Source organism: Streptococcus sp. CM6, assembly GCF_000526095.1.
Taxonomy (GTDB): domain Bacteria; phylum Bacillota; class Bacilli; order Lactobacillales; family Streptococcaceae; genus Streptococcus; species Streptococcus oralis_BW.
On the sequence record NZ_JATS01000006.1, the window covers coordinates 1 to 57671 of the forward strand.

Below are 57671 nucleotides of genomic sequence, written 5' to 3' on the forward strand. Positions count from 1 at the left end.
CTTTTATTCCTTGACTCTTAAAAATATCCTCAACTTGTTCAAAATTACTAGTCATAATTGTCGCTTTCTTCAGATTTGGAAACTGTTGCAGTTCTTTAAGACTAACTTCATTTAGATCGAAACTATCATCTTCACCGTCCCACTGAGGTATCAGATTCATATAAATCTCGTTACCTCCATCCATATTGATTTCTTGAACTTGTTCAGCATACTTCTTAGGTATAGGAAGATTTATCATATAATCCAGTGCTGGTTGAATAATCTCCATACTTTCTGTGTCGATGTTCAACTCACTGGCTTCCTCTGCAAAATCAAAAATATTAAAAACTGGTTTCAAAACCTCTAAATCATACATTAAAACCTGGATAATGGCTAGTTTAAAAGTTATATTTTCAAAAGAAAGCAGTTCTTCGTCAGTTTCTTTTAACTTGTAACTTTTCCGTTCATTTTTTATCTCTGGAAAGAAGGAAATGGAAAGTGTGTCTGTGATTGTCTCTGTAATTCCATTAAAATTAGTTCCATAAGGAGTCCATAAAATAAGGTTAAAATCCCCTACTCTATGCCTATCAGAAAAGAAATAAGGAGATTTTCCATCTGATAATACCACAGCTTGACATGGTTGCTTTGGCAATTCTTTCTCTCCAGTCATAGATTTTACAACATCGCCATAGTAGAGGAAAACAGTAGAAATCAAATGTTCCTCATCAATGTATGTTTTAGATTTTTTTAAATGATTTTTAATCGAGAAAGAATGTTGAAATACAATACCAATATTGTCATAAATGTATTTAATAAACTTATTATCTCTTTTGACAACCTGGTCAGGCTTCCCCAAAACAACTTCAATATCTTTCAAGGACAAAGGAAAAGATAAGCTCGTTCCGTTAATAATCATTGAATTGTTGTGGAGATTGATTTCAAGTTTTTCGTGTGTTGCTTTCTTAAATAAATTAAACATATTACTACCTTTTCTTAAGTTTCTTCCAGATAAATTTTGACCGTTTGGTATTCCTGCTCTTTAGCATAGGCAAACACCTCTGAAGCTCTAATGTAATCAAAGATATTTTCTTCTAAATCTTCATCCCAGATCGATTCATGAAATATTTCATTCTCTTGACATGCTTCATAGAAAATATCGAGGTGAACCTGATAAAACTCTTCATCTTCATTTGAGGTTTGTCTTACTAAGGATAGTTGAAACATTGGCTTATCAGATATAGCTGTAAATGTCCCTGTTTCAAATAAAATCATCTCATCCTCAATAGGCTGACGACACAAGTCTTCAAAGATTGCTACTATTTCCTCTAAGGGCATCTTATCGGTGATTCTTTCTCTTAAAAATTCAAGTGACTGCTTCATATTTTTTTCTTTCTAGATGTTTTCGTTCTTAGAATAATCTTATTAAAAAATTGAATCCCTACACCTTTTATTATACTACATAAACAGAAAAAAAGACCTAACCAGCGGGCCCTTACCTTTGTCTCAGTCTAGATCTTTTTGATAATCGGAAAAACCTCTGTAAGGACGTCTATCCCAAAATTAATTCCCTGTACTTGGTAGTGATAGATTGGGGCTAAGCAAAATTTAAAACTCACAGATACAACTTTCTTCTCACATTCTTTAGAAATTTTCACGATTAACTTCTTCAAAATAGTCATCCAGATGATGGTAGATTTGCATATCTTCTTCTGAACCATCTTTCAAAACTGCAAATACCTTCACTTTATCATCATTGACAAATACGAAATTATGTTCACAAAAATAAGCCTGATAACCCTTGTCAACTAAGGTCCAAAGTTCATCTTTTGTTAAACCAAAAATATCTTTTTTTACAAGATAGGTTTTCCCGATTTCCATTTTCATGATAGATATTTCTCCTTAAGAAGCTAGATAGTGCTAGATGTTTTCTCTTTACTGCTCAATCCGTCTACTAAAGCAGTAGCATACACTCACAAAGAACTTTGGTTGACTATTGAATATCTTACATCGCTTCTTTCACATATCCTTCGACATCTTCAATCTCTACAAACAACGGGTCTAAGTGACATAGGAAGTGCCAATCTTCGGTGTCGCGTTTTCTGTAGACAATCGCTTCACCGTCTTCACTTCCGAAAAAGCTTCTGTCGACTTCGTACCCTTTGCTTTCTAAGAAAGCTTTTGCCTTGCGGAAGTTTGCTTCTCTGACTTCGACGTAAGCTTTCACTTCATCGTTGTTAACGACATACGCGTCTACTTTTGTAGCTCCTTCGATCACTTTATCGTTTTTAAAGGATAGATTCGAAACCTCTTTCCAAATAATGTCCACATTTTCCTCAGAATTAAACGAAAACCTAGATAAAGGGACAATATTCCCGTTAAAGACAATCTCCATATAATCCGGTAGATTTTTTGAATTAAAATATTCCACTTCAAAACCATCTTCGTTTTCTAATGTATACCCAGGGATTCGAGTTACAAATTCCCGTCCTTCTTCTAAAGTCTCAAATAAGACTAAATCCTTTGAATAATTGTTTTGGTACAATTCTAATAGATACATCATTAATCCTTCCAATATTTGGATAGATGATAGTTTTTTAGCAAACTAATATATTTAACACGTGAGGATAGAGGTTCAAGCATTCTTTTTTACTAAATAGGATTGATTGCTAAAAATTTCACCGGCTTACCTCCTCTTATCTCATCCTCAATTATAACACGTTTCCACTCACATATCAGATATTTATTATTGGACCAAATAACCTTTTGAAATAGAAAACAAGCTCACCAATTCATCAAGTCTATATTTTTATGAGATTCTTCTTGATGTTAGATAAAGGGCTTCGACTTGCAAATCTATGGTATTTGATTCTGCTAACTTGTATAGCAGTAATAACATGCATTTTACTAATGAATAAACAAAAATCTGAGTAAATAGCTGAATAAAGCAAAATGGATTAATTACACCATTAATTTAAAAGAAAAAAGTGACGAGTTTATTTGTTATCTTGTCGCTTTGCTGTTTTTCAGTGGTCAAGCTCATGACTTGGTTAAGTTTGTTTCTGCCTTTTCTTCTCAAAAGGTGATAACTCTTTACCCTAGTATTTGCTCAACTTCCTTAATCTTATTTTTCAGAGTTTAATACTGACTAATTAGTATCCGTTATGATATCGAAACTTCTTTCTCCCATCGTCTGAGCACATCTTTTAAAGGCTCATCTAGATAGGTATAGGCTTTGTCTTTAATCCAATCAGGTATACCATAAGCAGCTTCTGCAATACTTCCTGTGATGGCAGCAAGAGTATCACTATCCCCACCAATAGAGATAGCATTTCTGATAGCATCCTCAAAGTCTGTACTTTCAAGAAAGGCAATGATAGCTTGAGGTACCGTATTCTGGCAAGTTTCATTGAAACGATAAGTAGGACGAATTTCATCTAGTGTTTGAGAAAGATTATATCCATACTCTTGTTCTATATGCTCCTTGATAAGTCTCTTACACTCTGTAGGATTATCGTTAATCGGTTTTCCATAGTCACCACTGTAACCTCCAAAGTAATAACGACACATAAATATAGTATCAGACGTCGCCATAGCTCCTTTGACACCCTCTGGATGGTTATGAGTCACCTCTGCAGAAAGTCGTGCAACTGCTCTTCTGGACGGCCAGGCTCCCGTTCGTGCACAGAAACTACAATCCATGGTCCAGGCACATGGAGAAACACGCATTGCTGAGCCATTTCCAAAGCTATTATAAGGTTCTCGATCGTCGCTATCAACCCAATTCCCAAATCTTGCACCGTAACCTGCATCGGGATACATCCTACCATATTTTTTCATGGCGTCAATAAAGTCATCCTTCTGACCGCCATTCATAATGGCTTCTGCAACAGCACAGGTCATAACCGTATCATCAGTGAAAAAACAATTCTCACGAAATAATGGAAAGTCTTTCGTTTTGATATTGTTCCATTCGTAAACTGAACCTACAATATCTCCAACTATTGCTCCTAGCATGGTATTCCTCCTTACAAACTATTAGTTTAGACTGATATTTCTACTTTTCATACTCGTCTATTCTATCAGCATATTCAGTCAAAAGTTTTTTTGAATAAATTTTTTCATTACTTGAATTTCTAACTTCTTTCCAAAGAATAGAAGCTACTTTTAGTTTATTAGAGTAGTTGGCACTATTTTCGTCTGCACAGAAATCCTTTAGAAATTGATTCCATTGACAAACCGAATGATCATACTTGGCATAATCTGAATTTCCATAATAAACTTTTAACATATCTTGAATGGTAAAACTTAAATCATGTTCTCTTTTTACTTTTCTCCAAGCAGCGGCCATATCAGCAGTAAATTTAAACGGTGAAACTTCTGTTAAAGTTGAGAAATATTCTCTAAAGTGTGCGTTAAAGGAGAACCCGCATTCAAGCAAGGGCGTATCTAAGGTAAGAACTTCTACTCGTTTCTTATTCCTTTTTATTGATGATTTTTTAATCAAATTCCCCTTAAAGTACTGCTCAATAATATCATTGAGTTCTTGTTTTGTACCTCTATATTTAAGCCCTAATGACTTGCATATCTGTGAAAGTTCATCACGATACCAATAGTATTTATTAAATTCATCAAAGGATGTGATTTTATCAAACTCAGGTCTACTCTCTATCAATATAACACCTCCTTAAAAACAGTTTAGGTTGTCATCTTAAAATAATGGAGTTTTAGTTTTTTTGTAAGGAAGAAAGTATCCAAAGATTTAAAGCAGATTTTCCATATGATTAAAAAATTACATTATATGTTTATTTTTTAATATAAAACGTATAAACTTTAGAATTCTCTAATCAATCTTCTTAAGATCTATTTTAATATTTTTTCCTTGTATTATCCTATCATTTTCTTTACCAGTTCTAATAGCATATAGCAAATAAGTTAAATAATGATCCAACTCATTGTAGTATATATGAACTACTTTATTTTCTTCAACATAAAACCATTCTAACTCATAATCATAATTCTGATTGTTCTGGTTCAGATATTCAAAATAATTCCATCCATCGTCCGTATAATCGTTTATATGAGATTCTGGCTCTGACTCATAAGAGTAAGGAAAACGTTCCTGATATTCCTCTGTTAACCAATTTCTATCTTTACCGTCATTTTCAAGGAAATTTTCAAAGAGTTCTTTATATTCTTCCTTCGTTTTTGGTATCGATTTTAAATAGTTTGATATTGGTTCAGAAGATATTAATTTGTTTTCTCTCATTTTATGTCTTAGATACAATATAAGTTCAATTGTTGCTGGATCATCACCGAATGTACCACATTTTACATTATTATCTCGATTTTCTATTACTTTATTATATAATGGTTCAATGTCTTTCAAACAATCTTTTCCGAAGATTTTTTCAATATGACCTTCAAATATTACTTCCACATTCTTTTTTTCTTTATTTTCCATATTAACCCTTTACTTTCTTTTTTAGTTAAATAATTGAATAATCAATGTTTTTTATTTTCTAAATCAAAACCAATCTGCCAAAATCCCATATCAAGTATTTTCATTTGAGGATATAGCATATCGGCAACAATAAATTTTTTTTGAACTAAATCTAATTGTTCTATATTTTTCTCATAGAAATCTACTAATTGTAAAATAGATTTAATGTTATAGCTTCCACTTGCAATCTTTTGCGACCTTATTCCAGTAACAAAATATCTATCATATGCCGGAACACAACCAAGTGTGCCCATCAGTATCTTTGTAATTAGTGTATCTGATAAGTTGTTTTTTAGTTCTGTTCCTCTCACTTCACGTCTGATTACATCATAATAATTAGCTATAAATTCATTTATTTCCTTTAGCAATTTTTGGTTAGTTTCATTTTTAAAATCTTTACATTCTATTCCTGCTAGAGAATCATATTTATTGCTTAAGATTTCTCTTACTACCGGTATATGTACTCTATAATCCTTTTGTAATAAGAATGAAGAGCCTCTATACATCCCCCAACTTGCTAAATAAAATGCAAGTTGTAAACTCAGGTAATCTATATTCACATCATTCTCTTTTCTAGCTGTCATAAAATGTGAATAACAATGCTCCCATGAACGATATCTATCATGTTCATCAGCTTTTAAATCGTTATAAAATTTAGTTGATGATTTAATAATCATATCAATTGTTTTCATACTTTATACTTTCTAAACAATTTTAAAATATATAGCGTTTTCATTTTTTTCTTATCCTATTATATCATTATTTAAAATAAAAAACTGCAACTTACTAGTTGCAGTCAAACACAGATTTACTTCTGTTCCTTTTAGAAACTTATATTTTCATTTTCAGGCATAGTAAAAATATCGTTTTTTTCAAAATAAGGTTTTACCATCTCTTTCCATCTAGCTTTATGAAAATTGATTGAGTTTAAAGGAGACAGACCATAATTTCCCAATGCATAACCATCATTTACTTCAACAACAAGTGTCCTGCCATCACGAGTAACACCGATATCTAGTCCATAAGCTATTGGTGCATCTTTCCAACATGATATGGCATCATCAATTACACTAGGATCAAATTGTGCATGATAATCACCAGTATAGGGGCGAACATCTAATACTTGACCATCTAACACAAAACACCGCCATTCTGCTATGAATTCTACAACCTCACTGATCCATATAGGATAGTCGAAAGGTAGACCAATACCTATCAAATCATGGGTTCCGTTAACAACTCTTCCATTAAAAACTTTTGAACCAGCTTTAGGCTTAATAAATTTTCCCCAATTATCAGGTATATTTACAATCTCTCCTAAAGCAGATTCATAAATCTTTCGACCATAAAACTCTTTAAGCTCAATGGTATAGTCATAAACTCAGCGATAAGCGTTTTTATCGCCCTACTTTTCGCATGCACTTGACCAATAAAGAAATTCTAGACAAGTTTTTAAGCAAATCAGAAGGCTTGAAACACCACTATAATTTCTATCAGCTCTTGCTTTTTCACTTTCAGAATAAAGGGCCTGACAATTTTTTCGGACTCATTGAGGACAATCTAAAGCAGATTCATCCTCCTTTTCAGACTGTCTTTAAATCCTTTCTAAAGAACAAAGAGAAAATCGTCAAAGTCCTTCAACTACCCTATTCTAACACCAAATTGGAAGCGACGAATAATCTCATCAAACTTATCAAACGAAATGCCTTTGGATTTCGGAACTTTGACAACTTTAAAAAAACGAATTTTTATCGCTCTGAATATAAAAATGGAGAGAACGACTATTGTCCTCTCCAGATGTTAGCTTTTATTCAACCCACTACAGTTGACAAAGAGCCGATTTGTGAGTACAGTGCATTTTCATATTTATTTTTGTAATCCAGCGATTACTTCATTGATTTTTGATTCGATATCATTCAATGGAACCATGTACCATTCAGTCGCTTTTTTGAAATTTCCATCCTGAAAGACAACTTGTTTGTCCCGGAATGCATGATGTAGGGTGCGCTCAAGAAGCTGAGCATTCACATTTTTCACCTCGGCAGAAAGCATAACTCTCACTGGTGCATTTAAATAGGTCACGTCATTTTCTGCGTTAGAAATTCTGTTTTCCACATCATTTCGAGTGAATCCAATTTTATACAGATTGTTCCATTTACTAATATCTGGATTAGTACTTAATGATTTCAGCACATAGATATAACCTGTCGTAAATTCTTCTCCAAAACTTTCAGCCAACGTTTCCTCATTTTCCGGTTCTGTCACCATCCGTCCATGACGTTCAGTTGAGTAAAGAGACGAAGCTAATGATTGTAACAACAAATTCTTGTTCTCCGTCCCATTCTCATAAACAACATGCATTCTGGCATTTGTCTTCCCATTATCAGCGATAAAGGTATCCTTTGAAATGGAAACGATATACATCATTACGCCATTTTGGATGTAGAATCTATTTTCATGAATATCATACTGTTCAAATGGAATAATTTTTCGTCTACCAGATGCGATATCTGCATGCACTTGATCGAATAAGCTCTTATACTTCTCAAAGTGACTTGCATGTTTTCTCCGACCAATTTTATCTGCGGCATTCACTGTTCTACGATATCGAGAAACATCCAACAAGTCTGAAAAATCGTCAATCATATCATCTGCCCCTAAGATATCATCCAGATTTAACTCGTCATCGATTTCAACTAAATCAGTAAGAAACTCTCCATCTGGTTCGAATTCCTTATCCAATAAACCAAGAGTGTCAAACTTCTTAACCTTCTCAGCTCTTTCAGTTTTTCCCCGAAATCCGCTAAGACGGGCCCACAATGCACGTTCACTAGACCATTCAGATGTTTTTTCCGGCTCTCGTCCATTTTCGTTCACAAAGTCTATGATCTCCTGAAATTTAGCAACTTCGGGATCTTGTTTTACAACTTTCTTCTTTTCAACTTGCTTGGTTAAATCATCAAAAGCGTCATCTTCAAAGATGCTGTCTAAACTATTCGCCATCTTCTTTCGCTGCCTCTCTTTCACGTTTTATCTCAGCAAGTCGTAGCAAAGCAAAGGCCAAGTATTTTTCACCATCATCTTTACTATTTCTATCAGGGTTACGCCCATTTTCCGCGCGGAATTTCTTAGCAGCTCGGTAGGCCGCAACCAATTGTTCATCAGTGAAATCATACTTGTTTGATGACAAATAATCCTGAATAAACCGAAGAGTCGGTGCATCAATATCACGACTAATCACTTCATACGCACGTTGGAACGGATTCACTTGATCGATTAAATCAATATTCAATTCATCAATGTTAATGAAACGATCGGCCATCTTAATAATTTCGCGGCTACCATCTTCTGAAGTTGTTGTCCGTCCAGCCGCAATATTTATATCGGCAACTGTATGCTGACGAACGGTTTCTAGCTCCTCATTCGTCAAATCCGGATAACGTTCAATGATAACACGGGGAATCAATGTTTTATTAATCATCTTCGCATCAGCGCCTGAAACAATGGCGTTTTGAATATCTTGACTCTGCAAAATACTAGATTTCAAATCTTCCATATCGTTTTCGATGATTTTTTTCGTGCGTTCCGTAGTATCAGCAGGTTTCAATCCTCTAATTGAAAGATCGCCAGGTTTGTCAGGTTTATCATCTTTTGGTTTGAATTTGTAAACTGGTGCTAACACTTGTTCCATAAGCAACGAAGCAGAAATTGCCTTCATGATACTGTTAACCGCGAATAATACTTCATCATCCTTTGAATCTGGCTGCGCAATAAGATTTGTAAACTGTGCATGAGTTTTATTGGGACTGTCACGCGTTACGCGGCCGATGATTTGAATCACTTCAGTTAATGAGTTGCGATAACCAATTGTCAGTGCATATTCCGCAAACGGCCAATCGAATCCTTCTTTTGCCATTCCCAAAGCAATGATGATATCAAGCTTATCAAGATCTTTAATGTCATCCGTAATACTTGCTAAGTATGCTGAGACTTTTTCACGTCCATCTTCATTTACGAGGTCGGCTACTAATAATTCTTTACCATCGGGACGTTCGATTTCATATATGCCATCCTCGTTCTGTGTGATATTACCACCGTCCGTTAATAAATCAAGTATTTCATCCACTTCCGCATACTTGTCTTTAGTAGACTCCCCCGAGTTAACATTAGGAATATGGATAATAGATTTCTTGTTGACATCAATCACTTTATCCAATGCATCCGTATATTTTCCACGGTAAAAACTATAACCCATCGCAAAGGATTTCAGATATTTATATCCTTCCAGTTGCTCATAATAAGTGTAAGTGACCTTATCAAATTTATCTTCGTCGGTTGGTTCCAAAATCTGAACAGAGTCGCCGCGGAAATATGAACCGGTCATTGCCAAGATGTGCGCATTAGAGTTTGACATGATACTGCGTAAGGTATTGCCTAACACAGAATTATCGTCACGGCTCACATGGTGGAACTCATCAATCGCCAATAACGTATTGTCAAACAGTGAATCATCCAACTCTTCAAAAGCAAATCGCAATGTTGCATGTGTAGCAATCAGGATATTATCACTAGGATCTGTCGAGTTCATGAATTTAACAAAGTGTTGAACCTTTGATTTTTCACCGCCACCAATAGTCAAATTGTTACTTGGTTTTACTTCCCAATCCCAATGAAAACCAAACTTCGATAATTCCGTATCTTTGAATGATTTACCAATTGAGCGTTCAGGAACTGCAATAATCACTTTTTTAATTCCTTGATTATGAAGTTTATCCAAACCAACAAACATCAACGCGCGAGATTTCCCTGAAGCCGGTGGTGATTTCACCAACAAATACTGCGATGCACGTTTCTCATAGACACGTTCTTGCATCTCACGCATTCCGAGGTCATTTGTTGTTTTCGATTGATTTTTATCAAAATTAATTTCAAATAAATTACTAGTCATTTGTTGTCATCTCCTGATAGAGTTTTAGTAATGTTCCAAGTCGATCTTCGTCAGATTCAAACGGACGTTGCTGATAAGCTCTGTCAACAATTCCATCCAGTTCCTCATGCTTCTTACGTAAAGATTCTGGCATAGTATCCTTATTATATAGATTGGCTAAGGACCCACCTTCATATTCTCGCAAATCAAGAATTTCTGTCATTACACGAGTGATTTCGTTTTTTCTCTGAGTAGATAAATTTTTGATTGGGAAAGTATTATAAACTTGTTTGATTGAATAACTGTAATCAGTTTTCATTCGTCCGCTTATATTTTTCACCCAGATCATATGCATTCTCGATTCTAACAGTCCGAGTAGCCATACTTCTCCACCGTATACAGCAATTCCTTTTTGAGAAATAATCGTTTCAGGATAAACAACTCCCATAGGTATATAATCACGATTTTCAGAAGATGTCTGTGGAATAATAATTGCGGGCTCTTCTTTATGTCTGACTTCACCAAACCTATAGGGTGTGGAGGCTAACCTGTTTGTAGCATCTCTTTTACTTTCTAATCGATTTTTCTTAACCTTTTCAAATCTTGAATGTAAATTATGAAATTTATCCGCTTCAGGGTAATGTAGATCATCGACCCAAATTGAATATCTCCAAGTATCATTTAAATACTCTTTCGCCCCTATGAATTTTCTCAAAAACTTACTTGAATCTGGTTCATTCGAAATAAATGATTCAAAATCATCTCGCTCAATTATCAGGAATCCATTATCATTGGGCATGCTACCTGTCACAGCACTTTTGATATCAGAAATTGGATGCTGTTTTTCAAATACAATAACGTTTCCAGAATCTGTAAGGTATGGGCTAATATTATCGACAATTTTCATACTACTGCCCGAGAAAATTTTCTTACTTCTCAAATTACCGATTGCACACATCCCAATAATAACGACAACGACACCAGCTTGATTCTTTGCACTATTGCCCCATTTAAAAGAGGTATAAGCTGTATCAATACAAACATTCTCTTTAAGAAGTAAACTCCATAACAAAGGTACTTGCGTCCCCTGAATTATCGAATTTGTACTTACAAAACTCACCCTAGCTTTCGTATTGTCAATATATTCCGTTGCCTTTAAAAACCATCCCGAAATATAATCTAGATTTCCAATTGAAACATCGTAATTTTTAAATACATAAGACAGATCATCCTTTTGTTCCGGAGTTTGCTTTCTAGCACCGTAATATGGTGGATTCCCCATAAGATAAACTTCTTGATCTACGGAATGTGGTAAAACTTCATTCCAATCAATTCGAAGAGAATTTGCACAGATTATATTCCCAGCATCTTTCAACGGTAACAACTCAGCGATGGTACCTGGGATTGCTTCCTCAAGTTCTTTATTCATTTGGTGCTCAGCAATCCATAAAGAAAGTCTCGCCACCTCATGTGCAAAATCATCTAATTCAATCCCATTAAAATTCCCAAGATGAATAACTGATAATGGCATAGAATCATTATTTTGTATGTCACCCAACAATTGCAAAATTTTAATTTCAAGTCTACGGATTTCCTTATAAGCAATAATCAGGAAATTTCCCGAACCACTAGCAGGATCCAAAAACTTAATATTAGAAATTCGCGTCAACAAAGCACTTAGCTCATTGATGATTGATCTCTTATTATCGTTTCTTGTTTTTTCGGTAATGTCCTTCAGCTCATTTTCTTCACTGCGAAGCTTTAAAGTTTCAAATACCTCTGTCAAATCATCTAAGAATAACGGCTTGATGACTTTCATAATATTTGGCACACTTGTATAGTGCATACCAGCAACATGACGGTCTTCTGCTGAAGCAACTGATTGAATCATTGCTCCAAGAATATCTGGGTTGATTTCATTCCAATTTAGCAATTCACCAGCTTCGATAAGTAGCTCTCTTGAGACTTTTGAAAAGGTCAAATCCACATGTGGTTCTCCGAATAATTTCCCATTAACGTATGGAAATTCAAGTAACCACTCATCTTTGCCGCTGCGAGCTAACTCATTAATATCCAAGATTGCAAAGAGTTCTTTGATGACTTCGTTAAAATTCGAACCATCTTCAGCCGTTCTTGTTTTTAGAACATTTGTAAAGGAACCCTTATTCATAATTCCTGTGTCTTCTGCAAACAACAAGAACAGCACTCGAATCAAGAACAAGTTAAATGCATGTTCGTTGGCGTCTGGATTATCCTTGGCCACAACATCGTACAATTTTGCAAAGCGTTCAGCCGCTTTACGGTCTGCAGGATTTTCAGCTTGGTAATCAGCTTTTTCAATTCCATTCCATGCCAAGAAAAAGTCTGCATTAGCTGGCAGCTCTTCAATTGGAATATTCAGCGTTTCATGCGTTGTCGTATCAATTGCAGCGATATCTGAATAATCGTTTACCAAGATATATCGTGGTTTAGACTTTTGTTCTTTAATTGACTGAGCAATCGCATCAATCGTAATAACGACATCGCCTTCGATTTCTTCATAGTGAAGTTTGTTCTTAATTACAAATGGTTCACCGTTATCGAATTTTGATTTTGCCCGTGTTATTGATGTTTTAGGAATGTCATACAACGCCAAAAATTGAGTAATGAAATCATCCCCACTATTATTTGAAAGTATTTTTTTTACACCATCTTCAATTTCAGTGATGTTTAAAACTTTATTTTTTGCCATTTACTTAACATCCTCCGCGTCTATAACTTCAGAACTGATTATTTCACTAACATCAACATTCAAAGCAGCAGCAATTTTCAATAATGATTCCATAGCCACTAACTCATTTTTCCCAAGTTTTGCTATAACATTAGGGCTGACTCCCGAGATTTCACGGAGTTGAGTTTTGTTCATATTCAAATCAATCAATAACTTCCATAGCTTATTATAAGAAATTGACATACTGCACCTCTATTCTACTGTTACTTTTTATTATATCATTTATGAGCTATCAATATTACACGAAGTATGAAATATTTTCGCGAACGCAAACTACTTCACAATAGTAAAGTCTTCAGCAGAATATACTACTAAAGGCGTTCTGTTAATTATTAATTCCATTGGATTTTTACTGGAATTCCTAGCTGACGAGCTAATTTTTCAATTTTGATTCTGACGTTCTTCTTGTTGAAATTTGCATAAACCCATACACCATCGGCTACCTTTGCTGAATTTGGTCTTCCATTGTACATGGAGGGCTTACGTCCTAGAATCATAGCAAACGAGGGTGTCTCGTCAACAATCAATTCTTGCAATTGTTCGTTGTACTTTGCATCCGTAAATAACTGTGAGACAAAGTCAACCAACAGACCACGAGCAGATTTCGAGGATAGCTGTTTCTTATCATATTCAATTTCATATTGTCCAGAAGAGCTATATTCATAAGTTGGAGTTTCATTGTCTTCAGAAGTACCAAATAAATCTATGTTTGCAATCTCATCAATAATTTCAAACACTGTATCATATAATTGGTCTGATTGAGCTTTTTGAAGTTTATCGATGTACGAACTGTTCCCAGTCGTCGAGTTCATCATTTCGTAATCGGATTTTTCTTGGAAATCTTGGATAATTCTTCTTTCAAGATAATCAGTATCTGCTTTTGACATTTTGCCATCAGCTCTTGCAAAGAACAAAACAGATTCAACCCAAGCTTTGTCTTCTTTGAGGAAATGCTGCGATAGCCGAAGCGAGATTGATTGTCCGGCAGCCTGTCCAACATATCGTTTATTCCCACCTATCAAAACGTAAACAGCTGGATAATTTGCGAAATCCTGTTCTTTCAAATATGGAAGGTCACTTCGACTCATCGAAACCAAAATTGCAGGCTCACGTTCAAAATATGAAATATTGTCTTTCTGTGTATCCGAAAAAAAAAAACTGCTTCATGATCATGTCTCCCTTGAAAGTTCGATAATATATTATATCACGTAACCGTTATCAAAATCATCTAAGCTATCATCTTTATGGTGTAAAACCTGTCAACTCAAAGCTCCATAACATTTCTATCAACTCTACGGTTGACCACTAAATGTAATTTTTACACGAAAGAGAGCAATCCGAGAAATCCCCCGAACTGCTCTAATCCTTATTATTTCAAAGTTCTTTACGTGTCAGCAGTCCTACAACCTCAACATGATGCGTTTGCGGAAAAAGGTCCACCGGCTGTACTTTCTTCAATTCATATCCCAATTCTTGGTAGAGTTTGATGTCGCGCGCCATGGTTGCGACATTGCAGGAGATATAGGCAATATGATCTGCTCCTGTTTGGCTACTTGCCTTGATAAAGCTTTCTGTGAGTCCTTTTCTTGGTGGGTCCACTAGGATAAGGCTTGGTTTAATACCTTCCTTGAGCCAGTTCTTCATGGCATTTTCAGTTGTATCACAGACATAGTGGGCATTAGTGATGCCATTTATACTAGCATTTTTCTGGCTATTCTCCACGGCTTCTGGAATCACTTCAACACCGTAGACTTCTTTGACATGCTTGGCAACGGATAATCCAATCGTTCCAATCCCAGAATAAGCGTCAATCACCACATCATCTTCTCTTAACTCTGCAAAGTCAATGGCTGTTTGATAGAGCTTTTCAGCCATTTCAGTATTGACCTGGTAAAAGGCTGGGCCAGCGATTTGGAAGTCATTTCCCAACATCTGGTCGGTAATATAGTCTTGACCATAAAGAGTCTTCCACTCCTTACCAAAAATCGCATTGGTATTCTGGTCGTTGATATTTTGCATGACAGACACAATCTCTGGGAACTGCTTGATTAGTTGTTCAATCAATTGGTCAACACGAAAAACTTTCGGACGAGTGGTCGCCAAAATAACCATGATTTGTCCTGAATAGTGCCCACGACGCACAACGAGGTTACGAATCAAGCCAGACTGTTCCTTCTCATCATAGGGTTTCAAATCATAACGACGGAGTAAGTCACGTAGGGCTACTACTACCTCATCAATCACCGGATCTTGGATAAAGAAATCTTTGAGTGGCATGAGATCATGCGAATTCTTACGGAAAAAGCCCGTTTCCAAGATACCATTCACTCGACGAACGGGCACCTGAGCCTTATTTCGGTACTTGACAGGATTTTCCATACCGAGCGTTTCAGCAACCTCTACATCTACAATGCCAGCAATCTTGTAGAGACTGTCTTTGACTTGCTTGGTTTTAAACTTAAGCTGCTCTGGATAGGCAAGATGCCCCAAATCAGCGATACCTGAGCGTAGATAAGCTAGGTCAAGGTCTTGGTTACGATGAGGTGACTGAACAAGGTATTCTTCAACCTTCCCAAAGCCAATCTTTTTATTGACCTTAAGGACACGCATGAGGATTTTCTCAGTTGGTAGAGCATTTTCTACAAAGAAAACCAAACCATCCACCTTAGCAACCCCAGCACCTTCATGGGTCAAATCAACAATTTCAACTTCTACAATATCATTTTTCTTTAACATATTTTTCACTTTCTATCGGCCGACAAAAAAAGACGGCAACATTTCTGTTACCATCTATTATATCATGAAATGACCTAAGCACCAAAACTCTTGAAAAAGTTGACAATGGCTTGCCAAAGGGAGCTCAAAAAGTTGCCCCCCTCTTCTAGCGCTTTATTGGCATCAAAGTTGAGGTTGATATTTTTAAAACTATCTCCAGCTTGGGAAACGATGCTTTCCTTGAGGTCATTTAGAGTTTTAGTGAAATCAGCATTGTTCAAAATGTCACTCTTTGAGAGATTAAGTGCAAAATTGATGATGATATTGACCTGATTTCCTGTTATAACCTGATCGAGTTTGTAGTTTTTTAGCGTGTCTTCAACGATTTTGCGAACATCCTCTTCTGTCAAATTACCTTTGGCTTCTTTTGCCTTTGCGATTCCTGCCTTGATATCTGTCATAGCCGCATTGAGCTTATTGGCATCGTAACCTGACTTGTCCTTGTTTTCAGCATTGATATCGGACAAGGCTTTTAGCTCCTCTTGAGCCAGATCTTTATTGGCTTGCGGAACTTTAGCACCATTGGCCTCTAACGAGTAGTAAATTCCAGCTAGAGCGCTCTCACCTGTAACTGGAATAGGAGCTGCAACTGTGATTTTGGCATGCTCCACTCCCAAGGTAACTGCTGCGTTACGGTACATATCCTGCGTCACCTTGGTGATATTTTCAGGCGTTTCAATCTTGACCTCTAGAGGTGATTTATCACCTAGCTTTTGAATCTTGGCTGACGAATAGAGCTGTAAACTAGCATCATTAGCCACATTCATGATTTTCGAATAGATATCAGGTGTCATGGTTTTGATATCTTTGGTATCTTTCGATACGTCATAGCCAAGTTTTCTAAGTGTTTGATTTTTCTGGTCTTCCGTTAGTGAAGAGCCAAGAACATATTCAGGTTGTACATAGGTTTCATCGATTACTTTTTGAACATCGGTTGCTGCGTGGACACTAGTCATAGCTGTTGCTGCCCACAAAACTGCAGCGCTTGTTAGAAAGAATTTCTTTCTCATAGGGTATTCCCTCCTTTACCTTTCTAGGGTAATAAAACAATCTTAAAGAAAGCTTATAGTGAAAAACACCTGGTAAAACCAGATGTTTAGAAGAAATTAAAGAATTTCATGATATACAAGTTAAAGCGTACCTGTCTCGAGTAGTAATAATTTCCACCATTTTCATAGAGTTCGGCTCCATGAAAGATAGAAATAGGGGTGATATAGGTGTAGGTCTTCCCCGTGGTATTCCCAAGGATTGGAGCGACTGTTTCTCGGGAATAACGCTTGGCCAGTGCTAGTGTATTTTTCTTGCCATTCTGAGCGATAAAGTCTATATAGGCAGGTCCAAAATTATAGGCTTGAACAGCGGTCCAGACATCTACCCCCTTGCTCTGAGCCAGATAGAGGTTATCTGTTAGAGTTTGAATACCTTGACGAATACTGGAGGCATTATCATTGATAGTGTTGGTTGAGCCACTTGCAGACTCACTAGACTGCATAACATCCCCTTCTTTTCCCTTCGTTTCAGTATAAATCATGGCGAGCACAAGCTCTTCATTGGCTGGAGTATCTTTTTCACTCAAGATTTCTCGAACCATAGGTTGATAAGTCATGACTTGCTTGACGTCTTGGTGAACTCGGTAAACTTTATAACCAGCAAAAAGGAGGACTGCTAGCACTAGCATTCTTCGTATAAATTTAAACATTATTTACTTTGAATATCCTCAATATTTTTGATTAAGATAGAATAGGTTCCATTGTCATTTTGAATAAACTCAACAGACTCCGCATCTTGATAGACGTTATTGGGAACGATGAGTTCGATTCCGTTTGACAAGGAAAGTTTTTGATTTTCAAATTTCTTGAGCTGACGACTGGCATCAATTTCATCGAACTGGACTGGCTCTGGTACAGCTTCCTTGACTTGGTCGATAAAGCTTAGACGAGCTGTCAGATTGTTGTCAAAAAGGTCATTAGCCAATTTTTCAGGTGACAATTCATTGCTTTCTTCAAGATTGTTGAAAATAGCTGATTTAACCTTGGATTGAAACTGAAAGTCATCTGTGTTAAAGGACTCTGCAATTCTCTGAGCCGTTTTTTCCAATTCCTTGATGGATTTCTTGGGAGAGATCTTAGGCGCGACAGCTAGGAGATTTTCTGAAAAATAGTTCAAAAAAGTCCCATTGTACTTGATTCGTTTTTCAATCAGATGGTACTTGCGACTCTGAAGATTGACCACCAAAGCCTCATCAGCTCCCGTTCCAAATCCAGGCAAGTTATTCTGAGTTAGCTTGATTGGATTATCAACTTCTCCACCGAGGTGGATCAAGGTTTCCCGCAAGGCAATTCGCAAGAAAGCAAAATGTTCAACGCCTTCTTTAGAAAACTGCACAAAAATCAAGTCATTGGTCTTGAGATTTTCAGAAATGCTAAACTCCTCTTTCCAGAGATTAGCCAGTGTTACTGATGTCTCCAACAAATCGTCAGTAATGTGATTGAAGAAGGGATTTTCTTCTTCGAAAATCCCAGTCTTGGCTTCATCTGAATACACACGTTCGATTTTTTTGCGCAAGTATTCTTCGATTTTTGGTGTGATATTGAGAAACTTATCCGCTAGAAACAACTCGGTATCATCCGGGCTGAACTGATGGATAATGGCTTTCTTAATATAAATGTCCATAAAAGTATTAGTCCTCATATAATGGGAAGGCATCTGTCAATTCTTTGACTGCGCTTCTCACTTCTTCTAAGACAGCCTCATTTTCTGCATTTTTAAGAGTTTTAATGATGAGTTCAGCCACTTTACGGCTTTCTTCTTCACCAAATCCACGTGCAGTGATGGCTGCAGATCCGATACGAATCCCACTTGTCTTGAATGGTGACAAGGTTTCGTATGGAATTGAGTTTTTATTTAGGGTAATATTGACTTCATCCAGCAAGTTTTGAGCAACTTTTCCGTTTTCAACAACCTTAGTGACATCCACTAGGAAGAGGTGATTTTCAGTACCACCAGAAATGATACGGAAATCAGGGTCTTGCAAGAAGACTTCAACCATAGCTTTGCTGTTTTTGATGACATTAGCAGCATATTCCTTGAAGGCTGGATCCAAAACTTCTTTGAAGGAAACCGCCTTAGCCGCCACAACATGCTCCAAAGGACCACCTTGAATACCAGGGAAAATAGCTGAGTTGATTTTCTTAGCTAGATCCTCATCATTTGTCAAGATCAAGCCACCACGAGGTCCACGAAGAGTTTTGTGGGTCGTTGTTGTCGTGATATGAGCGTATGGCACTGGACTTGGGTGAAGACCAGCTGCAACCAAACCAGCGATATGGGCCATATCTACCATAAGCTTAGCCCCAACAGCATCTGCGATTTCACGGAATTTTGAGAAGTCGATAATTTGAGAATAGGCTGAAGCACCTGCTACAATTAATTTTGGTTTTACTTCTTGAGCTTGTTTCAAGATAGCATCAAAGTCCAAGAGTTCCGTTTCAGGATCCACACTATATGACACAAAGTTGTATGTTTGACCTGAGAAACTGACAGGAGCTCCGTGAGTCAAGTGCCCACCCGCTGCCAAATCCATCCCCATAACGGTATCACCTGGCTCAATCAAGGCCATGTAAGCCGCACAGTTGGCTTGGCTTCCTGAGTGAGGTTGAACATTGGCGAATTTAGCACCGAAAATTTCTTTTGCACGTTCAATAGCTAGAGTTTCTACCACGTCTACTACATCAGTTCCACCATAATAACGGCGTCCTGGGTAACCCTCGGCATATTTGTTTGTCAAGATAGACCCTTGAGCTGCCATAACAGCCTTGGAAACCACGTTTTCCGAAGCAATCAACTCGATGTTGTTTTGTTGGCGTTCTTCTTCTTTGGCAATAGCATTCCAGAGATCAGCATCGTATGCTTTAAAATCATCTTTGTCAAAAATCATAGGTCTTCTCCTTTATAGTGTAACTGGTCCTTTAGTTTTTTTCCAATAAGAAAATAAACTAAAAGATGCGAATAAACCGTTTCTGCACTTTATCACAAGTATAACCAACTTTTTCATAAAATGCATGAGCTCCCAGACGATGATCAGCAGAGTTTAAGCGGATAAACTCATAGCCACGTCTTTTGGCTTCTTCCTCCAACCCTTGCAGTAAGCTTTTACCGATACCTTGCCCTTGTGCTTGAGGAGAAACTGCTAAGCCTAAGATATTAAATCCTGCTTTGGAATAGAGTGATTCGTAAACTTCAGCATGGACATATCCAAGCAAGATATGACTAGCTGCATCCTCATAACCAAGTAGGAAATGATGGGAATCCTGAGACAGTCTAGCTAGTTGACTAGCTGTGTCCTCTGGACTAAAAGAGTAGCCCAAAGCCTCTTGGTTAATCTCACATATAGCATTCACATCTGTTTCTTGCAAATCTCTTAGCATCTCATTCCTCCTCAAAAGAAATCTCTGGCAACTGTGCAAGAATATCTTCTCGCTTAATCGCCCCTTGGCGTAGGATTTTCACCTTGTCTCCAGACAAATCCAAAATAGTCGAATCCTGTCCAGTTAGAAAAGCGTCATCCTCCAGACCCAGAACCTCTTGGTCAAAATCTTCTAGAATTTGAGCAAAGGTCACTCCACTTGCCTGACCCGAGATATTGGCAGACGGCCCAATCAAGGGTCCTGTCTCTCGAATCAAATCCAGTGTAATGGGGTGACTGGGCATCCGAAATCCCACCGTTGCAAGACCAGAATTGACCCAATAGGGAACTCTGTCATTGGCTTCTAGGATAATGGTTAAGGGACCTGGTAAAAAGGTCTCTACAAGTTTTTGTAGATAAGTTGGCTGGTTCTTTGAAAAGTGCAAGATGTCCTCTATAGAAGCGACATTAAGATTGAGCGCCTTATCTCTAGGACGATGTTTGAGTTGGTAAACATGGTCAACAGCTTTTTTGTCTAAGGCCTTAGCAAAAAGACCATAAACTGTCTCGGTTGGTAGAACAACAGCTCCGCCCTTTTCCAACTCTTGTCTAATCCTGTCCATCATCAACTACAACCATCCTATCTTGACCAAATTGGTCCTTGAGTGTTCGTACTCGTTTTTCAGGAAGATGTTTCCTAAAAAGCGCAGGAACACTTTGACCTTGCTTGTATCCAATTTCAAGGTAAATCTTACCACCATCTGTGAGATAGTCTTTTGCATCTTCCGCAATTCTACGGTAAATAGCTAGGCCATCCTCATCTGCAAAGAGGGCTAGGTGAGGTTCTGAATGCAAAACATTCAAGCCTACCTCTGACTCATCTTCACGAGAGATATAGGGTGGATTGGATACAATTATATCATATTTTTCAGAAATTTCTGCAAAACAATCAGATTTTTTAAAAAATATATTAAGATTTTGATTTCTAGCATTCCCGGATGCAAGATCAAGAGCCTCTTGGGAAATATCTACTGCTGTCAATGACCAATCTGGTTTATTTTTTGCTAATGCAAGGGCTATGGCTCCACTTCCAGTCCCGATATCTAAGACCTTTAGATTTTTCTCAGGATTTTCAGCCAAGATAAGCTCAACCAACTCCTCTGTCTCTGGCCGGGGAATCAAAACCCGCCCATCCACTTTTAACTGCATTCCAAAGAAATCTGCGTGACCAATGATGTACTGGGCCGGTTTGTGAGTTGCTAACTGCTGGTAAATTTCTTCTACAAATTGTTTTTCTTCCTCTGTTACCTCTTGTTGAAGAGCAAAGACGAAGTCCGTAAAAGAGAGATTTTTTAAGCTACGATAGACAAAAGAGAGGCTTTCTGCTTCCTCTCCTTGTCTTATCAACTCTTCTTCAAAATCTGAAAATAATTGAGTTAATTTCATTATTTGTTTAATTCTTCTAATTTCTGTGTTTGGTCATAAAGAATCAAGGCATCCACAACTTCATCTAGTTTACCAGACAAAATGGTATCTAGTTTCTGGAGGGTCAAGCCAATACGGTGGTCCGTAACACGGTTTTGCGGGAAATTATAAGTACGGATACGTTCTGAACGGTCACCAGTACCAATAGTAGACTTACGCTCAGCGTCTTGTTCATCCTGGGCAATTTGTGCAAAGTGGTCAGCAACACGCGCACGGATGATTTTCATGGCTTTCTCACGGTTCTTCTGCTGGGTACGTTCTTCCTGCATCTCAACCTTGATATTGGTTGGCAAGTGAACGATACGCACGGCAGTCGCAACCTTATTGACGTTCTGTCCACCAGCACCTGATGCGTGGTAGATATCAACACGAAGGTCTTTTGGATCAATATCGTACTCTACTTCTTCCACTTCAGGCATGACAAGAACTGTGGCAGTTGATGTATGGACACGACCTTGGCTTTCTGTCACAGGGACACGTTGGACGCGGTGGGCACCAGATTCATACTTGAGTTTTGAATAAACAGATTGACCAGAAACCATAGCAACCACTTCTTTGAAACCACCGACACCGTTCATAGAGGCTTCCATGACTTCAAAGCGCCAACCTTGGGCTTCAGCATACTTTTGGTACATGGTTAGCAAATCTCCAGCGAAGAGCGCTGCTTCGTCTCCACCAGCTGCTCCACGGATTTCAAGGATGATGTTCTTGTCATCGTTTGGATCCTTTGGAAGGAGCAAAATTTTCAGTTTTTCTTCGTACTCTTCTTTTTCAGCCTTGGCGTCTTTGAGTTCTTGCTTGGCCATTTCTTCCAAGTCCGCATCTCCGCCAGACTCTTTAATCATTTCTTCAGCATCGATGATATTTTGAAGGACTTGCTTATATTCACGGTAAGCCGTTACGGTATCACGACTTGAAGCTTCTTCTTTTGAAAGCTCCATGAAACGTTTGGTGTCAGACACTACATCTGGGTCACTGAGCAATTCTCCTAATTCTTCATAACGGTCTTCTACAGCTTGTAGTTGATCATAGATGTTCATTTTTTCTCCTTAGTTCTCAATTGTTAAATCATAGATTGCTACTACTTCGTTCTCAAATATTTTCCCAGTTTCTTTAAATCCATAACTGAGGTAACAAGATCTTGCATGTTCATTTTCTGGTTCATAAGACAACCAAAGTTTATTGCCTAAACCTGCTGGCGCTGTCCGAACATAGTCCAGCACTTTATCCATAATTGGTTTAAAATATCCTTGATTTTGAAAATTCTTATCAATCATAAAACGAAATAGTAAATAATTTCCACTACTAATTCCGATCTTTTTATCATAAGCTATCATCACAAAACCTATAATTGCATCCTTATCATAAACTGCCAATGGAGCTACAAAATCTCCATTTTTAGTGTAGACATATGCTTCAGCCAAACTAATTGCGTTGGTTGCAATGAATTGTTTTTGATATTCCTTGACATCCAAATTCAAAACATCAAAATAATTTTCCATTGTAACATCTCTTAGTTCAATTGTCATAGTTGTTCTCCTTGTCAGATGTTATCATTGGCGCAAAATAATGTTTACGGCAGACTGAGATATAGGTTTCATTGCCACCAATTTGAATTTGTTCGCCATCATAAACGGGCAGTCCATCCTGAGTACGCAACACCATGGTCGCCTTTTTCTTACAGTACTGACAGATGGTCTTGATTTCTTCAATCTTGTCTGCTAAGAGCAAGAGGTATTTTGAACCTTCGAACAATTCATTACGAAAATCATTCTTCAAACCAAATGCCATGACAGGAATGTCTAACTCATCGACAACACGAGCTAGGTCGTAAACATGGTGACGTTTGAGAAACTGAGCCTCATCAACCAACACACAGTAAGGTTTTTCTGGTAAATCACGGATAAATCCAAAGATATCCGTCGTTTCCTCAATCGCAATGGCTGGGCGTTTCATGCCAATCCGACTCGACACATAGCCAACACCGTCACGTGTATCCAGAGCAGAGGTCATGATAACAACACCTTTTCCTTGCTCTTCATAGTTATAGGCTACCTTGAGAATCTCAATCGTCTTACCAGAGTTCATGGTCCCATAACGATAATACAACTGTGCCATGCTTCTATTTCACGTCCATTTCTAAATTTTTGCTACATTCTAGTATATCATAATTTTCTGAAGCTTTAAACGGCAAAATGTGGTAAAATAGAAGAAATCAAAAACTAGTGGAGGAAGCTATTATGCCATTTGTACGCATCGATTTATTTGAAGGACGCACGCTCGAGCAAAAGAAAGCTCTGGCTAAGGAAGTAACGGAAGCTGTTGTCCGCAACACTGGAGCACCTCAATCTGCTGTCCATGTCATCATCAACGACATGCCAGAAGGAACTTACTTCCCACAAGGGGAAATGCGCACCAAATAAGCTAGCTTAAGCAGAATTGCTTAGGCTTTTTCAATCTCCAAGTAGCATCCATTGAAGAAATAGTTTAAATTTGTTACAATTTGAAGAGATGCTTGGATACATATCCTAAGAAAAGAATTACAAAAGGAATTAGTATGATTACACGTGAATTTGATACCATAGCTGCTATCTCTACTCCACTAGGTGAAGGGGCTATTGGTATTGTCCGTTTGAGCGGAACTGACAGTTTTGCCATTGCGCAAAAGATTTTTAAAGGCAAGGATTTGAGTCAGGTTGCCAGCCATACTCTTAACTACGGTCACATCGTTGACCCTCAAACTGGTAAGGTCATGGACGAGGTTATGGTTGGGGCTATGAAGTCTCCAAAGACCTTCACTCGTGAGGATATTATCGAGATTAACACCCACGGTGGGATTGCGGTGACCAATGAGATTCTCCAGCTAGCTATCCGTGAAGGAGCTCGGTTGGCAGAACCTGGTGAATTTACCAAGCGAGCCTTTCTAAACGGTCGTGTGGATTTGACACAGGCTGAGGCGGTGATGGACATCATCCGGGCCAAGACTGACAAGGCTATGAATATCGCAGTCAAACAATTGGACGGTTCCCTTTCTGATCTCATTAACAATACTCGTCAGGAAATTCTCAATACCTTGGCTCAGGTTGAGGTTAATATCGATTACCCTGAGTATGACGATGTGGAAGAAGCCACTACCGCTGTTGTCCGCGAAAAAACTATGGAGTTTGAACAACTCTTGACCAATCTCCTAAAAACTGCTCGTCGCGGTAAGATCCTTCGTGAAGGAATTTCAACTGCCATCATCGGACGCCCCAATGTTGGAAAATCCAGCCTCCTCAATAATCTCTTGCGTGAGGACAAGGCTATCGTTACAGACATTGCTGGTACTACTCGAGATGTTATCGAAGAATACGTCAACATCAACGGCGTTCCTCTTAAATTGATTGATACAGCTGGTATCCGTGACACGGATGATATCGTGGAACAAATCGGTGTCGAGCGTTCGAGAAAAGCCCTCAAGGAAGCTGACTTGGTATTACTAGTGCTAAATGCCAGTGAGCCACTAACAGCACAAGACAGACAACTCTTAGAAATCAGTCAGGATACCAACCGCATTATTCTACTCAATAAAACTGACCTACCAGAAACAATTGAAACTTCGGAACTCCCTGAAGATGTTATCCGTATTTCAGTTCTTAAAAACCAAAATATCGATAAGATTGAAGAGAGAATCAACAACCTCTTCTTTGAAAATGCTGGTTTGGTTGAGCAAGATGCCACTTACTTGTCAAATGCCCGTCATATTTCCTTGATTGAAAAAGCGGTTGAAAGCCTACAAGCAGTTAATGAAGGTCTTGAACTAGGGATGCCAGTTGATTTGCTTCAAGTTGACTTGACCCGTACTTGGGAAATTCTCGGAGAAATCACTGGAGATGCTGCTCCAGATGAACTTATTACCCAACTCTTTAGCCAATTCTGTTTAGGAAAATAAGAAAAATCCATGATCGTTCTTGTGGTCATGGATTTTATTGTAATTATTAGTAATCTGGTCTTAAAACCCCTGTTACAGTTGCCTTAGTTGCTTCGTAGTCGCCATCTACGACAACTTTGATAATGCGTTTGGCATCTTCTTCTGGTGCTGGAACTAGAGGTAATCGAGTTGGTCCGGCTTCAAATCCCATATAGTTAAGAACAGCCTTAACTGGAGCAGGACTTGGATAAGAGAAGAGGGCATTGACTTTAGGAATGAATTTACGCTGAATAGCTGCAGCTTTCTTCATATCGCTTTTTGCAATGGCAGTAAACATCTCGTGCATCTCATCTCCATTTGTATGAGAGGCAACAGAAATAACCCCATCTGCACCAAGGTTCATAGCATGGAAAGCATCTCCATCCTCACCAGTATAGACCAAGAACTCTTCTGGTTTGTGCTCAATCAAGTAAGCCATATTGGCCAAGCTCGTACATTCTTTGACACCGATAATATTTGGATGGTCAGCCAAACGAAGCATGGTTTCTGGAGTTAATTCCACTACTACACGCCCTGGAATGTTATAGATGATAATAGGCAAGTCCGAAGCATCTGCAATCGCTTTAAAGTGCTGGTACATTCCTTCTTGAGAAGGTTTGTTGTAGTATGGTACGATCGCAAGTCCAGCTGCGAAACCGCCAAATTCTGCGACTTCTTTGACAAACTCGATGGAGTCACGTGTATCATTGGTACCTACACCTGCAATCAAAGGAACGCGTCCATTGACAATCTTTTGTACAGCTGCAAAGAGTTCCAACTCTTCATCGTGAGTCAAAGTTGGACTCTCAGCAGTCGTTCCAGCTAGGAGAATGCCGTCTGTGTGATGGGCCAATAAATGCTCAATCAAGGCTGGAATGGCATCAAAGTTGATGGAACCATCCTCATGGAAAGGGGTAATGAAGGCTGTGATGATTTTACACTCTTTTAAATCTTGATAAGACATGAAAACACCTCTCTATTCAAAGAAGGAGTTCATCTGAACTCCTAAACGATATGACTATTTTAATTCAAATTTCAATTCAGCTGTTGGACGAACCAATCCACGTTCGTGAAGCGTTTCTGCAATCTGAACTGAGTTCCAAGCAGCACCTTTAAGAAGGTTGTCTGAAACAACCCACATGTGGATTCCTTTTTCAGCGTCCAAGTCTTTACGGATACGACCAACAAAGGTATCACGTGAACCAACTGCATTGATGGCTTGCGGATAGATTTGATGCGCTACGTCATCCTCAAGAACTGCACCTGGAAAGGCTGCGATAGCTGCTTTCACTTCTTCGATTGGAGCCACTTCTTTTGTTTCGATATAAACTGACTCAGAGTGAGCTGACAAGACTGGAATACGCACACATGTTGCAGACACTGCGATGCTATCATCTTCCATGATTTTCTTCGTTTCCTTAGTCATCTTCATCTCTTCGTAAGTGTAATCATTGTCAGTGAAGACATCGATTTGTGGAAGAGCGTTAAAGGCGATAGGATAGTGTTTCTTATCACCGCCTGAAGGCAAGATTTCCGCATGCAAATCACGTGGATTCACATCGTCATTCAAGACTTCACGAAGTTCACGTTGTGTTTCAAGAATCGCACCCATACCAGCACCTGAAACCGCTTGGTATGTTGAAACGATGATACGGTCCAAGCCCCATTTTTGACGAACAGGCTCAAGAGCCACCATCATTTGGATTGTTGAACAGTTAGGGCAGGCAATGATTCCGTTGTGGGCATCAAGTGCATGAGCATTGACCTCTGGAACAACCAAAGGAACATCTGGATTTTGACGGAAATAAGATGTGTTATCTACTACTACCGCTCCAGCTTGAACTGCGTATGGTGCATACTTAGCTGATGTCGAACCACCTGCTGAGAAGAGTGCAATATCAATACCCTCAAAAGCTGTCTCAGTCGTTTCTTCAATCGTAATATCTTTGTCTTTAAATTTCAAAGTTTTGCCTGCTGAACGTGCAGAAGCAAGGTAACGAATTTTATCGATTGGAAGTGTTGATTCTTCCAACATTTTTATCATCTGAGCTCCGACAGCACCTGTCGCGCCGACTACAGCAACTGTATATCCCATAAATAACCTCTTTCGGAATTTTCTAAAAATTTCTATAATAGATGTATTATACTACTTTTTACAGAAATTGAAAAGTATTTTTAGACTATATTTTCTGAAAACTAAAAATCCCTAGCCATTGACTAGGGACTAAGAGGCATCTTCATGTGATGAGCAGGTTCACACAACTCATCAAGGTCCGCTCCTGCGTTATGACCTCCTTATGCTCAATAGTAGTCCGAAGACTACCTATCGACTCATCGCAACTACTATTCTACTAGATAGAGTCACTTTTGTCAACTGCCAAAACTCTTCGCTTCATTTATACAAGTGTACAAGAAAAACCTTGGTTTCCCAAGGTTATTTCGTTTCTATCATGCTAATTGCCGGGATTGAACCGGCGACCTCATCCTTACCATGGATGCGCTCTGCCAACTGAGCTAAATCAGCCTACCTAAAAAGTATACTATAGTTCCTAGTTCTTGTCAAGCGCTCTCTTTTAATTTTATGGAATGAAAAAAGCTAGATTTATCAAGAATCTAGCTTATAAACTTCTTATCTTGTTAGATCGATTCGGCGCCCTAATTTTCCGATTAAAATAGCACCTACGATAAGTGATGCAAACTCACCAATTCCCGTAGAGAACCATGTAAAGAAGAATGGAGCTTCTGCAACAATATAGAGTTCTGCTGCAATGGTAATCATTGAAATAGAGAATAGGATTGAAAAGAAGAAATGATCTTTTCGAATCAAACCATTGAACAAATAGTCTTTCTTGTACTTGCTAAAGAGCCAAACACCCAGACTAAGGAAAACTAGAGTAGAACCCCCTCCGACAAAGACGTCTATCAGACCAAAGCTAAAGAAATTAGCAATCATACAACCAATCGTCACACCGATGATGTATTTAGGGTTGTAGAAGGCCAAAAAATTCATCATCTCAGAAATACGAAACTGGTAGGCGCCGTAGCTAATGGCATTCAGCGGTGGGGTAATGGTCAAAACCACATAGATAGCAGCAACGATAGCAATATCTGCCATATCACGAACAGTTAATTTTTTCATGTTTTCTCCTTTAGCGGTTTCCCGCGTAAAATATGCTTGGTGAAAGAAGCTAAGCACCAAGGGTTGAGTGAATCAACCTTACCAGTATAGCACATTATATGACTTTATGCTATACTAAAACCATGAAAAGAATAATAAAGGCATTCTTCGATAACGAAATCCTCTCCTACCTATTTTTCGGTGGTGCTACTACTTTGGTTTCTATTTTATCGCGCTTGGTTATTTACCACATCAGCCACCAGGAAATCCTAGCAACCGTACTCGCAAATCTTATCGGGATTCTCTTTGCCTTTCTCACAAATGATACAATCGTCTTTAAACAAGAGAGAAGAAATTGGCCAACTCGCCTGGCTAAGTTTTTCTTAGCTCGTCTCTCAACACTTGGACTTGACGTTCTTTTAACTTATATCTTCGTTACAACCTTTCCTGATCTTATTGGTCAGTTTGTCGAATATAATATAGACAGGGTTAATACGGTTGAAACTATCCTAGCACAAATTTTGATTATTGTGCTTAATTATATTTTCAGTAAAATCTATATTTTTAAAAGGAGCAACTGATCTCCTTAAGCATCCAGGTTGCCTCTTGTCACAATTTAGGATATAATAAGTTAGAAAATTAGGAAAGGAATTTATGAAAATGTTAAAGGATCTAAAAGAATTCTTGCTTCGCGGTAATGTCGTTGACCTTGCTGTCGGTGTAATCATCGCCTCTGCTTTTGGTGCTATCGTGACTTCACTCGTTAACGATATCATCACTCCACTTATCTTGAACCCAGCTTTGAAAGCTGCGAACGTTGAACGTATTGCTGAACTTTCATGGAATGGTGTTGGTTACGGTAGCTTCTTGAGCGCTGTTATCAACTTCCTTGTTGTGGGTACAGTTCTCTTCTTCGTTATCAAAGGTATTGAAAAAGCTCAAAACCTTCGTAAGAAAGAGGAAGTGGTTGAGGAAGCACCTGCTGCTCCAACTGAACTTGAAGTTCTTCAAGAAATCAAAGCCCTTCTTGAGAAAAAATAAGACAGATAAAGGATTCAGCTTGAAGCTAAATCCTTTTTTCTTTACTCTTTTGGTAACTTACCAGCCTTTTCGAGCATTTTCTTAATCAAGTAAGGCATCTTCACATTTTCACGACCTTTTTTCTCAATGAGTTTTTTGACAAATTCTGGCATCTGAATGTCGTCTGTCTCTTTCATGATGTCCTTGGTAGTTGCCGAAGGCGCTAACTCATCAAAGGTTTCTTCTTCTGGGAGAAAAGCTTTAAATTCTTTGTGTTCGTTGACTCTTACAGTAGCAACTAAAGCGTCAATTAAACGGCTATCCGTATTGGGCATAGGTGGACGATGGTAGGTGACACCTATTTCTTGACACAAATCATAACATTCCACATCATTATCAAACAAGACTTCGATGTGCTCACTGATAAAGCTAATCGGGACAAAAATATAATGCTCTGGATATTGCTTTTGTTCTCGTAAATATTCTAAGACATCTGGCTTGATCCAAGGGATTCCAATATCGCTTTCGCTCTGCCAAGTATTGGTATACTGGTCTGTCATTAGGCCGAGTTGTTCAGCAATGAGCCTGCTATTATCGAAAATCTGATCGATATAAGGATCTCCATAGTCCAAGGCAAAAATGGGGACGCTATGGGCTGAAAAGATTACCTTGAAGGATTCTTCTCCCACATGGTTTCGTAAAATTTTTCTAATCTCATCTGTCCAGAAGTCCAGCAAAGACTGTTGCTGATACCAATCCTTAATGACTAAAAACCGGATCTGCTGGCTTTCCAAAAACTTTTCATACCCCATGACTGAGTAAAATGAATAATGAGGCTCCAAAATCAAGCAAATACATTCTTCAACACCATCAGTTTCCATCTGCTTGATCACGCCTGGGATAAAGGGACGAGAAAACTTATTGGCAAAGTAGATACCGTACTCCTCCCCTATACGTTCTCTTACTAAAGCAACTTCTTCCCTTGTAATCCGTTGCAAGGGCGTCCCACCGATACGAACATAGTTGTCATAGAGAGTCTGAATCTCGTGGTCTTGGGGTCTAACTCCCCGACGAATGTTTGTAAAAAATTCTGCTACTCCTTCAAAACTAATCTCCTCTGGAGATCCAAAGGTCATCATTAATATGGCTTTTTTCATGTTATCATCCTTATGTTATTATTTTCACTATCTATTCTATCATGAAAGAAAAAAATAGTAAACGCTTCCGACGTCTACTATTTCTTTTGTTCTTTTGTATTTCTATCTCGTCTTATGATTAGAATAATAACTATTAGAAGCAAAATGACAATGATAAGAAGGAGTAAGGTTAGGATATAAATCCAATGCGTTGGAATCCCTTGGTCAAAATAACGTGTTCCTACGCTTTCTCCACTTTTATCCTGTGCTGCTTTTACTGGTGCATCCGTTATTTTTGCTAAAAGAATATGGCGGCCGTTGGTAATATTAAGAAAACAGGTGCTTAATAAAACAATCTTGTCCGTTGAAGTCAAGGAAACATCTCGCTTGTACTTGGCTTTACTCAACAGATACTGATAATAGGCCTGGTGTTCCTCATCGTTGGAACTCAAGGTTCGGTAAATTTCCGTATCATAGGCATCCACTTCTAAAATCCCAAAAATCTCAAGACCACGTTCTCGACCATTATAGTAGATAGAACCATAGCGATGCTGGTCGAAGAATTCCTTATCAGCAAATTTCTTAATCTCACCGAACATAGCCCCTGAAGCCATAGAGTGACCGTAGATGATGGTATTAAAATCAGTAAAGTTGGGATTAAAGCGATAGTCGAGAAAGATTGATCCTGTTATCGTATAATCGCCAAAGGCATTGCGGTCAAGGTATTTGACATTATCCTGACTTTGTAGAAGTGGATAGTCCACCTTTGTCCCATCAAGGCTAATCCAACCGCAAACATCATGATTAAGCTGTTGCAGGGTTTCAAATCCTGTGCTCGAAGCATCCTTTTCAATAGGATTATAGTGATCATAGTCACTCGCTTCCACTCTCTGCCAACTAAAAAGAGCTACAAAAACACAGAAGAATACCAGAAATACTTTTTTAAATCGCGCTCTTTTTTGAACCGTCATCAGCACTCCTTTCTATGCGAGATTTCTTAAAAGGAAAGGAGGCGGGACAAAACCGCCTCTTTTCTATTCACCCTTAGTCAGTAAAAGGGTCTGCTTCTTGCATTTTTTTACTCTCTCTTCTACGACGTAGGATCAAGTAGAGGACAAGGAGTAAGAAAATCAAGAGCAAGAACAATACAAACAAGATAAGGTACCAAATCCATAGTGGGATTGATGAGAGGAAACGTCCAAGAGACGAGTCATCAAAGACACTGTATGGGAATGGTTTTGATTTTTTTGTATGGAAGGTATTTTTAGGGACAGTGTCTGTAATCTTTGCGAGCACGATATGACGACCATTAGTCACATCGAGAAAACAGGTGCTGAGTAGGATGATACGATCACTCGGCGAGAGCGAGATATCCCGCTTGTGCATGGCTACTGAGAGCAAGTGATCTAGATAGGCCTGCTGACGGTCCTCACCCTGTATTCCTGGATCATAGATGTTAAAGTCATAGGCATCGACCTCCAACATCTCAAAGATCTCGAGCCCTTTTTCCACACCATTGTAGTATATACTACCGTAACGATGCTGGTCAAAAAATTCCTGATCAGCAAACTTAGCCACATCACCAAACATGACCCCGTTTTCTACGTGGTGCCCGTAGATAATGGTATTAAAGTCTTCGAACTTGGGATTATTTCGTGCATCGAGAAAGATAGCGCCTGTCGCTGCAAACTCACCTTTGGAGTCCTTGTTGAGATACTTTTCATTGTCCTTGGCTTGGACTAAGGGATAGTCGATATTGGTACCATAGACATTGATCCAACCGAGGACTTCGGGATTGAGTTCTTGGAGTTTGCTGAAGCCTGAAAAGCTAGCTAGCTCATCCTGTTGCGTCGTAACAGGTCGATAAGCTTCGTACTCACTTGACGAAGCCAAGGAGTAGACTTGGTTGGAATCCCAAAGGGCATAGAAACCAAAGAGAAAGATCAAAGCTGCAAAAATGAGCAACAAGTGATTGATCGTCCCATCTACAGCAAGAACGAGACGCCTAGACAGACTCTTTTTTGGCTTCTCACGCTTGGTTTTCATCGTCTATCCCCCAACCGTTTAGGCTTCTCTACGTTTTTTAGACAAGACAACAAATCCAGCTAAACCAAGACCAATCATCAAGATGAATGGAAGGTTATCAAGCAAGAGACCAGTAGGAGTCACGTCATTAATTTTGTTGGTAACGGTGTTGTTGTTTGTTTTTTCACCTACTAGGACATTAGCTACAGAAAACTCTGTATTTAGTTGACCAGTTTGAGCCTTTTGTACACCATTTTCAAGATAACTTGCTGATGCAGTATATCCAGGAACACCAGTTTCTTTAACTGTATATTTTGAACCAGCAGGGAGATTATCAATAGTAAACGTTTCATTATGTTTGAGTGTGAAATCATAATCAACAACACCATTTTCAGGTACAGCTTTAGTTTCAGATGAAGTACCATGTGTAATTGCTAATGATGTTACAGGTTCTTTAGCTGTTTTGTTGGTTTTAGGGAGAGTGATTGTAACGTGGAAACTGAAATCTTTAGTTCTATCTCCTGATGCCCCGTCCACAATTTTAGTAATTGTAAGTGATTTTCTTGTTTTATCAAATTTTTCTTTATCAGGATTGTTTGGATTTGGATCATCAGGATCTATTTTCCCACCATCTTTAGTATAGGTATTTTCAAATAAATCATATTTATAAATTTCAGAACTAGAAGATGGTTCAACCTTTCCAGAATTTCCTTGTTTAATTTCTTTAAAATATACTGAGAAAATATAAGTGCCTGTAGTTTTTTTATTTTTAACTATAACATGCATTTCATATTTGCGCGCATCATATTTAATAGCATCAATCTCTTGATTATTCTTATCTTTGATAGTAGTGTAGGTGTCAGGAGTTTCTTCTACGGTATATACATATTCACCTGCATGATCATAGGATACACCATTAAAGATATCACCTGTATCTTTTTTAATCTGCTCATTAGTTGCGCTATCATTTTTTGTGTAGGAAATCGTTCGCTCTGGAATATAACCTTTATCCATTTCTGTACTAGAAGCGATTTGATACGGAGCGTGGTTTGAAGATTCGCCATCTTTGGGTTTAAAAGTAAATTTGAAAGTCGCAGTTGGTGTTGTAATACCTTGCGCGATATTCAATGTTTTGTTAATCGCTACTTTCGCATTGGTTTCCCCATTGGCTTTAGCAGTCGCTGAATTATCATCCGCAAAGGTCGGGACACCTCTGAATACGGACAAAGCGGTTATAGCTGCAATGCTTGCAGTGAATAGCTTTTTAAAGAATGTTTTTTTCATGATTATTCCTTTTGTTTTTTTATTTTCTTTTTTCATTATGATCATCAAAAGCCCCGTCGCCTTAGGACTGTTACCACCTTGCCATGGGTATCCTGTATAGGGATGGTTCCAAAAGCACGACTGTCTACAGCCGTTGTTCGATTGTCCCCGAGGACAAAGAGTTGTCCTGCTGGGACTTTCATTGGGAAGGTAGCTCCTTCCTTATAGAGCAGCGTTTCTTTGTAGATATCTTGCTCTTGTTGAGGAGAACCGTTGATGATGAGACCATTTTCGTTTATATCGATTGTACTTCCTTCGGTTGCTATGACACGCGCCACTCTTTCCTTGCCTTTATAACTATAGACTAGCAAATCACCAATCGAATAGCGTTTATCCAACCTATAATAGACGACCAGGTCGCCATCTTTTAAGGCTGGCTTCATGCCATCGTCATTGTATCTTAATAGTCCAAAGACGAAAAAGTAAAGGGTGGCTAGTACAAATCCAACCATCAGAAGTTTACTGACTAAGTATAGGATATCTCCCCAGACACTCGGCGGAGACTTATCCCGATTGACTTGTGTTACTGGTTTCTTATGTTTCTTTTTAAGCAGCATCACTTCCTCCTATTCACCACAAGGTGACCAAGTAAGATGATAAAGAAGATTCCTCCTAGAGGAAGAACGACTCCAAGCATGAGAGTGCTACTCAAGAAGTCAATTCCCGTTTCAGGTACGCTGTTTTTATTATTCGTGACCGTCGCGGACTTATCCCCATCAAGCTTGCCTTCTTTATTTTCATAAGAAACCCGATATCCACGAGACGAACTTGCTTCTTCTTCGATACTGTAACGAGCATTTAGAGGAAGGTCGAGAATCTTAACAGTTTTATCTTTCTTTAGATCGACTGTCGCCTTACCATTTGTAAATTTCAGGGTTGTTTTTTGATTATTTACTATTGCACTATACGATCCATTCAATGGTTTATTTTGCGCATCCTTTACGTTAATGGTAATCTTAAAGGATTGCAAAAGATTAGCAAAGGCACCTGTAATTTTTTTTGTAACTGAAAGTGTCGGAAGTCTGTGGTTGGTGACGATTGTTTGAACATCCTCTGACAAGGTTCCCTCTTGTTTTTCATAGGTAACATGATATCCCGCTCTAGATGTCTCTACTTCTTCTACCTTATAGTGGGTATCACGAGGCAGGTATTTGAGGACAGTTTCCTGACCATTTTTGAGAGAAATCTGTACTTTCCCGTTAGTCACTGTTGTATTCCCAAACTTGCCGTTAATCGGTTTGCCATCCTTATCTGAAAGGGTAACATTAATTGTGAAAGACTTATTAGGTGATTGCTCACCTTCTAGGATTTTCTTTATGGTGAGGCTTGGAAGCTGTCGGTAAATAACTTTGAAGGATGGTTTCTCTTTCGTACCTGTCTTTTGAACTTCGACTGTGTAGCCCGGAGCGTCTGGTGCTTTCAGTTCGTAGTCATATCCCTTGGCTACCTTTGCAAAACTAGCATTTTCAGTAAAACTATTCGTTTGAACTGAACTAGTGACCTTTCGATAGGAATCCTTTGTACTTCCATCTTTCTTTTGGTTTAATTTTAATTCGACACTAGGTGGACGATTTGCTGATGGATTTGATTTCCCATCCACACCTTTCCATTCAATCTCTACAGGAACCGCCAATGGATCTGACGGCTTGAAAGTGGGCTTCTCAGAATAGTCTTTTGTTTTGGTATGTGAAGTCCCAATACCATAGGAGTAAGCAACACTTGCCCCCTTGTTGGAATAGAGTTTAGTAGCATCGGCACCTTCGGCATCATCACTAGTAAGTGTCTTATCACCTGCAATCGCATCAAAGGCTTCTTGGGTAGAGGTGACAGTAAACTTGAGAACGTACTTGGCGTCATCCTCCAAAGTGTAACTCGGATCAAACTTGGCTGTTACTTCCACTAATCCCTGTTCGCTCTTCTTACTTTCAATCGTCACTTGATTAGTTGTCAGTTCTTCCTCATTACCATCCTTGATTTTGACGACACGAAGGCGTGAAGCATTACCCGGTAATAGCTGCACGTACTTGGACAAGACATCTGATATAGTTACATGGTGTACGCCTAGAGGTAAAATTTTATCAGTGATATCTTTGAATTTTTGTTGCAAGTCATTTTCATTACTTGCAGAAAATATTTCGTTGGGGATATTAGGGTTATATTGATTAATGTAAGATTTAATATCGGATATACTATCTCTAGTGTTAGAGTATCGAAATTTAATTGAGTAAAATCCATCAATTCTAGGTGCCAGGCTTGATGAAATCCCTAATACGAATTGCTTAAGATAGTCATTAAACCAGTTGGGAGCTGTTTCTGTTTTAGCATCGATATTATTCCAGTTGTATATAGTATAACCATATTCATCATAATACATATTAGCAAAACCATCTGATAGTAGAATAACAACCTTTTTCGCATTACTTCTCGCATTATTAAGGAGTGCATCTGCCTCCCACAGACCAGCACCAATATTTGTACCTGTACCTATCCCTCGCTCATACCCTCTAGAATTACCACCCGCAATCGCCATCTTATTAACTGCAGTTTTAGCATTGTATGAATTATTACTCCAGTTCAAAATGGTTTTCGCATCGTCATAAGTCGAAACACCAGAATAATATCCAGCAAATTGATTGGGCCAAGAATAATACTGATTACTATACTGATTATCAATTTTTCCAGCAAAACCTACAATAGATAAACGGTTTTGGGAACTAGAAAGAATTGTATCAATGAGCCCCTGACGACCATTTACACCTCTCAATGTATTTTTTAGTGCTTCAATTCTACTTATGTATCTTGAAGTAGAAGATGACCACACATCTTGCTCTTTCATACTCCCTGAAAGATCGGCAACCAGGACAACATCCAAGGGTTCTGACTGGGTCTCTGTTCCCAGTTTGGATGTGATATCCAGTGACAACTCATACTGGTCTTCCTGCCCCGATATCGGAGTAATCGTTTTGTGCAGAGTTGTCTGAGGTTCGGTTGTTGAATCTGCATGTAAAGAATTAATTGGTGCACACAAAAAAAGAATAGCGAGAAAGATAACTAAACGACTGGTAAAATATTGAATCTTCTTAAAATCATATTGAATGTTCATGCTATCTCCCTTACTAGAATATGTTTAAATCTGTTACTATATAAATCTGAAACATCCATAGGTTAATTATATAATAATGTTGAACTCATGTCAATCAATGTGTTTGAAAACATGTTATTATAAATCGCAAAAAAGTATGATTCTTCTTTGTTTTTCAATGTTTTCTGTGGTAAAATGGAAAAAATAGTAAAAAATTTCATAAAGTAAAGATGCATATATTTTATTCTAATTGTTCGAAAATTTCTTTTGAAAGTCTTCTGAATTTGAATTATTATATTTTTTCAAAATTCATGAAATTTCTCAAATCATATTTTTCCGAAGTTTTGCATTCTATTTTATGATAAAAAAAGGAGTTTTTATGTCTTATCCGAACCTTTTGGAACGCTTTTTAACCTACGTTAAGGTCAACACGCGTTCTGATGAACACTCTACTACTACTCCAAGTACGCAGAGCCAGGTAGATTTTGCGACCAATGTTCTTCTTCCTGAAATGAAACGTGTCGGCCTGCAAAATGTTTACTACCTACCAAATGGTTTTGCTATTGGGACCTTACCAGCAAATGATCCGAGCTTGACACGTAAGATTGGATTTATCTCCCACATGGATACTGCTGATTTTAATGCTGAGGGAGTTAATCCGCAAGTCATCGAAAATTACGATGGTGAAGCTATCAACTTAGGTGATTCTGGATTTAAACTAGATCCGGCTGACTTTAAGAGTCTTGAGAAATATACAGGACAAACCCTTATCACAACAGATGGCACGACCTTGCTAGGTGCTGATGACAAGTCTGGGATTGCTGAGATTATGACTGCTATTGAATATCTGACTGCTCATCCCGAAATCAAACACTGTGAGATTCGTGTTGGTTTTGGACCAGATGAAGAAATTGGCATCGGTGCTAATCAATTTGATGCAGAAGACTTTGATGTTGACTTTGCCTATACTATAGATGGAGGACCTCTCGGAGAACTTCAGTACGAGACTTTCTCAGCAGCAGCTGCTGAGCTTCATTTTCAAGGACGCAATGTTCATCCCGGTACTGCTAAAGGACAGATGGTCAATGCCCTTCAGCTAGCGATTGATTTTCATAATCAACTTCCTGAGAATGACCGACCTGAACTGACAGAAGGTTACCAAGGTTTCTATCATCTTATGGATGTGTCAGGTAGTGTCGAGGAGGCGCATGCAAGCTACATCATCCGTGACTTTGAAAAGGATTCCTTTGAAGCTCGTAAAGCAGCTATGCAGTCTATCGCCGATAAGATGAATCGAGAGCTTGGGAATGATCGCGTTAGCTTGACTCTGACAGACCAGTACTACAATATGAAGGAAGTCATTGAAAAAGATATGACACCTGTTACCATTGCTAAGGCTGTTATGGAAAATCTAGGGATTACGCCTATTATCGAACCAATCCGTGGCGGAACAGATGGATCTAAGATTTCCTTTATGGGGATCCCAACTCCCAATATCTTTGCGGGTGGGGAAAACATGCATGGACGTTTTGAATACGTCAGCCTTCAGACTATGGAGCGTGCGGTGGATACCATCGTTGGCATTGTATCTTATAAAGACTAAAAAAGACGAGGTAGCTCAGCTACTTCGCCTTTCTTTTTATTCATTTGGTTGAGCACTTGTCTCAGACTCACTTTGCGCTTGCTTTTCTGTTGGTTTAGAAGTAGCTGTTTCACTGTCTTTCTCAGACTTAGATTGGCTATCAGTTTTACTTGCTTTTGAACGGAGTTCCTGGTTCAAGCTAATGATTTCTTTAGCTAGAGTGAGGAGGCCTTCTTTATCACTGCTTTTGGCTGCAAGTTGATCAAATAGGGCATCGACACGTTCAAAGTCAGCATCGGATCCTTTGTTATCCTCTAAGTACTTGTGAAGAGAGAGCAAGACATTATAGAGTTTTTGGTAGATGATCACGGTTTGCGGATCTTGTTCTGCTTCTTTTTTCTCTCGTTGGATAGTCGCTGCAATACGATTTAAAAGATCCTCAAGTTGTGTTTTAGCTTCGTCAAGGTCTGCATTTTCCTTTTCAGTAGCCGCTTTGATATTAGCTGCTTCTTCAGCTAGGGATTGTTTGACCCCGTCTTCTTTGACACGCGCTAGGAGTTGAGCAGCTTTTGTTAGAAGAGCATCCACTTCTTCCTTCTTAACATGGCTAACCCGCTCTTCTGGCATAAAATCACCGTAGAGTTCTTTTAGGAATTCATAGATGGCAGTCTTAGCAGTTTGACTATCTACTTTTTCCGTATCTAGAATAGTCTTGCCAGCTTTTGTAGAAACGGGTTCTTCTTTGAGAGCTTCTTCTACTTCTAGCTTAGTTTGGTAAATAGTTGGGAATAGCTTGTTCAAGTCGGTTGCTTTGAGGAAAGACTGTGACTGGTAAAGTTCCCATGTCAACTTGGCAACACGGTTCCGAAGTTCTTCTCTCAAACGACCATCAGATACATGTTCATAGAAATACTTGATGTACTCTACTGTTGTAACCCCTGTCCGATCACGGAAATCTTGCAAGGCCTGAAGTTTCGCTTCAATGGCAGCCAACTCTGTCTCATCCTGTGCTAGTTTTGCTTCCTGCAAATGTACCAAAAGATCTTTCTTAGGCAAGCCATAAGTGTCCGTATCCAGTGTATTGATCTTATCTACAAGGGCTTGGTACTTCTTATCTAAAGGTGAAGTTTCAACTGGTGCCACACTTTGATCCACATGGATATATTGCTTATCAAAGAGGTCCAAGGCTGCTAGATATCCAGCAGTTGAGTTGGTCGCCAGTTTTTTCATGTTCTCGATAAATTGACCCAAAGCAAGTTCAACCCGTCTCTGCATGATAGGTTGGTCCTTGTAGAGACTTCTGCTATCTGCTAACAGTTGATTAACTTTAGAAAGAACAGTTTGCTCGTCAAAAGCTCCAGGCTGATAGCTTGATTGTAAGGTAGGAATCTTGTTCTTTAAAGCAACCTCATAGCCCTTAGTTTGGACCTTGATGTAGTGATTGTGGTCTCCGTGAGGAATCACAAAACTACCACTTTCTACCTGTAAACTATAAGGAGACACCCCATCACGTAGGGCAGTCGTATAAAGTTCATTTAGGAAATCCAGTTCTGGATTCCCAGTTTGGAGAGGAATACGAACATGTTCTTTTCGAACAGCATAGGGATGGATATGGGTTGGATCATAGGCTTGATCCGGATTTCCAAAGACAAAGAATCCATTTGAAATACGAATCGCTTCGAGCGGAACCCCGTAGGTCTGTGAGATGTACTTAATTTTTTCTTCATCGCTAGCATCTCTTGAGAAACTTTCTACAGTCTTGGCAAGTGGTTGAACCGGCTCAGACTGATGATTTTCTTTCAAGTGATCTTGGGCAGCTTTGATTTGAGCTGCAGTCAAGTCCTTCTTAAAGAAATAATGAGCGTGATCTCCGTGAGAAACTACAAAACCTTGCTCATCCTCACTGATAACTCGATCAGCTGCAAAGTCATGATCATGTTCTTTACCATGATGATGGTCTTGCTCCTCTCCATCATGGTCATGATCTTCGTGATTGGTCGCCTGACTTCCATGGTCACTGTCTTGGTCATGATGATGGTCTTGCTGATCAGGGTGTTCTACGGGTTTACTTGGATTTTCCAGAGGTGCTGGTTTCCCACTGTCGCTTGCAAGAGGAATCATACGCGCAATTTTTTCTTCCAAAGCAGAAAGCTTTGTATACGGAATGAAATGATAGTGATTTCCATGAGGAATCGCTACGCCACTCGGTGTTCTGCTTGAAATCTTAGCAGGATCAAAAATCAAGCCATCCGATTCTACATAACGTTGATTACTTGGAAGAGCATAGAGTTGCTGCAATAGACTCTGAAGGCTCTCTTCTGGTTTGCTTGGTGTTTCGGTTTGTTGACTTGGATTAGTGGTTTGACTGGTTCCATTTTGGCTTGGACGATAGTCAGTCACAGTTGGTTGCTTTCTAGTTCCAGAGAGGTAAGCTTGAGCAGCTGCCAATTCGCTAGCAGATAAGGAACTCTTTGGAATATAGTGGTAATGTCCTCCGTGAGGAACGATATAAGCATCACCAGTATCCTCTATAATATCAGATGGATTAAAAATATAGCCATCATCGGTAGTATAGCGTCCTTGTGATCGTGCAAGTGTCACTGCACTGTTAGAAGTTGGGGCATCGTGTGTATGACCTTGTTTTTGGCGTTCAATTTCGTCCTTCGTACGAACGTTATCTGCATGAGCCACATCCTTAAGGTAAACATAATACTTACCATCCACCTTGATAATGTAGCCACCTTTGATTTCGTTGACAATATCAGCATCCTTTAGCTGATAATCAGGGTCTTTCATCAAAAGTTCTTCACTGAAAATCGCATCAAAAGGAACTTTACCATTGTAATAATGGAAATGATCACCGTGTGAAGTCACATAACCTTGATCAGTAATTTTCACAACAATTTGTTCAGCCTGAATGTCTTCTTTTTTGCTAACTTGATCTGGTGTCTGATTCTCTGTTTTTTGAGTGTCTTGCTTCCCATCAACGTAAGACACACGGTTATTATCTTTGTTTTCTTCTACCTGGTGTTGGTTCAATGCATAGATGCAAAGGCTTAGGGAAAGGACAAGAGCCGATCCTGCCACAAGGTATTTCTTATTCATTTTCATCATCTCCTTATTTTAATTCTTCTGCAAGAACATTCATATTTTCTTCAAGGTTTTCTAAGTAAGTTTTATCATTTTCAGGATCTGCTTCCAAAGGATTGAGTGTCTTTAGACTAACTCCCGTTGATTTAACCAAGGTCTCAGCGACTTTAGAAGAAGCGTTGCTCTCAGTAAAGATGGTTTTAACCTTATAGGTTTTAACGAATTCCTGAATTTCTGTTAGTTGTCTCGGACTTGGCTCTTGTTCAGGGGAAATCCCTGCTATACCAAGTTGTTTCAAACCAAAGCGTTTAGCGAGATAAGAAAAGGCTGTGTGTTGTGTAACAAAGGTCTTTTGACTCGCTTTTTCAAAAATAGGCTGGTACTTCTTAGTCAATTCTTGGGCTTTAGCGATAAAGTTTTTAGCATTCTTTTGATACGTTTCCTTATTAGCACTATCAATCTCCGAAAGTTTGTCAGCGATAATCTGAGCTTCTTCACCTGCTTTTTCTGGATCTAACCAAGTGTGAGGGTCATAGAGTGTTTTTTCATCGATGCCGTCACCAGCTTCTACATCTTCTAAGCCCGGTACACGTTCCAAGGTCATTCCTTCAGAAGCTTCTAAAACTTTAACTTTTGAGTTTTTCAAGTTAGGATCTAGACTTCCAGCCCAAGATTCGAGCGTATGAGAATGGTAGACAAAGACATCCGCGTCATAAATAGCAGCAATGTCATTTGCTGACGGTTCAAAGGAGTGAATCCCACTACTTGACTGAATCATCCGTACGTCATTCAAGTCCCCCGATACCTCTTTGACCATGGCGTAGATAGGGTAAAAACTTGTTACAATCTTCATCCCTTTTGCTTCTTGTTTTTCTTTTTGACCACATGCTCCTAAGACAAGAACCAGCAGACTTGCCACTAATAATAGAAATGTTCTTTTTTTCATCATTACTCCTTAACTAGTATTTAACCGTTTAATTAACTAGTAAATAGTTTATCTTTATTTACACTATATGTCAAGATATTTTACATATTTTCATGAAAAAAATGAGAACTAGAACTTACATTCTGTTCTCATTTTCGATTTTAACTTTTCTAGATCTCCTATCCTGTTTTTAGGATCTAGAAAATGCTTCTACCTTTACTTGCTCTCCTTTAATAAAGCCAACAACTTTTCAGCATCAGCCATAATGGTATTGTTATCCTGAGCACCAAATAGCAGGTTATTTTTTAAGCCAGTGAGAGTTTCTTTGGCATTGGACTTGATAATGGGGTCTTGGATCTTTGCAAGTAGCTCTTCAGCCTCTCTCAACTTCGCTTCAACCTTTTCAGTCTCGACCTGAGGTTCTTCTGGTTCCTCTGGTGATTCTTCTTCCGGCTCCTCAGTTGGTTTTGGAGATTCTGGTTTCTCACTTTGAGGCTTCTCTTCGCGTGGCTTTTCTTCCTCAGGTTTGTCTGTCCGAGGTTTCTCCTCTGATGGTTTTTCCGTTTGATTGGTATCAGCTTGACCATTTTGGTTTCTTTGAACATGATCACTTGCATTGCCCCAACCACTATCTGAATGCGGACGTTCGTTCGGATGTTCGACATAGTACTTGACAGTCGCAAAGAGATCTTCAAGAGTATATCCTTTAGGTGCCTCATAAAGTCCTTCGTCAAACCACTCAAATTTGATGTTATGGTAATGATCATAATGAGGAATGATTAAACTACCGTTTTTAACTTCCACGGTATGTTGGAGATTGTAAGGCATACGATCAAGCGGCACCTTTTTAGCTGCTTTCACGCGGTTGTAGATAGCTTCTGCTCCTTTAGCCTCCGTATTTCCTGGATTCTGATGGTCTGTTGAAGGAGGAGTCAAACCTTTCTCTTTAGCATAAGCCTGGGCTGCCGCTCTTTCGGCTTCAGACAAACTATCTTTTTTAATCCAATGGCTATGGGTCATATGTGGAGTTACATAGGCATCCCCCTCATCACTGGTGATATCACGAGGATCAAAGATATAGCCATCTTCTGTTGTATACTTGCCTGCCAACTTGGCTACCTGAATCTCATCATCAGTGTAGGCAATTTGCGCATTTGGTTTTCCTAAACGTTCTGGATGACGAATCGGTGCTAGAAAGGCCAAGATATCATCCACCAACTTGACTTTATCACTGCTTTCATCATTTAAACGTTCCAACAGTTTATCCAAAGTGTCAAAATCAGCTTGACGCCCTTTATTAGCAAGTAAGTCTTGATGAACTGCTGCTAGTAAATCATAAGCCTTATTGTAAAATCCTCGATTACCAGATGGGAGGTTGGTTTTCTTAGCTCCGAGTTTATGAGATAAACTTTCTTGCTTGGCTAGTTTATTATCAATGGCTGCTGCTGTTTCTGCTGAAAGTTCCTTGGCAGGAATATAACGAGAGATTCCATTCTCCTCAAATACATAGCCATTGGCTACTTTTCGAATCACCTGTTTGACCAATTTTTCGTCAATTGGATTGCTTGGAGATGGTTGAGGATTTGGTGCAGGTTGCAGGCTTGGACTAGGTTCCGGAGTCGGTTGTGGACTTGGTTGTTCTGGTCTTGAATCTGGCACCCTATGGTTCGAACTGTACTGTAGAGGAATAATACGAGCGATTCGTTCTTCCAATTCAGACATCTGTGAATAAGGGATGAAATGGTAATGGTTCCCATGAGGTACAGCAACTCCTCTAGCTGTTCGACTTGTAATCTGTGCTGGGTCGAAGACAAGGCCATCAGATTCTACGTGTCGTTGGCTGAGTGGCAAGGCGTAAAGTTGTTTCAGAAGGCTATCAATATCCTCATCACTCTGACTTGCTTGGTTATCGTCGCTACTGTTGTTAGCTGTGTTCGTGTTCGTATAGCTGTTGCTTTGATTGTTATAGCTGTTGCCTTGATTATTATAGGATGGAGTCCATCTATCTACATCGCTGCTAGCACTGTTGTTATTGCTACGGCGATAAGTAGGCGTATTCGATTGACCACTTCTACCAGATAGAAAGGCTTCTGCTGCAGCCAATTCGCTGGCTGATAACTCACTTTTAGGAATGTAATGATAATGGTCGCCATGAGGAACGATGTAAGCATCACCAGTATCTTCAATGATATCAGAGGCATTAAAGATGTAGCCATCATCCGTGGTGTAGCGTCCTTGTGAACGTGCCAAGGCTACCGCACCATCATTTGCTGAAGTTCCTCCTTCACGATGCTGACTATGCTCTTGTTTTTGTCGATTGATTTCTTCTTTCGTACGGACATTATCCGCATGGGCCGCATCCTTAAGGTAAACATAGTATTTTCCATCTACCTTAATAACATAACCACCCTTGATTTCACTGACAATATCCTCGTCCTTGAGCTGGTAGTTTGGATCCTTCATGAGCAACTCTTCACTGATGATAGCGTCATAAGGGACCTTACCATTGTAATAATGATAGTGGTCGCCATGTGAAGTGACATAGCCTTGGTCTGTTATCTTGATGACGATTTGTTCGGCATTGATGCCTTCTTTTTTACTAACCTCATCAGGAGTTAGATTCTCCGTTTTTTGCGCTGCTTGTTTTCCATCAACGTAAGACACACGATTATTTTCCTTGACTATTCTAGCTTGATACAATCCCAACTCATAAGAACAAACACTTAAAATCAAGGCTGCCGCAGAACCTGCTAGATATTTTTTATTAATTTTCATCGAAACTCTCTTTCTTTTTGATATTTCTAGTTGCAATTCATTCCTAAATTGCAGAAACTCCTCTCTAAAAGTTAACTGGTTAATAGTTTACTCCTAAATTTTCAACTTGTCAAGAATTTTATGAACCAGTTAACGATTTTTTTGTTTTCTACACTATCTTCTATCTGAACAGTCTGATTTGAGAATCCTATATTGAAAATCAATCACCAAATTTTTTAAAACAAAAAATCCCTGCAACTGAGTTGCAAGGACCTTTCAATTAATCAAAGTCAACGTATTCTTTTTGAAGTTCAAGAACTTCTTCCATTGTTGAGCATTCTGTAAGGGCACGGTTTGCGTACTCTTCCATCTTAGCTGTGTCGAGTTTCTTCATCAAGCTACGTGTACGAAGGACAGATGTTGCTGACATAGAGAACTCATCCAAGCCCATTCCGACAAGAAGTGGAACAGCTTTTTGGTCACCAGCCATCTCACCACACATACCTGCCCATTTACCTTCAGCGTGAGCTGCTTTGATAACATTGTTAATCAAACGTAGGATTGATGGGTTGTATGGTTGGTAAAGGTATGAAACTTGCTCGTTCATACGGTCTGCTGCCATTGTGTATTGGATCAAGTCGTTTGTACCAATTGAGAAGAAGTCAACTTCTTTTGCAAATTGGTCTGCAAGCATTGCTGCTGCTGGGATTTCGATCATGATACCAACTTGGATATTATCCGCAACTGCAACACCTTCAGCAAGAAGGTTTGCTTTTTCTTCGTCAAAGACTGCCTTCGCTGCACGGAATTCTTTCAAGAGCGCAACCATCGGGAACATGATACGCAATTGACCGTGTACAGACGCACGAAGAAGAGCACGGATTTGTGTGCGGAACATAGCATCTCCAGTTTCAGAAATAGAGATACGAAGGGCACGGAATCCAAGGAATGGGTTCATTTCATGAGGCATATCGAAGTAAGGAAGTTCCTTATCTCCACCGATATCCATTGTACGAACAACAACAGGCTTACCGTTCATTCCTTCAAGTACAGCTTTGTATGCTTCGTACTGCTCGTCTTCTGTTGGGAAGTCTTGAGAATCCATGTACAAGAACTCTGTACGGTAAAGACCAACAGCTTCGGCACCGTTGACATTGACACCTTCAACGTCTTTTGGAGTACCGATGTTAGCAGCCAATTCAAAGTGTTTACCATCAGCAGTTACTGTCTTAGCATCTTTCAAGAGAGCCCATTCAGCTTTTTGTTTCGCATAAGCTTCACCAGCTGCCTTGAATTCTGCCGCTTGCTCATCAGTTGGGTTGATAATCACTTCACCAGTGATACCGTTAACAGCAAGGATATCACCATCTTTAACAATTTCAGTGATGTTGTTTGTACCCAATACTGCAGCTATTTCAAGTGTACGCGCCATGATAGCTGAGTGGCTCGTACGTCCACCGATGTTGGTTACAAAAGCTTTTACAAAGTTTTTGTCCAATTGAGCTGTATCTGAAGGAGTCAAGTCATGCGCAATCACGATCACTTCTTCATTGATAGAAGCTGGGTTTGGCAATTTCTTACCAAGGAGATTTGCCAATACACGTTTCGTCACGTCGCGGATATCCGCTGCACGTTCTTGCATGTATGGGTTGTCTTCCATACCTTCAAAGATAGTGATAAACATGTCTGTCACTTCTTTCAGACCTGCTTCTGCATTCACTTTCTTCGCACGGATTGTTTCCTTAATTTGGCTGATCATTTCTGGGTCAGCAAGAACCATTAAGTGAGCGTCAAAAACTTGAGCAGCTTCTTCACCGAGCGTACCTACTGCTTTCTCACGAATAACAGAAAGCTCGTCTTGTGATGCTTTTAGAGCGGCATCAAGGCGAGCTTCTTCTGCGTTTGTATCTTCGACTGTAATAGTCTCAAATGACAAATCCGGTTGAACGAGTAGATATGCTTTTGCAACTGCAACACCGTCTGATGCTGCGATTCCTTTAAGCATTTCTGTCATTTTCCTTATGCCAATCCTTCTTTTTCCATAGTTTCAGTGATAGCAGCGATTGCGTCGTCAGCATCTGCACCTTCAGCTGAAATTGTAACGTCAGCACCTTGGCCAACACCAAGACTCATAACACCCATGATAGATTTAAGGTTTACTGATTTACCTTTGTATTCAAGAGTGATATCTGAAGCAAATTTGCTAGCTGTTTGAACCAACAATGTTGCTGGACGTGCGTGAATACCTGTTTCTGCCACTACGTGGAAATCTTTAGAAGCCATAGTTTGACTCTCCTTTAGTTATTTCTTTTTTGGATTATATGTGATAACCCTTACAAGACTGTATTATATCACCTTCTAGATAATTTTTCAAGTATTTTATGGATTTTCTTCGTTTTCCTTTCTGATAACTTGCTGAAAATCTTCTATTTATATTGCCAATATACAGTATGTAGTTTTTTTATTTTGAGAAAGTTTGACAATTCAACGGAAGTCAAAATTTATGTTTCAAAAAACACTATATCTTGTGTTTTGATTTCAAAACTGTAACTTTTTAGCACAAGATTTAGTTTAAAAAGTTTGACAAAGTTTTTTTTTCTGATATACTAAGAAAGTAATCTATTTTGAAAGAGGAGTTACGAAAATGGTAACCGTTTATTCTAAAAATAACTGCGTCCAATGTAAGATGACCAAACGTTTCTTGGACAGCAACAATGTCGCTTATCGTGAGATCAATCTCGACGAGCAACCAGAGTACATAGATCAAGTTAAAGAGCTTGGTTTCAGCGCTGCTCCTGTTATCCAAACACCAACTGAAGTCTTTTCAGGTTTCCAACCAGGAAAACTGAAACAATTAGCATAATCTTAGTACATCATCCAGAAGAGATTGCTTCTAGGGCTAACTTAGAGGCCTTTCTTTTGTAATTAGATAAAGGAAATTTTATGGGATTAAAACATCTTGAGGACGTGACTTACTTCCGTCTCAATAACGAAATCAACCGTCCTGTCAATGGACAAATCATGCTTCATAAAGATAAAGAAGCCTTGGATGCCTTCTTTAAAGAAAATGTAGTTCCAAACACTATGGTTTTTGATTCAATTACTGATAAAATCAACTACCTTATTGAACATAACTATATTGAAACTGCATTTCTCAAGAAGTACCGTCCAGAGTTTTTGGAAGAACTGCATCAATTCATCAAAGACCAAAACTTCCAATTCAAATCATTCATGGCAGCCTATAAGTTTTACAACCAGTACGCCTTGAAGACTAATGACGGTGAATATTACCTTGAAAGTATGGAAGACCGTGTCTTCTTTAATGCACTTTACTTTGCTGACGGGGATGAAGCGATCGCGACTGATATTGCCAATGAAATCATCCACCAACGCTACCAACCAGCTACTCCTTCCTTTTTGAACGCAGGCCGTGCTCGTCGTGGGGAGTTGGTCTCTTGTTTCTTGATTCAAGTAACTGATGACATGAACTCTATCGGACGTTCTATCAACTCTGCTCTTCAACTTTCACGTATCGGTGGTGGTGTGGGAATTTCCCTCAGCAACCTTCGTGAAGCTGGAGCTCCTATCAAAGGTTATGAAGGTGCTGCTTCTGGTGTCGTACCAGTTATGAAGCTTTTTGAAGACAGCTTCTCTTACTCAAACCAACTCGGGCAACGTCAAGGTGCCGGGGTTGTCTACCTCAACGTCTTTCACCCAGATATCATCGCTTTCCTTTCCACTAAGAAAGAAAATGCCGATGAAAAGGTTCGTGTTAAGACCCTCTCACTTGGAGTTGTGGTACCCGATAAATTCTACGAATTAGCTCGTAAAAATGAAGAAATGTATCTCTTTAGCCCTTACTCTGTAGAGCTTGAGTACGGTGTACCATTCAACTACATCGACATCACTGAAAAATACGATGAATTAGTCGCAAATCCAAATATCCGCAAGACAAAAATCAAGGCGCGTGATTTGGAAACTGAAATCTCTAAATTGCAACAAGAATCTGGTTACCCTTATGTAGTCAACATTGATACGGCTAACCGTGCAAATCCAGTAGATGGAAAGATTATCATGAGTAACTTGTGTTCTGAGATTCTTCAGGTCCAAGAACCAAGCTTGATCAACGATGCTCAAGAATTCCTTCAAATGGGAACAGACGTTTCATGTAACCTTGGATCAACAAACGTTGTCAACATGATGACTTCACCTAACTTTGGTCGTTCTATTCGCGCTATGGTTCGTGCCCTTACTTTCGTTACAGATAGTTCACACATCGTAGCCGTCCCTACTATCGACCACGGAAATAGCTTGGCTCACACCTTTGGTCTTGGTGCCATGGGACTTCACAGTTACCTTGCGCAACAACTGATCGAATATGGATCACCTGAGTCAATTGAATTTACAAGCATCTACTTTATGCTTATGAACTACTGGACCTTGGTGGAATCAAATAATATCGCCCGTGAACGTGGTATCACCTTCCACAACTTTGAAAAATCAGACTATGCTAACGGTAGCTACTTTGACAAGTATGTAACTGGCGAATTTGTTCCAAAATCAGACCGTGTTAAAGAACTCTTTAAAGATGTCTTTATACCAAGTGCTGCTGACTGGGCTGAACTTCGCGAAAAGGTTCAAGCAGATGGTCTTTATCACCAAAACCGTCTTGCTGTTGCTCCAAATGGTTCTATCAGCTACATCAACGATGTTTCTGCTTCTATCCACCCGATTACGCAACGTATCGAAGAACGTCAAGAAAAGAAAATCGGTAAGATCTACTATCCTGCTGCAGGCTTGTCTACAGATACCATTCCTTACTACACTTCTGCTTATGACATGGATATGCGTAAAGTGATTAATGTTTACGCTGCTGCAACTGAACACGTGGATCAAGGACTTTCACTCACCCTCTTTATGCGTAGCGACATTCCAAAAGGTCTTTACGAATGGAAGAAAGAAAACAAACAAACGACACGTGACTTGTCAATCCTTCGTAACTATGCCTTTAACAAGGGTATCAAGTCTATCTACTATGTCCGTACCTTTACAGACGACGGTGGAGAGGTCGGTGCTAACCAATGTGAAAGCTGTGTGATTTAGTTTTTATCTGAGGCAACCACATTTTCTCAGACTAGTGATTCAATCACCATGTTAGACTGGAATAAGCATCTATACTATGAAATAACAAAAAGTCGGACTTCCGACTTTTTGTGCGATACTCCTCTAGAATTATGATAAAATAGAGAGGATTCGACAATCGCATTATTACATACAGAAAGAGATTTCAAATGGAAACTTACTACAAAGCCATTAACTGGAATGCCATCGAAGATGTCATCGACAAATCAACTTGGGAAAAGCTGACGGAGCAATTCTGGCTCGATACACGTATCCCCTTGTCAAATGACCTTGATGACTGGAGAAAACTATCAAACAAAGAAAAAGACTTGGTTGGAAAAGTCTTTGGTGGTTTGACCCTTTTGGATACCATGCAATCTGAAACAGGGGTTCAAGCGCTTCGCTCAGACATCCGTACACCGCATGAGGAAGCTGTTTTCAACAACATCCAATTTATGGAATCTGTCCACGCAAAATCTTACTCTTCTATCTTTTCAACCTTGAATACTAAGGCTGAAATTGAAGAAATCTTTGAATGGACCAACACTAATCCCTACCTACAAAGAAAAGCAGAAATTATCAATGAAATCTACCTCAATGGTAGCCCCCTTGAAAAGAAGGTTGCCAGCGTTTTCCTTGAAACCTTCCTCTTCTACTCTGGTTTCTTTACACCACTCTACTATCTCGGTAACAACAAACTGGCCAACGTTGCGGAAATTATCAAGTTGATTATCCGTGATGAATCTGTTCACGGAACTTACATTGGTTACAAGTTCCAGCTTGGTTTTAACGAATTGCCTGAAGAAGAGCAAGAAAAACTTAAAGAATGGATGTACGACCTGCTCTACACTCTCTACGAGAACGAAGAGGGCTATACAGAAAGTCTCTATGACGGTGTTGGTTGGACGGAAGAAGTTAAAACCTTCCTTCGCTACAATGCTAACAAGGCGCTCATGAACCTGGGGCAAGATCCACTCTTCCCAGACTCAGCAGATGATGTCAATCCTATTGTCATGAACGGAATCTCAACTGGAACATCCAATCACGACTTCTTCTCCCAAGTCGGAAATGGTTACCTCCTCGGTGAAGTTGAGGCCATGCAAGATGATGATTACAACTACGGTTTAGATTAAAAATAAGCTTTCATCCATACTTCTCACAGTTTGTTTAAACAGACTGTGAGATTTTTGTTTTTGTTTTATTTTGTTTTTTTCTATTTGATTGATCGAGCGTTTTATGGTAAGATAATAATAGTAGAAATCGAGGTGATAAGGATGCTGAAGCAAGAAAAACTAGATAGTATTTTAGAAGCAGTAAATACAAAAGGCACTATTACTGTAAAAGAGATTATGGAGAGTCTTGATGTGTCAGATATGACAGCTCGTCGCTACTTACAAGAATTGGCAGATAAGGATTTGCTGGTACGCGTGCATGGTGGCGCTGAAAAACTTCGTACAGGTTCTCTCTTAAACAACGAACGCTCAAATGTTGAAAAACAAGGCTTGCAGATTGCTGAAAAACAAGAAATTAGCCGTTTTGCCGGCCATTTGATTGACGAAGGTGAAACTATTTTTATCGGGCCAGGAACAACCTTAGAATGTTTTGCTCGTGAGCTCCCTATCGATAACATTCGTGTTGTAACAAACAGTCTTCCAGTTTTTCTCATCCTAAACGAACGAAAATTAACAGATTTGATCTTGATTGGCGGAAATTATCGCTCTATCACTGGTGCTTTTGTAGGGACACTCACCTTGCAGGATTTGACAAATCTTCAGTTTTCTAAGGCATTTGTTAGCTGTAATGGTATTAAGGATAAAGCAATTGCTACTTTCAGTGAAGAAGAGGGCGAGGTACAACGAATCGCCTTGAACAATGCCAATAAAAAATACTTACTGGCAGACCACAGTAAGTTTAATAAGTTTGATTTTTACACTTTTTACAATATCTCAGAGATTGATACCATCGTTTCAGATTCCAAACTGAGTCAGGAGACATTTGAAGATCTGTCGAAACAAACAACCATTCTTTTATCAAAACCATAAAAATTCCCCTGCCTTTTGGCGGGGAATTTTTGTTGAATTTTAATCAATAAGTTGTGTCTCAGCTAGTTTCTTGTACCAGTGAGCTGATTTCTTTGGATAGCGCTCCTGGGTTTCAAAATCAACATAGAAGAGGCCGTAACGCTTTTCGTAACCATTTGACCAAGAAAAGACATCCATTAGCGACCAGATAAAATAGCCTTTGACATTGGCTCCATCGGAGATTGCATCTGCTATCACTTCCATGTGTTTCTTAACATAATCAATCCGTCCATCATCGTAGACTGTCCCATCCACAAACTCATCTTTGTATCCGAGACCATTCTCTGTGATGTAGATTTTCTTGTAATTTGGGTAATCTTTCTTCACGCGCATGATTTGATCATACAAACCTTGAGGATAGATAATCCAGTCCCAGTCCGTACGTGGGACATAGTCAGGCGCCACTCGACGTCCAACTCCCTTAATCTGATACTTAGAGCTTCCTTTTTCACCCTTACCGTTATGAATGATTTCTGTTTCGCCATCAAAGGCTTGCATCCAATCACTCATGTAGTAGTTAATTCCAAGGAAGTCATTCAGGTCTTTTGCTGCTTCTAGGACTGCGAAGTCTTCTTCACGCAGATCTAAACTTCCACCATTGACTGCTAAGATATGGTTGACACCTTCCATTGTTTCTTCGGAATATCGTCCTAGATAAGTCGCATCCAAAATAAATTTATTGTGAATGATATCTTCTAACTCGGCTGCACGAACATCTGCTGGATTATCTGGATCCAGAGGATACTTAGTAGGCAGTGCATGAACCACACCAATTTCACCCTTATATCCCTTATCCTTGAAAAGTTTTACTGCACGCGCATGCGACACCATCATATTGTGATGAGATTGGAAGACTTTGGCAAGGTCGTACTGGATACCTGGTGGAAATTTCCCAACCAAATACTGGCCATCTCCTATCGGCCCAATTTCATTAAAGGTTGTCCAAAAGTTAACTTCAGGAAATTCTTCAAAACAGAAGGCCGCATAATCCACAAAGTGATTAATGTTTTCTCTATTCAGGAAATCTCCGTTTGAATGAAGTGCTTCTGGCGTGTCAAAGTGATGAAGAGTCACGAAGGGCTCAACATGCCGTTTGTGGCACTCTGCAAATAGATTATGATAGAACTCAACCCCCTTGTCATTAACCTTCCCATAACCCGTTGGAAAGATACGTGACCAAGCGATTGAAATACGGATACCATTGACACCATATTCTTCTGCAAGTTTGAGGTCAACTGGATATTTGTGATAGAAATCACTGGCTGGTTCAGCAGTGTACCAGTAGTTATCTTTGAGGTATTTGTCCCAGGCGACTGGCCCTTTACCATCAGTATGTGTAGCACCTTCTGCTTGGTAGGCTGCTGTTGCTCCGCCAAAAATAAAGTCTTTTGGAAGTGTTTTTGTCATTTGATTCACCTTTCAAGAAATAGAAATGAGATGGGGGTATAGTTGGGAGGAGTTCCTCCATCTCACTTCTTCGCTATTTACATTTTATTCTTCGAACTGCGCTTGAACAAAGGCAAGAGCGCCTTTTCCATCGCGAGTCAGTTTAATGTATTGGCCACCTTCTGTCTTAGCAAGTTTGATACCAAGTTTGTCGGTTTCGGCCTTCATGTCTTCAAAGTTTGAAGCAACTTGAGGAGCAAGGATAACCAGATCAAACTCTGGCAACATTTCACGGTGAGCTCCATAGCCACCAGCTGCTGCTTTCACAGGAACCTTGTACTCTGCAGCTGCTTTGTTTAGAGCGTTTGCAAGGAGACCACTTGTACCTCCACCAGCACAGAGAACGAGAACATTTGTTTCTTCTGTGATTGTGTTTTGAGCTGCTTCTACACCTGCTTTTTCAAGAATAGCATCTGCTTTGGCAGTATTGAAGTTTGCAGCTACTTTTTCTTTTAATTCATCATTAACTTTACCAGAACGCTCTTCTTCAAGGATTTGTTCATCATAGACTTTAAGGAATGGATAGTAAATGACAATGTCAACAACAATTAGAAGGGCAGCAAGGATGAACGATAGAACTTGGAAGTTTGTACCGAGAACAATACCGAGCGGACCTGGTGTTGTCCAAGGAAGGTTGGCAGTAAATGAGTTCATGCCGAGCGTTTCAATGAAGAATTTAAAGATCCATACGTTTGCGATTGGAGCAAAGATGAATGGAATAAAGAAGATTGGGTTCAAGACTAGCGGAGCACCAAACAGGATTGGTTCGTTCACACCGAAGAAGGTTGGTACTACTGACGCACGTCCGATTGCACGGTTTCGTTTCGATTTGGTCAACCACATGAACATGAATGGAACAACCAGTGTCGCACCAGTACCACCCATGGTAACGATAAACATTTGTGTACCAGAAGTAAGGATCTTGTCAGCGTGCATCCCTTGTTGGAGAAGGTTCAAGTTGACTTCAGCATTTGCATAGGTAATAGCTGCGATTGCTGGCTCGACGATTGAAGGACCGTGGATACCAACAAACCAGAAGAAGGCAAAGGCACCAAAGATAATCGTAATACCTAGATAACCATCAGCAGCAGAGAATAATGGTGCAAAGAATTTACCGATTGATTCAGCTACGCTTGCACCAACAAAATGACGAGCTAGTAAATCAAGAGCATAAAGAGAAACCACTGATAGAGTGAATGGAATCACATCTTTAAATACTTGTGAGATATTTGGTGGAACTTCGTCAGGCATACGAATAGTGACGTTGTTCTTAACACAAACCTTATAGATGGCTACAGTAACAAAGGCAGCAAGGAAGGCTGAAAGCAAACCTTTTGTCCCCAAGAATCCAGTAGCTAGGCCATTTTCGATAGGATCAGCTGCCAACATCAACAAACCAACAATTGCTGCCAAAAGTGTTGACATATAGTTGATTTGATTGGTTTTCTCCATGCTACGGTTTACTGAGTCGGTCAATGACTTAGCTGTTGTACCAGCTACCAAGAGAGCTAGAATCCCCATTGAATAGCTATAAGGTTTCATGAGGAGATTAACAACATCATCAGACCATTTAAAGCCCCATGAGTTTGGTACAAAAGCAATCAAGATAAAGATACTTGAGAAGAGAATAACAGGCATCCCTGCAATGAAACCATCACGAATAGCACGAAGATAGATATTACGAGATAATTTCTCAAAGAAAGGTTTTCCTTTCTCAATAAATGCAATTAATTTATTCATTACTTAACTCCTCTCTTATAGAGTTCGATTAAATGGTGCATCAAATCTTTTAACAAGATAGTTGTCATCAAGTGGTCTTGGCCATGCATCATGGTTACACTATAGGCCAAATCCTCACCAGCTGCTTCCTTCGTCAATAGACTTGTTTGCGCGTGATGAGCCTCGGCGATACAGCCACCAGCTTCCTCCACGAGAGCATCTGCTTTCGCAAAATCGCCAGCTTCAGCAGCCTTCAAGGCTTCCAATAGTTTTGAACGAGCATCGCCAGCATAGGCTACGATTTCAAAACCTAACAATGTTACTTCTTCTCTATTCATGATAGAATTCTCCTTATGTATTTTTAATTAAATTTTTATGACAATAAACGTTGGATATGTAGAACTAGATAAACTCGTTCACTTTTATACAAATCAAGACCCGTATGTTGCGTAATCACATCATAGATCTTGGAACCAATCTCGAACGCTTTTGGATAGGATTGTTTAATATGGTCTTCCATATATAGAAGCGATTGATTATCATCTCTGGAACGGTCTAAATAATCCAAAAAATAGTTGAGATGAATCATAAAGCGATCATAGAAATGGTTATTCTTTTTGGTTCGTTGAATCGCATACCCCTTTAGCACTTCTTCAACATTCCTGAGAATTTCTTTCCTCTTATCAATCGACTCAACCACTTGAACTTCATTCTCCCCTTCGGCATTGATGAAATGATAAGCGATCCGAATAATTTCATCCTCAGGGAAATGATCTGTCAACTTCTGACGATAGATTTCAAAGGCTTCCTTTGCGATTTGAAAAGCGACAGGATACTTGGCAGAAATATCTGGCAGATTACTATCCTTGTACCTTCCTTGTGTTAGAGCTTGATAGGAACAGTAAATATGATCTGTCAAGGTTACGTAGAGATACTCTTGAATCGGATAATGATATTTCTTCGATAACTTATCAATGATTTCATAAGTCACTGTGATAAAATCAAGCGGAACATCTTTGAGGAGAGCCATAAAGTTTTCTCTGGACTCTTCTGTCTTCATCCGAAAGATCTTCTCTACTTGGTTTTCAGAAATCAAATCCCCCTTCTTCTTTCCAAATGTAATCCCTTTACCAATCACAATCACTTCTTCTCCTTTGTCGTTTCTGACAAGCGAGACATTGTGATTCATTGGATTTAGAATTCGATACATGGCAACCTCCTTTTGTATCTTAAAGGTATATGAGTACAAAAAATGACCACAAATGAACTAGAAAATCCTTTGATTTCTAATCCACCTGTGATCATGCCTAATATTACTTAGTAACACTCACCTTGTATTAACTTGTGATTTAAGTATAACACAAGTAAGTTATTTTGTAAACCTTTACATGTAACTTTTTTTAAAAATTTTTTTAGATTCATGTTCCTAAACTAGGAGGAAGATTTTACACGCGTTCTT

At 39.1% G+C, this 57671-nt stretch carries 52 protein-coding genes, 1 tRNA gene, 2 pseudogenes and 1 riboswitch (1 of these 56 running past the window's edge); of the genes and pseudogenes, 10 read left to right on the plus strand and 45 right to left on the minus strand.

Annotation, left to right across the window (positions count from 1 at the left end; all coding sequences use genetic code 11):
* The 9 genes and pseudogenes from HMPREF1516_RS01285 to HMPREF1516_RS01325 form a co-directional block, all read right to left on the minus strand.
* On the minus strand, positions 1-958 hold a 958-nt coding region (locus HMPREF1516_RS01285; protein WP_232216673.1), incomplete at its 3' end, for a DUF6892 domain-containing protein.
* Between the two features lie 14 nt (positions 959-972).
* The gene (locus HMPREF1516_RS01290; RefSeq protein WP_000814115.1) at positions 973-1359 is read right to left on the minus strand and encodes a hypothetical protein; all 387 of its coding nucleotides are present in this window, start codon (positions 1357-1359) and stop codon (positions 973-975) included.
* A 261-nt stretch (positions 1360-1620) separates the two neighbouring features.
* Positions 1621-1863 (minus strand): hypothetical protein, encoded by a 243-nt coding sequence (locus HMPREF1516_RS01295; protein WP_033605620.1) that lies wholly within the window; start codon positions 1861-1863, stop codon positions 1621-1623.
* 118 nt (positions 1864-1981) lie between these two features.
* Positions 1982-2536: a hypothetical protein gene (locus HMPREF1516_RS01300; protein ID WP_025169554.1), complete on the minus strand. Its 555-nt coding sequence runs from the start codon at positions 2534-2536 to the stop codon at positions 1982-1984.
* A gap of 602 nt (positions 2537-3138) precedes the next feature.
* Positions 3139-3993, minus strand: a complete 855-nt coding sequence (locus HMPREF1516_RS01305; protein ID WP_000900074.1) for an ADP-ribosylglycohydrolase family protein — start codon at positions 3991-3993, stop codon at positions 3139-3141.
* A 40-nt stretch (positions 3994-4033) separates the two neighbouring features.
* Positions 4034-4651 carry an SAP domain-containing protein gene (locus HMPREF1516_RS01310; RefSeq protein WP_033605621.1) on the minus strand — a complete coding sequence of 206 codons (618 nt, stop codon included), beginning with the start codon at positions 4649-4651 and terminating at the stop codon, positions 4034-4036.
* 168 nt (positions 4652-4819) lie between these two features.
* Complete coding sequence (locus HMPREF1516_RS01315) at positions 4820-5440, minus strand: hypothetical protein (protein ID WP_033605622.1); 621 nt, start codon at positions 5438-5440, stop codon at positions 4820-4822.
* 41 nt (positions 5441-5481) lie between these two features.
* Positions 5482-6171 (minus strand): hypothetical protein, encoded by a 690-nt coding sequence (locus HMPREF1516_RS01320; RefSeq protein ID WP_033605623.1) that lies wholly within the window; start codon positions 6169-6171, stop codon positions 5482-5484.
* Positions 6172-6302: 131 nt separating this feature from the next.
* Positions 6303-6860, minus strand: a pseudogene (locus HMPREF1516_RS01325) (ATP-grasp domain-containing protein); the annotation flags it as partial.
* Here HMPREF1516_RS01325 and HMPREF1516_RS09715 point away from each other — a divergent pair.
* Positions 6851-7283: pseudogene (locus HMPREF1516_RS09715) on the plus strand (ISL3 family transposase); the annotation flags it as partial. The pseudogenes HMPREF1516_RS01325 and HMPREF1516_RS09715 sit on opposite strands and share 10 nt — an antisense overlap.
* A 62-nt stretch (positions 7284-7345) precedes the next feature.
* Here the strand turns inward: HMPREF1516_RS09715 and HMPREF1516_RS01335 are convergent.
* From HMPREF1516_RS01335 to HMPREF1516_RS01410, 16 genes are all read right to left on the minus strand, one after another.
* Positions 7346-8482: a GIY-YIG nuclease family protein gene (locus HMPREF1516_RS01335; RefSeq protein WP_033605624.1), complete on the minus strand. Its 1137-nt coding sequence runs from the start codon at positions 8480-8482 to the stop codon at positions 7346-7348.
* Complete coding sequence (locus HMPREF1516_RS01340; RefSeq protein ID WP_033605625.1) at positions 8472-10427, minus strand: DEAD/DEAH box helicase; 1956 nt, start codon at positions 10425-10427, stop codon at positions 8472-8474. The genes HMPREF1516_RS01335 and HMPREF1516_RS01340 overlap by 11 nt, the downstream gene beginning before the upstream one ends.
* Positions 10420-13137, minus strand: a complete 2718-nt coding sequence (locus HMPREF1516_RS01345; RefSeq protein ID WP_033605626.1) for a class I SAM-dependent DNA methyltransferase — start codon at positions 13135-13137, stop codon at positions 10420-10422. The genes HMPREF1516_RS01340 and HMPREF1516_RS01345 overlap by 8 nt, the downstream gene beginning before the upstream one ends.
* Positions 13138-13359 carry a helix-turn-helix domain-containing protein gene (locus HMPREF1516_RS01350; RefSeq protein ID WP_033605627.1) on the minus strand — a complete coding sequence of 74 codons (222 nt, stop codon included), beginning with the start codon at positions 13357-13359 and terminating at the stop codon, positions 13138-13140.
* Positions 13360-13508: 149 nt separating this feature from the next.
* The gene (locus HMPREF1516_RS01355; protein ID WP_232216674.1) at positions 13509-14240 is read right to left on the minus strand and encodes a GIY-YIG nuclease family protein; all 732 of its coding nucleotides are present in this window, start codon (positions 14238-14240) and stop codon (positions 13509-13511) included.
* A 310-nt stretch (positions 14241-14550) separates the two neighbouring features.
* On the minus strand, positions 14551-15912 hold the full coding sequence (rlmD, locus tag HMPREF1516_RS01360) for a 23S rRNA (uracil(1939)-C(5))-methyltransferase RlmD (RefSeq protein WP_000914607.1): 1362 nt from the start codon (positions 15910-15912) through the stop codon (positions 14551-14553).
* Positions 15913-15986: 74 nt separating this feature from the next.
* A complete protein-coding gene (locus HMPREF1516_RS01365; protein WP_001227381.1) occupies positions 15987-16961 on the minus strand; it encodes a DUF1002 domain-containing protein in 975 nt (324 codons plus the stop codon).
* 86 nt (positions 16962-17047) lie between these two features.
* Positions 17048-17650 carry a lysozyme family protein gene (locus HMPREF1516_RS01370; protein ID WP_025169555.1) on the minus strand — a complete coding sequence of 201 codons (603 nt, stop codon included), beginning with the start codon at positions 17648-17650 and terminating at the stop codon, positions 17048-17050.
* On the minus strand, positions 17650-18624 hold the full coding sequence (locus tag HMPREF1516_RS01375) for a nucleoid-associated protein (RefSeq protein ID WP_002877316.1): 975 nt from the start codon (positions 18622-18624) through the stop codon (positions 17650-17652). The genes HMPREF1516_RS01370 and HMPREF1516_RS01375 overlap by 1 nt, the downstream gene beginning before the upstream one ends.
* Before the next feature lie 7 nt (positions 18625-18631).
* Complete coding sequence (gene glyA / locus HMPREF1516_RS01380; RefSeq protein WP_000575497.1) at positions 18632-19888, minus strand: serine hydroxymethyltransferase; 1257 nt, start codon at positions 19886-19888, stop codon at positions 18632-18634.
* 58 nt (positions 19889-19946) lie between these two features.
* Entirely contained in the window at positions 19947-20378 is a 432-nt protein-coding gene (locus tag HMPREF1516_RS01385; protein WP_000942952.1) for a GNAT family N-acetyltransferase, read from the minus strand.
* A gap of 1 nt (position 20379) precedes the next feature.
* Positions 20380-20982 carry an L-threonylcarbamoyladenylate synthase gene (locus HMPREF1516_RS01390; RefSeq protein ID WP_033605628.1) on the minus strand — a complete coding sequence of 201 codons (603 nt, stop codon included), beginning with the start codon at positions 20980-20982 and terminating at the stop codon, positions 20380-20382.
* Positions 20966-21802: a peptide chain release factor N(5)-glutamine methyltransferase gene (gene prmC / locus HMPREF1516_RS01395; RefSeq protein WP_033605629.1), complete on the minus strand. Its 837-nt coding sequence runs from the start codon at positions 21800-21802 to the stop codon at positions 20966-20968. Before prmC ends, HMPREF1516_RS01390 begins: the two co-directional genes overlap by 17 nt.
* Positions 21802-22881: a peptide chain release factor 1 gene (prfA, locus tag HMPREF1516_RS01400; protein WP_033605630.1), complete on the minus strand. Its 1080-nt coding sequence runs from the start codon at positions 22879-22881 to the stop codon at positions 21802-21804. The genes prmC and prfA overlap by 1 nt, the downstream gene beginning before the upstream one ends.
* A gap of 9 nt (positions 22882-22890) precedes the next feature.
* Positions 22891-23370, minus strand: a complete 480-nt coding sequence (locus HMPREF1516_RS01405; RefSeq protein WP_033605631.1) for a GNAT family N-acetyltransferase — start codon at positions 23368-23370, stop codon at positions 22891-22893.
* Positions 23360-23959, minus strand: coding sequence for a thymidine kinase (locus HMPREF1516_RS01410; RefSeq protein WP_033605632.1), 600 nt, complete (start codon positions 23957-23959; stop codon positions 23360-23362). The genes HMPREF1516_RS01405 and HMPREF1516_RS01410 overlap by 11 nt, the downstream gene beginning before the upstream one ends.
* A gap of 122 nt (positions 23960-24081) precedes the next feature.
* On the opposite strand from HMPREF1516_RS01410, the gene HMPREF1516_RS01415 reads away from it, so the two are divergent.
* Complete coding sequence (locus tag HMPREF1516_RS01415; protein WP_001117401.1) at positions 24082-24264, plus strand: 4-oxalocrotonate tautomerase; 183 nt, start codon at positions 24082-24084, stop codon at positions 24262-24264.
* A 134-nt stretch (positions 24265-24398) separates the two neighbouring features.
* Entirely contained in the window at positions 24399-25772 is a 1374-nt protein-coding gene (gene mnmE / locus HMPREF1516_RS01420) for a tRNA uridine-5-carboxymethylaminomethyl(34) synthesis GTPase MnmE (RefSeq protein ID WP_033605633.1), read from the plus strand.
* Positions 25773-25818: 46 nt separating this feature from the next.
* Here mnmE and dapA read toward each other — a convergent pair whose 3' ends face one another.
* The 4 genes from dapA to HMPREF1516_RS01440 form a co-directional block, all read right to left on the minus strand.
* On the minus strand, positions 25819-26754 hold the full coding sequence (dapA, locus tag HMPREF1516_RS01425; protein ID WP_000121609.1) for a 4-hydroxy-tetrahydrodipicolinate synthase: 936 nt from the start codon (positions 26752-26754) through the stop codon (positions 25819-25821).
* A 54-nt stretch (positions 26755-26808) separates the two neighbouring features.
* Positions 26809-27885 (minus strand): aspartate-semialdehyde dehydrogenase, encoded by a 1077-nt coding sequence (locus HMPREF1516_RS01430; RefSeq protein ID WP_000542482.1) that lies wholly within the window; start codon positions 27883-27885, stop codon positions 26809-26811.
* Between the two features lie 356 nt (positions 27886-28241).
* A tRNA-Thr gene (locus HMPREF1516_RS01435) sits at positions 28242-28314 on the minus strand.
* 105 nt (positions 28315-28419) lie between these two features.
* Positions 28420-28929: a QueT transporter family protein gene (locus HMPREF1516_RS01440; protein ID WP_000737307.1), complete on the minus strand. Its 510-nt coding sequence runs from the start codon at positions 28927-28929 to the stop codon at positions 28420-28422.
* Positions 28927-29023, minus strand: a riboswitch (PreQ1 riboswitch). Its footprint overlaps the gene before it by 3 nt.
* 28 nt (positions 29024-29051) lie before the next feature.
* On the opposite strand from HMPREF1516_RS01440, the gene HMPREF1516_RS01445 reads away from it, so the two are divergent.
* Positions 29052-29489 (plus strand): GtrA family protein, encoded by a 438-nt coding sequence (locus tag HMPREF1516_RS01445; RefSeq protein ID WP_002883226.1) that lies wholly within the window; start codon positions 29052-29054, stop codon positions 29487-29489.
* A 79-nt stretch (positions 29490-29568) separates the two neighbouring features.
* A complete protein-coding gene (gene mscL, locus HMPREF1516_RS01450; protein ID WP_000910210.1) occupies positions 29569-29949 on the plus strand; it encodes a large conductance mechanosensitive channel protein MscL in 381 nt (126 codons plus the stop codon).
* 41 nt (positions 29950-29990) lie between these two features.
* Here mscL and hemH read toward each other — a convergent pair whose 3' ends face one another.
* The 6 genes from hemH to pitA form a co-directional block, all read right to left on the minus strand.
* Positions 29991-31085 carry a ferrochelatase gene (gene hemH, locus HMPREF1516_RS01455; RefSeq protein WP_033605634.1) on the minus strand — a complete coding sequence of 365 codons (1095 nt, stop codon included), beginning with the start codon at positions 31083-31085 and terminating at the stop codon, positions 29991-29993.
* Between the two features lie 77 nt (positions 31086-31162).
* On the minus strand, positions 31163-32035 hold the full coding sequence (gene srtB / locus HMPREF1516_RS01460) for a class B sortase (protein WP_000218038.1): 873 nt from the start codon (positions 32033-32035) through the stop codon (positions 31163-31165).
* 73 nt (positions 32036-32108) lie between these two features.
* Positions 32109-33110: a PI-2 pilus system class B sortase SrtG1 gene (srtG1, locus tag HMPREF1516_RS01465; RefSeq protein ID WP_033605635.1), complete on the minus strand. Its 1002-nt coding sequence runs from the start codon at positions 33108-33110 to the stop codon at positions 32109-32111.
* An 18-nt stretch (positions 33111-33128) separates the two neighbouring features.
* A complete protein-coding gene (locus HMPREF1516_RS01470) occupies positions 33129-34409 on the minus strand; it encodes a DUF7601 domain-containing protein (protein ID WP_269621623.1) in 1281 nt (426 codons plus the stop codon).
* 8 nt (positions 34410-34417) lie between these two features.
* Positions 34418-34969 carry a PI-2 pilus system signal peptidase SipA gene (gene sipA, locus HMPREF1516_RS01475; protein WP_033605637.1) on the minus strand — a complete coding sequence of 184 codons (552 nt, stop codon included), beginning with the start codon at positions 34967-34969 and terminating at the stop codon, positions 34418-34420.
* Complete coding sequence (pitA, locus tag HMPREF1516_RS01480) at positions 34969-37515, minus strand: PI-2 pilus tip adhesin PitA (RefSeq protein ID WP_033605638.1); 2547 nt, start codon at positions 37513-37515, stop codon at positions 34969-34971. Before pitA ends, sipA begins: the two co-directional genes overlap by 1 nt.
* Before the next feature lie 358 nt (positions 37516-37873).
* On the opposite strand from pitA, the gene pepT reads away from it, so the two are divergent.
* A complete protein-coding gene (gene pepT, locus HMPREF1516_RS01485) occupies positions 37874-39097 on the plus strand; it encodes a peptidase T (protein ID WP_000121374.1) in 1224 nt (407 codons plus the stop codon).
* A 36-nt stretch (positions 39098-39133) separates the two neighbouring features.
* Here pepT and HMPREF1516_RS01490 read toward each other — a convergent pair whose 3' ends face one another.
* The 5 genes from HMPREF1516_RS01490 to HMPREF1516_RS01510 form a co-directional block, all read right to left on the minus strand.
* Entirely contained in the window at positions 39134-42181 is a 3048-nt protein-coding gene (locus HMPREF1516_RS01490) for a pneumococcal-type histidine triad protein (RefSeq protein WP_050595430.1), read from the minus strand.
* Between the two features lie 13 nt (positions 42182-42194).
* Positions 42195-43112 carry a metal ABC transporter substrate-binding protein gene (locus HMPREF1516_RS01495; RefSeq protein ID WP_000747424.1) on the minus strand — a complete coding sequence of 306 codons (918 nt, stop codon included), beginning with the start codon at positions 43110-43112 and terminating at the stop codon, positions 42195-42197.
* Between the two features lie 195 nt (positions 43113-43307).
* Positions 43308-45866 carry a pneumococcal-type histidine triad protein gene (locus HMPREF1516_RS01500; protein ID WP_033605640.1) on the minus strand — a complete coding sequence of 853 codons (2559 nt, stop codon included), beginning with the start codon at positions 45864-45866 and terminating at the stop codon, positions 43308-43310.
* 259 nt (positions 45867-46125) lie between these two features.
* The gene (gene ptsP, locus HMPREF1516_RS01505) at positions 46126-47859 is read right to left on the minus strand and encodes a phosphoenolpyruvate--protein phosphotransferase (protein WP_000138125.1); all 1734 of its coding nucleotides are present in this window, start codon (positions 47857-47859) and stop codon (positions 46126-46128) included.
* Positions 47860-47864: 5 nt separating this feature from the next.
* Complete coding sequence (locus tag HMPREF1516_RS01510; RefSeq protein ID WP_000146948.1) at positions 47865-48128, minus strand: phosphocarrier protein HPr; 264 nt, start codon at positions 48126-48128, stop codon at positions 47865-47867.
* A gap of 361 nt (positions 48129-48489) precedes the next feature.
* Between HMPREF1516_RS01510 and nrdH the strand changes: the two genes are divergently transcribed.
* The 4 genes from nrdH (at position 48490) to HMPREF1516_RS01530 (ending at position 53008) form a co-directional block, all read left to right on the plus strand.
* Positions 48490-48708 carry a glutaredoxin-like protein NrdH gene (gene nrdH / locus HMPREF1516_RS01515; RefSeq protein ID WP_000259240.1) on the plus strand — a complete coding sequence of 73 codons (219 nt, stop codon included), beginning with the start codon at positions 48490-48492 and terminating at the stop codon, positions 48706-48708.
* Positions 48709-48788: 80 nt separating this feature from the next.
* Entirely contained in the window at positions 48789-50948 is a 2160-nt protein-coding gene (gene nrdE, locus HMPREF1516_RS01520) for a class 1b ribonucleoside-diphosphate reductase subunit alpha (protein WP_033605641.1), read from the plus strand.
* A gap of 188 nt (positions 50949-51136) precedes the next feature.
* On the plus strand, positions 51137-52099 hold the full coding sequence (nrdF, locus tag HMPREF1516_RS01525; protein WP_033605642.1) for a class 1b ribonucleoside-diphosphate reductase subunit beta: 963 nt from the start codon (positions 51137-51139) through the stop codon (positions 52097-52099).
* A 141-nt stretch (positions 52100-52240) separates the two neighbouring features.
* Entirely contained in the window at positions 52241-53008 is a 768-nt protein-coding gene (locus HMPREF1516_RS01530; protein ID WP_000917585.1) for a DeoR/GlpR family DNA-binding transcription regulator, read from the plus strand.
* Positions 53009-53047: 39 nt separating this feature from the next.
* Here HMPREF1516_RS01530 and lacG read toward each other — a convergent pair whose 3' ends face one another.
* The 5 genes from lacG to lacD all read right to left on the minus strand — a co-directional run.
* Positions 53048-54454 carry a 6-phospho-beta-galactosidase gene (lacG, locus tag HMPREF1516_RS01535; protein WP_000169301.1) on the minus strand — a complete coding sequence of 469 codons (1407 nt, stop codon included), beginning with the start codon at positions 54452-54454 and terminating at the stop codon, positions 53048-53050.
* Between the two features lie 84 nt (positions 54455-54538).
* A complete protein-coding gene (locus tag HMPREF1516_RS01540) occupies positions 54539-56233 on the minus strand; it encodes a lactose-specific PTS transporter subunit EIIC (protein WP_001037312.1) in 1695 nt (564 codons plus the stop codon).
* Positions 56233-56550 (minus strand): PTS lactose/cellobiose transporter subunit IIA, encoded by a 318-nt coding sequence (locus HMPREF1516_RS01545; protein ID WP_009730102.1) that lies wholly within the window; start codon positions 56548-56550, stop codon positions 56233-56235. Before HMPREF1516_RS01545 ends, HMPREF1516_RS01540 begins: the two co-directional genes overlap by 1 nt.
* A 35-nt stretch (positions 56551-56585) precedes the next feature.
* Complete coding sequence (locus tag HMPREF1516_RS01550) at positions 56586-57422, minus strand: PRD domain-containing protein (protein WP_000285743.1); 837 nt, start codon at positions 57420-57422, stop codon at positions 56586-56588.
* 235 nt (positions 57423-57657) lie between these two features.
* On the minus strand, positions 57658-57671 hold the end of the coding sequence (gene lacD / locus HMPREF1516_RS01555; RefSeq protein WP_033605643.1) for a tagatose-bisphosphate aldolase. 967 nt of this gene lie beyond the right edge of the window; 14 of the gene's 981 nt are visible here — the last part of the coding sequence; the start codon falls outside the window, past its right edge; the stop codon is at positions 57658-57660.

Bases quoted from the DNA above. Each gene is read 5' to 3' on its own strand.
- HMPREF1516_RS01290 (WP_000814115.1), bottom strand. From the start codon at position 1,359: ATGAAGCAGTCACTTGAATTTTTAAGAGAAAGAATCACCGATAAGATG.
- HMPREF1516_RS01295 (WP_033605620.1), bottom strand. From the start codon at position 1,863: ATGAAAATGGAAATCGGGAAAACCTATCTTGTAAAAAAAGATATTTTT.
- HMPREF1516_RS01300 (WP_025169554.1), bottom strand. From the start codon at position 2,536: ATGTATCTATTAGAATTGTACCAAAACAATTATTCAAAGGATTTAGTC.
- HMPREF1516_RS01305 (WP_000900074.1), bottom strand. From the start codon at position 3,993: ATGCTAGGAGCAATAGTTGGAGATATTGTAGGTTCAGTTTACGAATGG.
- HMPREF1516_RS01315 (WP_033605622.1), bottom strand. From the start codon at position 5,440: ATGGAAAATAAAGAAAAAAAGAATGTGGAAGTAATATTTGAAGGTCAT.
- HMPREF1516_RS01320 (WP_033605623.1), bottom strand. From the start codon at position 6,171: ATGAAAACAATTGATATGATTATTAAATCATCAACTAAATTTTATAAC.
- HMPREF1516_RS01335 (WP_033605624.1), bottom strand. From the start codon at position 8,482: ATGGCGAATAGTTTAGACAGCATCTTTGAAGATGACGCTTTTGATGAT.
- HMPREF1516_RS01340 (WP_033605625.1), bottom strand. From the start codon at position 10,427: ATGACTAGTAATTTATTTGAAATTAATTTTGATAAAAATCAATCGAAA.
- HMPREF1516_RS01345 (WP_033605626.1), bottom strand. From the start codon at position 13,137: ATGGCAAAAAATAAAGTTTTAAACATCACTGAAATTGAAGATGGTGTA.
- HMPREF1516_RS01350 (WP_033605627.1), bottom strand. From the start codon at position 13,359: ATGTCAATTTCTTATAATAAGCTATGGAAGTTATTGATTGATTTGAAT.
- rlmD (WP_000914607.1), bottom strand. From the start codon at position 15,912: ATGTTAAAGAAAAATGATATTGTAGAAGTTGAAATTGTTGATTTGACC.
- HMPREF1516_RS01365 (WP_001227381.1), bottom strand. From the start codon at position 16,961: ATGAGAAAGAAATTCTTTCTAACAAGCGCTGCAGTTTTGTGGGCAGCA.
- HMPREF1516_RS01370 (WP_025169555.1), bottom strand. From the start codon at position 17,650: ATGTTTAAATTTATACGAAGAATGCTAGTGCTAGCAGTCCTCCTTTTT.
- HMPREF1516_RS01375 (WP_002877316.1), bottom strand. From the start codon at position 18,624: ATGGACATTTATATTAAGAAAGCCATTATCCATCAGTTCAGCCCGGAT.
- glyA (WP_000575497.1), bottom strand. From the start codon at position 19,888: ATGATTTTTGACAAAGATGATTTTAAAGCATACGATGCTGATCTCTGG.
- HMPREF1516_RS01385 (WP_000942952.1), bottom strand. From the start codon at position 20,378: ATGCTAAGAGATTTGCAAGAAACAGATGTGAATGCTATATGTGAGATT.
- HMPREF1516_RS01390 (WP_033605628.1), bottom strand. From the start codon at position 20,982: ATGATGGACAGGATTAGACAAGAGTTGGAAAAGGGCGGAGCTGTTGTT.
- prmC (WP_033605629.1), bottom strand. From the start codon at position 21,802: ATGAAATTAACTCAATTATTTTCAGATTTTGAAGAAGAGTTGATAAGA.
- prfA (WP_033605630.1), bottom strand. From the start codon at position 22,881: ATGAACATCTATGATCAACTACAAGCTGTAGAAGACCGTTATGAAGAA.
- HMPREF1516_RS01405 (WP_033605631.1), bottom strand. From the start codon at position 23,370: ATGACAATTGAACTAAGAGATGTTACAATGGAAAATTATTTTGATGTT.
- HMPREF1516_RS01410 (WP_033605632.1), bottom strand. From the start codon at position 23,959: ATGGCACAGTTGTATTATCGTTATGGGACCATGAACTCTGGTAAGACG.
- HMPREF1516_RS01415 (WP_001117401.1), top strand. From the start codon at position 24,082: ATGCCATTTGTACGCATCGATTTATTTGAAGGACGCACGCTCGAGCAA.
- mnmE (WP_033605633.1), top strand. From the start codon at position 24,399: ATGATTACACGTGAATTTGATACCATAGCTGCTATCTCTACTCCACTA.
- dapA (WP_000121609.1), bottom strand. From the start codon at position 26,754: ATGTCTTATCAAGATTTAAAAGAGTGTAAAATCATCACAGCCTTCATT.
- HMPREF1516_RS01430 (WP_000542482.1), bottom strand. From the start codon at position 27,885: ATGGGATATACAGTTGCTGTAGTCGGCGCGACAGGTGCTGTCGGAGCT.
- HMPREF1516_RS01440 (WP_000737307.1), bottom strand. From the start codon at position 28,929: ATGAAAAAATTAACTGTTCGTGATATGGCAGATATTGCTATCGTTGCT.
- HMPREF1516_RS01445 (WP_002883226.1), top strand. From the start codon at position 29,052: ATGAAAAGAATAATAAAGGCATTCTTCGATAACGAAATCCTCTCCTAC.
- mscL (WP_000910210.1), top strand. From the start codon at position 29,569: ATGTTAAAGGATCTAAAAGAATTCTTGCTTCGCGGTAATGTCGTTGAC.
- hemH (WP_033605634.1), bottom strand. From the start codon at position 31,085: ATGAAAAAAGCCATATTAATGATGACCTTTGGATCTCCAGAGGAGATT.
- srtB (WP_000218038.1), bottom strand. From the start codon at position 32,035: ATGACGGTTCAAAAAAGAGCGCGATTTAAAAAAGTATTTCTGGTATTC.
- srtG1 (WP_033605635.1), bottom strand. From the start codon at position 33,110: ATGAAAACCAAGCGTGAGAAGCCAAAAAAGAGTCTGTCTAGGCGTCTC.
- HMPREF1516_RS01470 (WP_269621623.1), bottom strand. From the start codon at position 34,409: ATGAAAAAAGAAAATAAAAAAACAAAAGGAATAATCATGAAAAAAACA.
- sipA (WP_033605637.1), bottom strand. From the start codon at position 34,969: ATGCTGCTTAAAAAGAAACATAAGAAACCAGTAACACAAGTCAATCGG.
- pitA (WP_033605638.1), bottom strand. From the start codon at position 37,515: ATGAACATTCAATATGATTTTAAGAAGATTCAATATTTTACCAGTCGT.
- pepT (WP_000121374.1), top strand. From the start codon at position 37,874: ATGTCTTATCCGAACCTTTTGGAACGCTTTTTAACCTACGTTAAGGTC.
- HMPREF1516_RS01490 (WP_050595430.1), bottom strand. From the start codon at position 42,181: ATGAATAAGAAATACCTTGTGGCAGGATCGGCTCTTGTCCTTTCCCTA.
- HMPREF1516_RS01495 (WP_000747424.1), bottom strand. From the start codon at position 43,112: ATGAAAAAAAGAACATTTCTATTATTAGTGGCAAGTCTGCTGGTTCTT.
- HMPREF1516_RS01500 (WP_033605640.1), bottom strand. From the start codon at position 45,866: ATGAAAATTAATAAAAAATATCTAGCAGGTTCTGCGGCAGCCTTGATT.
- ptsP (WP_000138125.1), bottom strand. From the start codon at position 47,859: ATGACAGAAATGCTTAAAGGAATCGCAGCATCAGACGGTGTTGCAGTT.
- HMPREF1516_RS01510 (WP_000146948.1), bottom strand. From the start codon at position 48,128: ATGGCTTCTAAAGATTTCCACGTAGTGGCAGAAACAGGTATTCACGCA.
- nrdH (WP_000259240.1), top strand. From the start codon at position 48,490: ATGGTAACCGTTTATTCTAAAAATAACTGCGTCCAATGTAAGATGACC.
- nrdE (WP_033605641.1), top strand. From the start codon at position 48,789: ATGGGATTAAAACATCTTGAGGACGTGACTTACTTCCGTCTCAATAAC.
- nrdF (WP_033605642.1), top strand. From the start codon at position 51,137: ATGGAAACTTACTACAAAGCCATTAACTGGAATGCCATCGAAGATGTC.
- HMPREF1516_RS01530 (WP_000917585.1), top strand. From the start codon at position 52,241: ATGCTGAAGCAAGAAAAACTAGATAGTATTTTAGAAGCAGTAAATACA.
- lacG (WP_000169301.1), bottom strand. From the start codon at position 54,454: ATGACAAAAACACTTCCAAAAGACTTTATTTTTGGCGGAGCAACAGCA.
- HMPREF1516_RS01540 (WP_001037312.1), bottom strand. From the start codon at position 56,233: ATGAATAAATTAATTGCATTTATTGAGAAAGGAAAACCTTTCTTTGAG.
- HMPREF1516_RS01545 (WP_009730102.1), bottom strand. From the start codon at position 56,550: ATGAATAGAGAAGAAGTAACATTGTTAGGTTTTGAAATCGTAGCCTAT.
- HMPREF1516_RS01550 (WP_000285743.1), bottom strand. From the start codon at position 57,422: ATGTATCGAATTCTAAATCCAATGAATCACAATGTCTCGCTTGTCAGA.